The following is a 57123-nucleotide window of genomic DNA, read 5'->3' on the forward strand; positions in this document are numbered from 1 at the left end:
CCCCCCCCCCCCCCCGCCGCGCGATCGCCAGACCGCCCGGACGGGCTGGCGATTGGCGGAGGTGGGCGCGCCAGTGCGAGGTTTCGCGGATCTGGCAGCGATAAAGTTCCTTGAATATCTGTCAGATCGCCATCCCGCGGTCCGGCGATCGCGCGGCCAGCCTCACCCCAACCGCCGCTGCGTCGTCGCCACTTTGTCGACCACGCCCTCCTCGATGACCACGCCAAAGAGCCGCTCCGCCTCCTCGACGCTGTACCGCCCCAGCCGCACATCCGCGGCCACCAGCGCCGGCTCCCGCTGCATCGGGTCCCCGTACCCGCCACCGCCCGGCGTTTTCACCCGCACCCGGTCGCCGGGCTCAAGCGGAATGTCCTGCTCCTTCGAAAAATGCACCGGCGTATAGGGCACGTCGCCCCGCCACACCGTCACCTCGTTCGGCGCACCGTCGCCGCCGCCCATCGCGCCCTGAGGCCCGAACCGCCCGTGATCCATGACAAAGCTCGCCTTGGCCTGACCGCGCCGCAGTTCCACCTCGTAATCAAGGCCGAACCCGCCACGCATTCGGCCCGCCCCGCCTGACCCTTCGCGCAGCGCATAGCGGTGGTAGAGCACCGGAAAGGCCTGCTCCATGATCTCCACCGGCGGCGCCTTGGAAATCCCGATGGTCGAACAGCCATTGGTGATCCCGTCACCATCGTCCCAGCCGCCATAACCGCCGCCGGACAGCTGATACATCACGAAATCCCGCCCTTTCGCCGGGTCATGCCCGCCCAGCGCGAAGTTTCCGCTTGTTCCCGCCGGTGCCGCCGTCACCCGCTCGGGCAGCGCCTGAACCAATGCGGCGAACACCGCCTCCGCGATCCGCTGGCTCACTTCTGCGGCGCATCCCGACACCGGGCGAGGATATTGCGCATCCAGGAACGTACCCTCGATCCCCGTCACTTCCAGCGGCTCGAACGCCCCCGAGCTGATCGGCACGTCGGGAAAGATATGCCGCATCGCCAGGTAGACCGAGCTCAGGGTCGTTGCTCGGACCGAATTCATCGGCCCCAGGCACGGCGGCGCCGACCCGGTGAAATCGAACACCAGCCGCTCGGCCTCCCGCGTGACCTTCAGGCGGATCGCCAGCGGCTCATCCACAACGCCATCGCTGTCGATCCACGCAACGGCCTCGTACGCCCCCGCCGGAATCTCCCCGATGAACCGTCGCATCTGCTGCGCCGCGCGGTCCCGCAACGCTTCAATCGCCGCCTCGACCACCTCATCGCCATAGCGGTCCATCAGCGCGCCCAGCCGCTCGGCCCCCAGATCCAAAGCCGCGGCCTGCGCCCGCACATCGCCGATCCGCTGGTCCGCCACCCGGATGTTGGAACAGATGATGCTGTAGATCTCCGCATCCATCTGCCCCCGCTTGAACAGCTTCACCGGCGGCAGGCGCAGCCCTTCCTGCTCCACCGCCGTGGCACTGGCCGAAAACCCGCCGGGCACCGCACCGCCGGTGTCAGGCCAATGCCCCGTATTCGACAGCCAGCAGAACAGGCGATCCCCGCGATAGAAAGGCCGCGCAAAGCGCACGTCCATCAAATGCGTGCCCCCCAGATAGGGATCGTTGACGATATAGATATCCCCCGGCGCCGGCGCGCCCACGCGCCCATCCCCGATCATCTCGATCAGCGTGGCCGTGGAATATTGCATCGTGCCGACGAACACCGGCAGGCCACCCGCCCCCTGCGCGATCAACGCCCCATCGGCAGCGGCGTATATCCCGTCCGAACGGTCATTCGCCTCGGCGATCACTGGCGAAAACGCGGCCCGTGAAAACGCCAGGTCCATCTCGTCGCAGACCTGCTGCAACCCGGCCTGGATAACCGACAGCGTGATCGGATCCATCGTCATGGCGCCTCTCCCACGGAGATCAGGATATTGCCATGCGCGTCTCCCGCCGCCACGCAGCCCGGCTCTATCAGCACGGTCGTGTCCATCTGCGCCACGATGCCCGGCCCTTCCAGACAGAACTCCAGCGGCAGGTGGTCGCGCCAATAGATCGGCGTCTCGTGCCAGTCGTCCTCGAACCGCACGCGCCGCGATCCCTGCCGGGCTTCTTCCAGCGTCGCCTTCCGCCCCGCCGGATCGACAAGCACCGACAAATCCAGCGGCGCCCGCTCTCCGATGACAGAGCAATTCGCGTTCACCACATGCGCCCGGATCTCGGGCAGCCGCACCTTGAAGCGCGCAAAATAGACATCCTCGAACAACGACTGAAGCTCCTCCGGCATCACGTCCGGCCGCTCCAGCGGCACGCGCAACAGGTGCGTCTGCCCGGCAAACTGCATGTCCACGCTATAGACATGCCGCACCCCGGTCATCGCCACGCGCTCGCGGTCCAGCATCGCCTTGCCCGCCGCCGCCTGCCCGGCGAAGACCGCCGCCAGTTCGCCCGCCTCCAGCGCATGCACGGGCCGGTTCACCGTCTGCACGAAGTCGTGCCGCAGGTCGGCCACCACGCAGCCCAGCGCGTTGGTGATCCCCGGCCGGGCCGGCACCAGCACACGCGGCACGCCCAACTCCCGCGCCAGCGCGCAAGCATGAAGCGGCCCCGCTCCACCAAAGGCAAACAGGGCAAAATCCCGCGGATCGGCCCCCAGCGACAGCGACACCATGCGAATGGCCCCCGCCATCTTGGTATTCGCCATCCGGATCACCGCCAGCGCCGCCTCCGTCACGTCCAGACCCAGCGGCTCGGCCAGTTCCCGGGCAAAAGCCTGCGCCACGTCGCCTGCCGCGACCGCGCCGGTCTTGGCCAGCCTGGCCGCATCCAGCCGCCCCAGGATCAGGTTCGCGTCCGAGATCGTGGGCCGTGTCCCGCCCCGCCCGTAGCAGATTGGCCCCGGGTCGGCCCCGGCACTCTCTGGCCCCACATCCAGCAATCCAGCGGCGTTCACCTTCGCGATGGACCCGCCCCCGGCCCCTACCGTGCGCACATCCACCATCGGCACGTGGATCGGCATCGCGTACTCGATCTCGATTTCGTTCGACACCGGCGGCTCCGCCCCCCGGATCAGCGCAACGTCGGTCGAGGTGCCGCCCATGTCATAGGTGATAAGGTTCACCAACCCGGCCTGCCGACCCGTATAGGCCGCCGCCATCACGCCCGAGGCCGGCCCCGACATCACCGTCTTCGCCGCCTCCCGCGCCACCAGCCGCGCCGACACCATGCCGCCATTCCCGTTCATCACCAGAACGTCGCGGTCGTATCCGCCCTCCGACAGGCTGTCGGTCAAACGCTTCAGGTAGCGGTCGAGGATCGGCTGCACGCTGGCATTCACCGCCGCCGTCACGCCGCGTTCGTATTCCCGGCTTTCCTGCAAGATCGCATGGCCCAGGGTGATGTGCCCGTTGGGCCAAACCTCGGCGATGATCTCCCCGGCGCGAAGCTCATGCGCCGGGTTGGCATAGGCATGCAGGAAATGCACCACCACCGCCTCGCACCCCTCGGCCAGCAAACGCGCCGCCGCCGTCCGCACCGCATCCTCGTCCAGCGGCACGACGACGTCTCCAGCGGCATCCACCCGCTCCGGCACCTCGATCCGCAGGTCGCGCGGGATGATCGGGGTGAACTGCCCCGTCATGCCATAGGCTTGCGGCCGTGTCCGCCGCCCCAGTTCCAGCACGTCACGAAAGCCTTGCGTGGTGATCAGCCCGGTCCGGCTCAGCTTGCGTTCCAGCACCGCGTTCGTCGTCGTGGTGGTGCCATGCACGATCAGGTCGATCGCCGCCAGCTCGGCCTCGGCCGCCGCCAGCGCATCCATCACGCCGAAGGCCTGGTTCTCCACCGTGGTCGGCACCTTGGCCAACCGCACCTTGCCGCTGGCAGGATCAAGCTGCACGAGGTCGGTGAACGTCCCGCCCACGTCGATCCCCACGATCGTGCCATTCTGCCGGTTTGTCATCGTCGTCCCTTGCCTGCACCCAAAGCGACCGTCCGCGAGGGGTCGGTAAAAGTCAATCTCGGGGAGAGACCCCGCATCTTTCCCCAAACAAATCGTCACACTCTGTAAATAACCTGTGCTAATGAAAATTCCGGCAGAGGCGGCAACAGCCTCGTTATGAAAAGAGGACACTGATATGCTAAGCGAATTCAAAGACTTCATCGCCCGCGGCAATGTCATGGATATGGCCGTCGGCATCATCATCGGCGCGGCCTTCACCGCCATCGTCTCGTCCATGGTCGCCGACCTCATCAATCCGATCATCGGGCTCGTGACCGGCGGGCTGGACTTCACCAACAACTACACCGTCCTTTCGGGCGACGTGGCCGAAGGCGCCTCGCTGGAAGCCGCGCGCGAGGCCGGTGCCGCCGTCTTCGCCTGGGGCGCGTTCGTCATGGCCGTGATCAACTTCCTGATCATCGCCTTCGTCGTGTTCATGCTGGTGCGCTACGTGAACAAGGTGAAGGACGCCGCCTTCAAGAAAAAGGAAGAAGCCCCGGAAGAGGCCCCCGGCCCCAACGAGATCGACCTGCTCGTGGAAATCCGCGACGCGCTGAAGGCCCGCTAAGGCCACACCACCGCAACACCCCGTCTGGCGGGCTCTTGTAAAAGGGCTCGCCTGCCGCAGCTCGGCACCCTGCCGCTCGCTGCGCGAATCCCTCTGGTCATCGCACCGAACAGGCCTATGCTCCGCCGCAGAGTATCTCGTTCCAGGTTGCGGAAATGTACGACATCATCGGGGCCAACGCCCCTGTCATCGCGCTTGTCATCCTCGCGCTTCTCTTCGTCGCCTTCACGCTTGAAAAATACCCGCCCGAAGTGACCGCCGCCGGCGCCGCCGCGCTCTTCATCATCCTCGGCCTCGTGCCCACGGACGAGGTGATGGACGTCTTTTCCAGCTCCGCGCCCATCACCATTGCCGCGATGTTCGTGGTCTCCGGCGCTCTGGTGCGCACCGGCGTGCTGGATGCCATCGCCGGTCTGGTGATCGGCCGGGCCAAGGACCGTCCACTTCTGGCCATCGGCATCTTCATCTTCGCCACCATCGCCGCCTCGGCCTTCATCAACAACACGCCGGTCGTGCTGGTGCTGATCCCCGTGGTCATGCGCCTGGCAGGCAGCCTCAACATCGCCGCAACACGCCTGCTGATCCCGCTCTCCTATGCCGCGGTGTTGGGCGGCACCTGCACGCTCATCGGCACCTCGACCAACCTTCTGGTCGACGGCGTCGCGCGAGAGGCCGGGCTGGAGCCGTTCTCGATCTTCGAAATCGCCCCGGTCGGCATTGTCGTCGCCATCGTCGGCGGTGCGGCGATGGTGCTGCTGGGCCGCTTCCTGCTCCCCGACCGCCGATCAAAGGACGAGGCAGAGACCTCCGAGACCGCCTTTCTGTCCGAGATCACGGTGCTGGCCGACTCCCCCATGATCGGGATGCCCCTGTCCGAGATCGCCGATTTCCAGCGCAACAGCATCCGCGTCACCGGCCTGCGCCGGGGCAGCCAGATCGTGCGCAGGGACCTGTCCGATCAGGTCATCGCCCGTGGCGATGCCGTCATCCTGCTCGCCCCCACCTCCGAGATCCTGACCTTCTCCGAAACGCCCGGCCTGCGCGTCGGCCTGCGCCGCTCGGTCGAACTTGACCCCGAGGCCGAAATCCGCGTGGCCGAGGCCATCGTCACCCCCTCGCGCCGCAGCACCGGGGTCCGCATCGCCGACCTCGCGCTAGGACGCCGGGCCGGAATGCGCGTGCTGGGCGCGTTCCGTGCCGGGCACATCGCCGGCGCCGATCTGTCAGGCGTGCGCCTGCGTCCCGCCGACAAGCTGCTGCTCGAAGGCACCGCCGACGGCTTCGAGGAGCTGCGCAAGTCCGGCGATGTCGTCTCGGTCAGCGAACCGGGCGGGCGCGCCTTCCGCCGCAAGCAGGCCCCGGTTGCGATCCTGGCGCTCCTGGGCATCGTCGGCCTCGCCGCGTTCGAGGTCATGCCCATCGGCATCCTCGCCCTCGTGGGCGTCGCCGCCATCCTCGTGCTGCGCTGCATCGACAGTGACGAGGCGTGGTCCTCCATCGACGGCTCGATCCTCGTGCTGATCTTCGCCATGCTGATCGTCGGCGCCGGGCTGGACCATACCGGCGCGGTGGAACTGCTCGTTGCCGCGCTCACGCCCTGGCTCGAGGGCATGCCACCCTTCCTGACCCTGCTGGCGATCTACGCGGTCGGCTCGATCCTGACCGAGGTGGTGACCAACAACGCCGTCGCCGTGATCTTCACACCCATCGTCGTGGCACTGGCCAGCCAGCTGGGAGTCGATCCCCGGGCCTTTGTCGTCGCCGTCATGTTCTCAGCCAGCGCCAGCTTCGCCACGCCCATCGGGTACCAGACCAACACGCTGGTCTACGGCGCGGGCAATTATCGATTCACCGATTTTCTCAAGGTTGGCGTGCCGATGAACATCATCGTCGGCCTGACGGCCAGTTTCGCGATCAGCATCTTCTTCCCACTCTGAAGCAGGCTACTCCGCCGCGACCTTGATCACCGGCTCCATCTCGGCCAGCTTCACCTCGGCCAGATGACATTTCAGCTGGTGACCGTCATCCAGCGTTCGCATCGGCGGCACCTCGACCTCGCACAGACCCGCCGGCACCTGGGATTTCCACCGGCACCGCGTCTGGAACGGACAGCCCGAGGGCGGATTCATCGCCGACGGCACGTCGCCTTCCAGCACGATATGCGTCTTCTCGACGCTGGTATCGGCAATCGGCACAGCCGACAGCAACGCCTCGGTGTAGGGATGATAGGGCGGCGCAAAGACCTGCTCCGTCGTGCCCAGTTCCACCACGTGGCCCAGGTACATCACCATCACCCGGTCGCTCAGGTAGCGCACGATGCTCAGGTCGTGACTGATGAACAGAAGCGTCGTCTTCTTCTCGCGCTGTATCTCCATCAGCAGGTCCGTCACCGCCGCCTGCACGCTGACATCCAGCGCCGACACCGGCTCGTCCGCCACCACGATCCGCGCGCCCCCGGCAAAGGCCCGCGCAATCCCCACGCGCTGCTTCTGCCCGCCGGACAGCTGCCGGGGCATCCGGTCTGCAAATTCACGCGGCAGTTTCACAAGGTCCAGCAGTCGCATCAATTCCGCCCGCCGCTCGGCATCGTTTTTGCCCACGCCAAATACTTCGAGCGCGCGGATGATCTGCCGCCCCACGGTCATCGACGGGTTCAGCGTATCGAACGGGTTCTGAAACACCATCTGGATATCGGCCACCGTCTTGGTGTCCCGCCTCTCGATCCGCGTGCGCTCGATATTGCGATTGTCCAGCAGGATCTGTCCGTCCGTCGCCGTCTCCAGCCCCATAAGTACCTTGGCAAAGGTCGACTTCCCACAGCCCGACTCGCCCACGATGGCCAGCGTCTCGCTCTCCCGTGCCTCGAAACTCAGGGTCTCGTTCGCCTTCACGACCTTGGTGTCGCCGCCTGTTCCGAACAGCGCGTTCGCCGCCACCTCGTAGTATTTCTTGAGCTTGTCCATTTTCAGCACGACCTCGCCCTTCTCGGTCGCCTCGGTCGTCACGCTGGCCTTCACCGGCGCGGTCCAGTCGATCTCCTCGAACCGCAGACAGCGCGACGCATGGCGCTCGTCCCCCGGCACGGGCGACATCGGAAGGCCCTCCGCCCGGTTGCAGCGCCCCTCCTTGAAATAATCGCAACGCGGGCCGAAGTTGCATCCCAGCGGCCGCTCGTGCGGCAGGGGAAAGTTCCCCGGAATGGCCACCAGCGGACGCGCGTTCTTGTTCGCCCCGGGCAGCGGGATCGACCGGAACAGCGCCTGCGTATAGGGATGCCGCATCTTGTCGAAGACGTCCCGGATGCTGCCCGTCTCCACCGCTTCGCCGGAATACATCACGCAGATCCGGTCGCAGGTTTCCAGCACCAGCCCTAGGTTGTGGCTGATGAACAGCATCGACGTGCCGTATTTCTTGCCGAGGTCCTTCACCAGCTCGACCACGGCGGCCTCCACGGTAACATCCAGCGCCGTCGTCGGCTCGTCGAGGATCAGCAGCGACGGCTTGGACATCAGCGCCATCGCGATCACGATCCGCTGCTGCTGCCCGCCCGACAACTGGTGCGGAAAGGATTTCAGGATGCGCTCTGGATCGGGCAGTTTCACGTCCCGCACCACGTCCAGCGCGCGCTGCCACGCTTCCGTCTCGCCGATACCCTCGTGGATCATCGGCACCTCGATCAGCTGCTTGCCGATTTTCATCGCCGGATTCAGGCTGGCCATCGGCTCCTGGTAGATCATCGCGATCTCGTTGCCGCGAATATCGCGCAACTCCTTGGCGCTCATCTGGCTCAGGTCGCGCCCCTTGAACTTGATCGTGCCGCCCACGATCCGTCCGTTCACACCCAGATCCTGCATCACGCCCAGCGCGACCGTGGACTTTCCGCAACCGCTCTCGCCCACCAGCCCCACAGCCTCGCCCGGCTGCACAGAGACCGAGAAATCCATCACCGCAGGAATTTCCCGCAGCCGCGTGAAGAAGGAAATCGACAGGCTGTCGATCTCCAAAATGGGTCTGTCATGCGCTTGCAGTTTCGACATCTCTCATGTCCCTCTCGAAATCCCGTCCCGGGCCTGCCCCGGGACCTCGCCGCCAGAGGCCCCGGATCGGGGTCCGGGGCGGGTTGGTCCCTAATCCCTCAAGCTCTCTTCCCGCAGCCCGTCCGCCAGGAAGTTCAGCCCCAGAACGAGGCTGAGTAGCGCCAGCGCAGGCGGAATGGCGATATGCAGGATATTGGCCGACAGCAGGCGCCGCCCGTCGATGATCATCTTGCCCCAGTCGGCGCTTTCACTTTCCAGCCCCAGACCGAAGAAACCCAGCGTCCCCAGAAGGATCGTGGTGTACCCGATCCGCAGGCAGAAATCGACCAAGAGCGGCCCGCGCGCATTGGGCAGGATCTCCCACAGCATGATGTACCACGGCCCCTCGCCCCGCGTCTGCGCGGCGGCCACGTAATCGCGCGTCTTGATGTCCAGCGCCAGCCCGCGCACGATCCGGAACACCGTGGGCGAGTTCACGAATACTACCGACACGAACACCACCAGCAGGTTGGGCGGAAAGATGATGATCCCCGTCGGGTCCGCATCCCAAGCGATGCCCAGGTACACCCACGTCCCCATGACCAAGGTGATGCCAACGTAAAGGTTACGCTTAGACGCCTGCGTTCGGAACCGCGAATTCCACAGCACCGTCAGGAAAACGATTGGAAAGATGAACAATGTGCCCGCCATGATTCGCGGGATCAGCGTCTCTTTGATCTCCGGCGTCACCAGCAGGTAGAACAGCAGGATCACCGGAAAGGCCAGCACCAGGTTCGCCAGGAAACTCAGCACCGTGTCGAACCGCCCGCCGTAATACCCCGCCGGCAGGCCCAGCGTGATCCCGACCATGAAGGCGAAGATCGTCGCGAACGGCGCGATCAGCATCACCTTGATGCTGCCATCCACCACCCGGCTGAACACGTCGCGGCCCAGGTTGTCCCCGCCCAGCAGGTAATGCTCCCCCGCGTTCGGGTCCGGCTCGCCGATCAGCTTGGTATAGGGCTCGCCGGGCAGTGCCTTTTTCATCATCGCCGACTGGTCCAGCGGGTCATGCGTGCCCACCATGTCCAGCGGCCCGGCGAAGAACGCCGTGAACACCCAGAACAGCACCAGCGCCAGCCCGATCATCCCGATCACGCTGTCAAAAAGCTTGCCGTAAAGGCCCAGCCTGCGCTTGAACACGAAGGAAACCACAAAGGTCACCGCCACCGCGATCAGCGGCGCCGCGAATTGCTGCACCATCTGCAAGAGGATCCCGCTCCAGCTCAAGGGGTCCATGTCCGCTCTCCTCCCCTCAGCTGACCGAAATACGCGGGTTCAGGTAGACATACCCGATGTCCGAGATCAGCTGCGTCACCAGCACCACGACGACCGAAACCACCGAGATTCCCAGCAAAAGTTCGATGTCATTGTTCCCCGCCGCCAACACCAGCGCCCAGCCGAAGCCCTTGTAGTTGAACAGCGTCTCGACGATCACCACGCCGTTAAGCAGCCAGGGAAACTGCAACATGATCACCGTGAAAGGGGCGATCAGCGCGTTGCGCAACGCGTGTTTCATCACGATATTGGGAAAGCTCACACCCTTAAGCCGCGCCGTTCGGATATATTGCGAGGTCATGACCTCGGCCATGCTGGCCCGCGTCATCCGCGCGATATACCCCATGCCGTAAACCGCGATGGTCAGCACCGGCAGAAAGAAATTCTCGAAGGTGATATTGTCCATCGCACTGGTCGCCGTGCCCTTGAACCACTTCAACCCCACGGCGGAACTGGCGAAGACGGCGATGAACAGAACACCCGACACGTATTCCGGGGTCGCCGTCGTGCCGATCGAAAAGGTCGACAACGTCCGATCCAGTTTTGAGCCTTCCCGCATCCCCGCCAACACCCCGAGGATCAGCGCCGAGGGCACCATCAGCAGCATCACCCAGAACATCAGGATGCCGGTCAGCGCCAGCTTCTCGCCGATCACCACGTCCACGTCTTTCTTCAGACGGTTGGAATAGCCCCAGTTCCCCTGCAACACGCCGCAAAACGCCGGCGCCTGCTCTACGGGCGTCTCGGGCGTGGCGCATTTCGCCCGCACCTTCCCGTCCGTCCCTTCGATGACATACCCGGGCAGCACGCCCAGCCACTGGCCGTATTTCACCAGCGTCGGCTGCAAATACCCGTTGTTCTGAAGATAGCTTTCGACCTCGGCATCCGACATCCGCATGTTGCCCTCGGTCTTCGCCATCTTTTCCAGGTTCGGGTAAAGATTGGTCAGGAAGAAGACGATGAACGTCAGGCAAAGCGCCGTCAGAAACATCACCCCGACACGGCGCAGGATAAATCGGCCCATATGGCGATGCCCCCGGCTGGCTCTACGGTTATTCTTGTTTGTATGACCATAGAGCCGCTGGGGCCAAGCCGCGCGGTCCAAAAGCGACCTCAGAAAGGTCGCAAAACGACATTACGCCGTGTGCAGCAACCGGGCCTCGCCACCGTACAGAAAGCAGCCCCGGTCGAACAGCGACAGGTCCACCGGGTTCGGCATCCTGAGATCGTCAAAGCCCGGCACGTCCCCGGTCTCGGCATCGAACCTCCGGTCTACCTGGGAAATCGCGGCGATAATGGCCCCGGTTGCTTGCGCATGGCGCTTCAGGTCCTCCAACTGTTCCTGCAACGGCGGATGCACCCGCTTCTGGTCCAGGAGCTGCAGGAAGTCGATCACGATCACGTCGCCCCGCCCCGCATCCCCCGTAGAGGCCAGGATATGCGCCGCGCATATCTCGTCCGATGTATCCACGGTACATTCCGTGGCCTCGCCTTCATCCAGAAGCGTGGCAACGTCCCGGCGCGTGTAATCCAGCGTAAAGAACCACCCCCGCTGCCCGGCCCGCACCGCCTCCTGCGCCAGTTCAAGGCCCAGCCGCGTCTTGCCCTGCCCGGGCCGTGCCGCCAGCACAACCAGCGATCCGGGCGCGATCCCGGCACGCACCTGCGCCGCCAGCGTCGCCACGGGCCGCGCCTCCATCATGTGGCTCCAACTTCGGAACCCTTCGCGCACCGCAACCTCGTCCAGCGCCACGTGCAACGGCATGGAGCGGTCCCGCGCCAGTTTCTTTGCGTCTCTCTTAAGTCTGAAAACAGGGGCACTCAGCCGCATGTCGTCTCTCCTCGCGGATGCGCCCCGTGCAGCCCCTCCTCATGCGCAAACGCATCCCGAAAAGTGTCGAAACTCAGCGGCCCTGCACCAAACATGCTGCCCCGATCGGAGGGAGGAGGCCCGGACCCGGCCCTTTTCCCACCGTATCCAGCCATGCGCCACCGATCAACTCAGGCTTCGTGCCGATTGGTGAAAAGCTCCCACTCGAACCGAGCCCGCACGCCAGGTCCCGCAACCAGCACCCCGCCGAATGTCCCCTTGGTCACGCCCACCGCGTTCTGGCACACCGCCGACCACACGTTTGGCGCATGCGCGGTGCGGTCGGGCAGAATCGCGCTCCACCCGTTGGTCGTGTCGTCCTGCGGCAAACGCTTGATTTTGATGGCCTTCGGTAGCAGCCTCTCCCTCAAGATTGACGACAACCATACAACCCTGTATTCAACCATACAGCCCTGTACAGAGACCCCGATGCAAGTCACGCAGAAAGAAGACCGACAAACCCGTCTGACCCGCGATGACTGGATCGACGCAGCCCTGCGCCTGCTGATCGACAGTGGCGTCGACGCAATCCAGATCACCGTCCTGTCCCGCAGCCTCGGTGTCACGCGTGGCAGCTTCTACTGGCATTTCGACTCCCGCGAATCGCTCCTCGACACGCTTGTTCACCAATGGCGCTCCCGCAACACCGGCGTTATCGTCGACGCGGTTTCCAAAGCCGAGACACTCGACGACGGCATCCTCGCTCTTTTCGCCGTCTGGACCGATCACCGCCGCTTCGACCCGGCGCTCGATCAGGCGATCCGCAACTGGGCCCGCTACGACGACGCCCTCCGCGCGCGCCTCAAGGCCGAGGATGACGCCCGGATCGACGCCGTGGCCGCCATGTTCCAACGCTTCGATTATCCCCAGCCCGAAGCGTTCATCCGCGCCCGCGTGATCTGCTTCACCCAGATCACCTATTACGCGCTCGACATCGCAGCGGGCGAAACCGACGCCCAGCGAATGAGCTATCTCGAGGCCTATTTCCGCTGCTTCACCGGGCGCGACATCAACCCGGGCACGGCCAACGCCTATCGCGACATCCTGATGCGCGGGGCACAAAAATCATGAACACCCAACGCTCCGGCGGCCGCCGTGGCCGCGCCGCCAAGCGCGCCAATGCCGCCGAACACGCGTTCGACGCCGCCTGGCGCCAGTGGAAGCGTCCCTATCCGCCCATCGAGCAATTCAGCGCCGACGAGATCGAGGCGATCCACCAAACCTCCCTCAGGGTCCTGCGCGACATCGGCATCAAGGTTCTGAATGACGAGGCCCGCGCCCTCTATCGTTCCGCCGGGATGACCGAAGTCGATGACAAAATCATCCGCTTCGACCCCGGCGCGCTGATGGCGCTCATGGCCCACGCGCCGCCAGACGTCACCCTGCACAGCCGCAACCCCACCCGCACGCAGACCCTCGGCGGGCCCAACGTCGGCATCACGACCTCCGCCGGCTCGCCCAACTGTTCCGACCTGCAGGGCGGCCGCCGCCCCGGCACGCAGGCGGACTACGACAATTTCTGCAAGATCGCGCAGGCGTTCGACGTGATCCATTTCATCGGTCCGGTGGTCGAGCCGCAGGACATTGCCCTCGGCCTGCGCCACCTGCACATGACCCGCTCCATTGCGGCCCTGACCGAAAAGATCCCCTTCGTCTATTTCCGCGGGCGCGAGGCCATCGCCGACAGCTACGAGATCCTGCGCCTCGCCCACGGCCTCGGCAAGGACGACTTCCCCAATACCTGCGTCAGCTATTCCGTTGCCAACTCCAACTCGCCCCTGCAACTGGACGCCCTGATGTGCCGCGGCATCATCGACGCAGCCCGCGCGGGCCAGATGATGATCCTCACGCCCTTCACGCTGGCCGGCGCCATGGCCCCGGTCACCATCCCCGGCGCGCTGGTCATGCAGAACGCCGAGACGCTGGCAGGTCTGTGCCTGTCCCAGATCGTCCGTCCCGGCGCGCCCGTCTGCTACGGTAGCTTCACCTCCAACGTCGACATGCGCAGCGGCGCGCCCGCCTTCGGCACGCCGGAATACGTCAAGGCCGCCTTCGCCTCGGGCCAGCTTGCGCGCCGCTACAACGTCCCCCTACGCTCCTCAGCGCCGACAGCCTCGAACGCGCCGGATGCGCAAGCCGCCTACGAATCGCAGATGTCGCTCTGGGGCGCCCTGATGGGCGGCGCCAACCTGATCCTGCACGGCGCAGGCTGGCTCGAAGGCGGGCTGACCATCTCGGTCGAGAAGTTCATCATCGACGTCGAAGTGCTGCAAATGTTCGCTGAACTCTTCAAGCCGGTCGAGGTCACCGAGGCCACGCTCGCCTATGACGCCATCGCCGACGTGCGCCACGGCGGCCATTTCTTCGGCACGCAGCACACGCTGGACCGGTTCGAGACGGCCTTCTATTCGCCGCTCCTGTCCGACTGGTCAAACTACGAGAACTACCGCGACCGGGGTGCGGTGGACACGACCGAACGTGCCAACCGCATCTTTTTCGAAACGCTCGCCGCGCACGAGGACCCGGCCCTGGCGCAAGACCGGCTGGAGGCCATCGACGCCTTCATCGCCAAACGCACCGAAGAGGGCGGCGCGGATATCGAGCAGTAGGTCTAGTGCCGAGTGCGGCAATCAAGCGTAGGGTGGGTGACAACCCACGCAGACCCTACCCTTTCACAACCATCTGCGGCGAGATCACGTCGATCCCCAGCGCCTTGCCCACGGCAAAATACGTCAACTGCCCGGCATGCACGTTCAGACCGTTCAGCAGGTGCGGATCATCGGCACAGGCCTGTTTCCACCCCTTATCCGCCAGCGCCAGCATGAACGGCATCGTCGCGTTGCCCAGCGCGATGGTCGAGGTCCGCGCGACGGCGCCCGGCATGTTGGCCACGCAGTAATGCATGATCCCGTCGACATCATAGATCGGGTCGGCATGGGTGGTGGCCTTCGAGGTCTCGAAACACCCGCCCTGGTCGATCGCCACGTCCACCAGCACCGCGCCCGGCTTCATGTCGGCGAACTGTGCCCGCTTCACCAGCTTGGGCGCTTCGGCCCCGGGGATCAGAACCGCGCCGATCACCATGTCGGCCTGCTCCAGATGCTCGGCCAGAAGGCCTTGCGACGAATACCCGGTGTTGAAAGTACCCGAGAACACGTCGTCGAGATACCGCAGACGCGGCAGCGAGCGGTCCAGCACGGTCACGTCCGCGCCCATGCCCGCCGCGATCCGCGCCGCGTGCGTGCCCACGACACCGCCACCGATCACCAGCACCTTGGCCGGGCCCACACCGGGCACGCCGCCCATCAGCACGCCGCGCCCGCCATTGGCTTTCTGCAGCGTGTAGGCGCCCACCTGCGGCGCCAGGCGGCCCGCAACCTCCGACATAGGCGCCAGCAGGGGCAGGCCGCCGCGCTCGTCCGTCACGGTCTCATAGGCAATCGCCGTGCATCCGCTTTCCAGCAGATCCTTCGTCTGTGCCGGATCGGGCGCCAGGTGCAGGTAGGTGAACAGCAGCTGCCCTTCGCGCAGCATCTTGCGCTCACCGGCCTGCGGTTCCTTGACCTTCACGATCATGTCGGCGGTGGCAAACACCTCTTCCGCCGTGTCGATGATCGTGGCCCCGGCGGCGACATAATCCGCATCCTCGAACCCCGCGCCCTTGCCGGCGCCGGACTGGATGATGACCTCGTGACCATGGGACACGGCCTCTCCGGCGGCGTTGGGGGTCATCCCCACGCGAAACTCCTGCGGTTTGATCTCAGTCGGGCATCCGATTTTCATGTCGCACTCCTCTTTGCGCTATAGACTAGAATACAGCGGCCTCATTGAAAGGGGTTTGATATTTTGCCCGTGCTTGCTGTAGAAACCGGAATATTCTTCGAAGCACTGGCGTTTCACCAAAAGGTTTTGCCCCGAATGACCCTCGACACGATGGATCGTCGCCTTCTTGCCGTTCTGCAGAAACGCGGCCGCATCTCCAACGCCGACCTGGCCGAGGCGGTCAACCTCTCGCCCTCGGCCTGTCATCGCCGGGTGCAGCGGCTGGAAACCGAAGCCTACATCAAGGGCTATGTCGCCCTTCTGGACCCGCGCCGCATGGGGGTGCCCACCACCGTCTTCGTCGAGATCACCCTCACGACCCAGGCAGACGATGTGCTCGACGCGTTCGAGACCGCCGTGGCCCGCATCCCCAATGTGCTGGAATGCCACCTGACGGCGGGCACCGCAGACTATCTGCTCAAACTCGCGGTCGAGGACACCGAGGATTTCGCCCGCATCCACCGCCAGTATCTCACCCGCCTGCCCGGTGTGGCCACCATGCAATCCAGCTTTGCGCTGCGCACGGTGCTGCAAACCACGGCCCTGCCGGTTTAAGTCAAATCCGCCGTATTTTCCTTTCGGTAATCAACATCGCCTTAGGCTCTTGACGTGATGCTCGCCTCTCGGAGTGGCGGGCATGACCAAGACGTTTTACGGCATAGACAACGAATTCGCGGTTGCGACCGGGGCAAACGTCAACGACGCGCCCGGGCAATCGTCCTTCGACTATCCGCCCAACAGCTCGCAGGACCTGATCGTCACCTCGAACGCGAGCGACAGCGGCCCCAACCTGTTCGAACTGGGCGAGACCTACGATGTTCAGTATTCCGGCCCCGGCGGCACGCATCTGCTCGACGACGCGGTCGTGATCCGCAGCGACCCGGCCCCGGCTGATGGCGGCATCATCGTGTTCGAAGGGACGGATGGCAACGGCGACCCGGCCCAGGTCATCTGGTCGCCGGGCTTCGATCTGGAAACCTGGTACTTCGACAATTTCACCAACGGCCAGCCGCCCAAGTTTTTCACCTCCGACCAGAACGCCAGCTATACCCATACGGTCAATTGTTTCGCCGGCGGTACCTTGCTCGAAACCCCGTCCGGCGCCCGGCCCGTCGAGCATCTTCGTCCCGGTGACCGGGTGCTGACCCGCGATGCCGCGCCCCGGCGCATCCTCTGGGCAGGCGCGCGGCGCATGGCGGGCGACGGGCCCGCCTGTCCGGTCCGTTTCGCCCCCGGCGTTCTCGGCAACACGCGCCCACTGCGTCTGTCCCAACAGCATCGCGTCGCGATCCGCGCGTGGAAGGCCGAGCTGCTCTTCGGCACGCAAGAGGTACTGGTGCCCGCCAAGGCGCTGGTGGGCCAGCCCGGCATCACCTTCGCGCCCTGCCGCTCCGTGACCTACGTCCATCTTCTGCTCAAGGATCATCAGCTTGTCCTGGCCGAGGGCGGCGCACCCTGCGAAACCATCCTGCCCGGCGTGATGACAGAGGACTGGCTGATCGAAGAAGCCGCCGCGATCCGTCGCGCCGCCGGTACCGCACCCTATCGCGCGGCACTGCCGATCCTGACCTACCGCGAGGCCCGCTGCATCGCTGGCAGGCGCGGCCCTCTCCGCGCACCTGCCTTTATGCGGCTTTAGAAACAAGGAAAATCCAAAGGGCCCCGGTTCGTTGACCGGGACCCCCTCCGACGCGCATGATCCGTGAGTGACAGCGCAGCCGGATACCCTTCCGGTACCCGTATTCTAACCGCGGAGCGGCTGAGCGGTGTATCGGAAAAAACACGGGCTTTGACCCGTAGGGAAAACCTTACCTTTGGCTGTGACGTCGCGTCACTTTCCCGCAAAAAAGCCCCGGCGTTTCCACCGGGGCTTTCCGTTTCTCAAAGACCGCGGATTTTACTCGTCCGCAGGCTCTTCTTTCTTGGCTTCCTCGCCGGTCTCCTGATCGACAACCTTCATCGACAGGCGCACCTTGCCGCGATCGTCAAAGCCCAGCAACTTGACCCACACGTCCTGGCCTTCCTTCAGAACGTCCGAAGGATGGTTCAGGCGGCGGTTCTCGATCTGGCTGACATGCACCAGCCCGTCGCGCTTGCCGAAGAAGTTCACGAAGGCGCCGAAGTCCACGATCTTCACGACCGTACCCTTGTAGATCTTGCCTTCTTCCGGCTCTGCCACGATCGAATGGATCATGTCGTATGCCTTCTGGATGGCCTCGCCGTTGGGCGACGCGATCTTGATGACACCCTCGTCGTTGATGTCGACCTTGGCGCCCGACACTTCGACGATCTCGCGGATCACCTTGCCACCGGACCCGATCACTTCGCGGATCTTGTCGGTCGGGATCTGCATCGTCTCGATGCGCGGTGCGTGAACCGAGAACTCGCTCGCTTCGGTCAGCGCCTTGGCCATCTCGCCCAGGATGTGCAACCGGCCGGCCTTCGCCTGCTCAAGCGCCTTCTGCATGATCTCCGGCGTGATGCCTGCGACCTTGATGTCCATCTGCAGCGACGTGATACCGGCTTCGGTCCCCGCCACCTTGAAGTCCATGTCGCCCAGGTGATCCTCGTCCCCAAGGATGTCGGTCAGGATGCCGTAGGAACCGTCGTCTTCCAGCACCAGGCCCATGGCCACGCCGGCCACCGGCGCCTTCAGCGGCACACCGGCGTCCATCATGGACAATGACCCACCACAGACCGACGCCATCGAGGACGAGCCGTTCGACTCGGTGATCTCGCTGACGACCCGGATCGTGTAGGGGAAATCCGTCGCCGCCGGCAGCACCGCCTGCAACGCGCGCCATGCCAGCTTGCCGTGACCGATTTCACGCCGTCCCGGAGGGCCCACGCGACCCGCTTCGCCGACCGAGTAGGGCGGGAAGTTGTAGTGCAGCAGGAAGTTCGAACGGAAGTTGCCGTGCAGCGCGTCGATGATCTGCTCGTCGTCGCCGGTGCCCAGCGTGGTCACGACCAGACCTTGCGTTTCCCCACGGGTGAACAGGGCCGAGCCATGCGTCCGCGGCAGCAGGCCGGTTTCCGAAACGATCGGGCGGACCTCGTCGAGGCTCCGGCCGTCGATCCGCTTACCGGACTTCACGATGTCACCGCGCAGGATCGACGCTTCCAGCTTCTTGAGAGCGGAGCCCAGGTTCGGATCTTCAAGCTGCTCTTCGGACAGCGATGCCTTGATCTCTTCCTTGGCGGCCGAAACGGCACTCGTGCGTTCCTGCTTGTCCTGGATCTTGTAGGCCGCGGCCAGCTTGTCTTCGCCCGCCGCCTTCACGGCCTCGTAAAGGTCGCTGTAATCCGGCGGCTGGAAGTCGAACGGCTCTTTCGCAGCGTCCTCGGCCAGGTCGATGATCATGTCGATCACCGGCTGGATCTGCTCATGCGCGAAGTTCACCGCGCCCAGCATTTCCTCTTCCGACAGCTCGTAGGCTTCGGATTCCACCATCATCACGGCACCCTTCGTGCCCGCAACCACCAGGTCGAGCCGCTGCTCGGGGTTGTTGCGCAGGTCGTGCATGTCGTCGACCTCGGGGTTCAGCACGTACTCGCCATCGGTGAAACCGACACGGCAGCCCGCGATCGGCCCCATGAAGGGCGCGCCCGAAATGGTCAGCGCGGCGCTGGCCGCGATCATCGCCACCATATCCGGGTCGTTGACCAGGTCATGGCTCAGCACGGTGCACATCACCAGCACTTCGTTCTTGAAACCCGGCACGAACAGCGGGCGGATCGGACGGTCGATCAGGCGCGCGGTCAGGGTTTCCTTTTCCGTGGGCCGTGCCTCACGCTTGAAAAAGCCGCCGGGCACCTTGCCCGCGGAATAGTATTTCTCCTGGTAGTGAACGGTCAGCGGAAAGAAATCCTGACCTTCACGCGGGGCTTTTGCAAAGGTCACGTTCGCCATGACCGAGGTTTCCCCGTAGGTGGCGATGACCGAGCCATCCGCCTGACGGGCAACCTTGCCCGTTTCCAGTGTCAGCGTATCCTCGCCCCACTGGATCGATTTTTTCACTTCTTTGAACATCTATCGTTTCCTAGCTGGAGGCCCTCCCGGGCGTATCCCGGGTCCTCCGTTACATTGGTGGCCCCATTGCCACCGACCCCTCCATCATCTCATGCGCCGGGGTCTAAGGCGTCACGTTTCAGATAGGTGCGCCCATACAGCAGATCGGTGTGAAATGAAAGCGGCGATGTCGCGCCGGCCACAGCCCGAAACACGCACCCGGCGGCATATTGCACAGGACGGCCATCGAACATCGTCATGATTGGAATTTCAGGGCTCGCCCCCGGGACAAGCCGCGCGGCCTCACTGGGTCGGCTTGTCCGGCAGCGATCCGAAAACCTCTTCGGCCAGAACCTCGCCGGACAGGCTCAGCTTTTTCTGCCCCTGCGGATCTTCCTCGACCTCAAGCCAGACTTTCTCGCCGTCCAACTCGACATAGAACCGCCACTCGTCGTGTTCGATGCTGGCAATCGCGTCTTCGGGCCTGAGTTGCCACGGCGCCTTGCCAAAGAATTTCTTCACATACCCCCCGAGCTGCCGGATATCCGTCCCCGGTTTCGTCGAAGTGTTTGCCCAAGTCACCTGTGCCGGTACTGCCATCGCATAAACTCCCTCCAGAGTTTAAAGGATAGCACGGTTAACAATTTTGTCACGATTCGCTGCAAAAGCCGGGCGGGTCAGCCCCCCACGTTCAGTGCGGCGCGTCGAAACATGCCAATTTCCAAGGGCAAATGGGGCAGAGGGTTCGCATCACACGAGACCCCGCGCCGCGCGGCGAAAGACCGTCAATCCTCGATCCTCCGCATCGACCAGTTGACGCTGAAACCGTGCAGGATCGTGGACAGCAGGATGACCAACCCGACAAGCGACCAAAGCTCACTCTCGTTCACGAAATCTATATGGCTCATCGCGTAGCACAGGTAGTAGATCGAGCCGATCCCGCGCACCCCGTAGACGGCAACCACCGCCCGGTCCCGGTGCGGCATATGCGACCCCATCAGGCTCAGCCAGCCTGATACGGGCCGGATGACCAAGATCAGGATCAGCGCAATGACCACATGGCGCCAGGTCAGATCGGCCAGCACCAGCGGCAGGACCGTCCCCAGCGCGACCAGCAACAGGGCGGTCAGCGCATGTTCGATCGATTCCGTGAAATCATGCAGGCGCCGGTGAAATCGGTGGTCCTTTTCCTCTCGCCGCAGGGTCAGCCCCATCACGGCAACGGCGATGAACCCATAGCCCTCCACCAGTTCCGTCGAGCCATAGCACAACAGCACCCCGGCCAGTGCCACCACCCCCGATCCGGTGTCGGCCAGCGGCGCGTTCCGCGGGACCGAGAACAGCACGAAAGCAAGCACGCGGCCACCGGCCCATCCGGCGACGATCCCGACGGCGATGCGATAGAACACATCCCAAACCAGCCAGTCCAGCGCCCAGGCACCCGGGTTCAGGCCTTCCGCGGCCACGATCAGTCCCAGATACACGAACGGAAACGCCAGCCCGTCGTTCAGCCCCGCCTCCGTCGTCAGGGTAAAGCGCACGGGATGCTCCCGGCCTTCCTGCGGCGGACCGACCTGCACATCGGCCGCCAGCACCGGATCGGTGGGCGCGATGACTGCCCCCAAGAGGATCGCCCCGGCCACGGTCAGGCCCTCCAGGCTGACGCCAAGCAGAGCCACGGCGGCGATGGTCAATGGCATGGCGATGCCAAGCATACGCGCCGTCGGACTCCACTTGCGCCAGGGCCTGATCGTGTCGATCCGCATCCCCGTCCCGAACAACGCCACGATCACGGCCAGCTCGCTCATCTTTTCCCACAGCAGCGGCGCTTCGCGCGGGTCAGGCATGAAAGCCGCGGCTGGGATCAGCATGGCGGCCCCGGCCCCGAACAGGATCATCAGCGGCGCAAACACCGGCTCCGCGCGGGACACCAGCCGCGGCAGCCACCGCGCGCTGATGACGATCACCCCGGTCACCGCCAGCGCAATGTGATAGGGATCAAGACCAAAAAAGGAATCCGAGTTCATGGATGCTTCTGTTTCGTTGAAATCGTGGTACCAGGAACGGGATTAGCACAGCTTTGCAAGCGACCGCCACAAGGCCTCAGGGCGCGGACGCTGCCGTTTACCAGCACACCCTGTCCGGGCCTCACCCGGTCAGGATCCCGCTGACTTTCAGCGCCCGCTGCGCATTCCCCTCGACCTTCAGCTTGCCCGACATGTAGGCCATCACCGGGTTCTGCTCGCCCGACAGGATGTCGCGAAAGACCGCATCGCTGGCCATCAGCACCACGTCGGCGTCCTCGTCGCCCGCCCTTGCGCCAGTCTCGTCCAGCATCACGCTGCCCGCACCCTCGATCACCAGCTTCGCGGTGCCGCGAATGGCCCCCTTCGCCTTGGGGTTCAGCGTTTCGACATAACTCTCGATGATCTCGTTCATGGAATGACGCACCTTTCGCTGTCCCGACGGGCAAATCTCTCCATGCACGGCCCGCTGCGGTCAACGCGAACCTTGCGTCACCAGCGGCTCAGCGCATCCTCGTCGGCGTCCTTGGCATCCACCCAATCGGCGCCGTCCCGCGTCACTTCCTTTTTCCAGAAGGGCGCGCGGGATTTCAGGTAATCCATCAGGAACTCCGCCGCCTGAAACGCATCCGCCCGGTGGGGCGAGGACGTGGCGACCATCATGATCATCTCGTCGGGGGCCAGCGCACCATGGCGATGAATGACCAGCACATCGCCCAAGCTCCAGCGCGCGCTTGCCTCCTCCGCGATCCCGGCCAGCGCCTTCTCGGTCATCCCCGGGTAATGCTCGATCTGCATCGCCTCCAGGCCCGCCGCGATATCCCGCACGATCCCGGTGAAACTCACCACCGCGCCCATGCCACTCTGCCGGCTGGTGAAATCGTTGACCTCTGCGCCAAGGTCGAACGCCTCTTCCTGCACACGGATGTCCAAGGCCTCAGCCCCCCGTCATCGGCGGAAAGAATGCCACCTCGCGCACCCCCGCAAGCGGCGCATCGAAATCCGCCAGCTCCTGGTCCACGGCCACCCGCAGCGCATCCAGATCGGCGAACGCCATCTCGTAGCGCGCCTCCCGCGCCCGCAACTCCTCGACCAGGTCCCGCACCGTCGCGGCCCCGGTTTCGATGTTGTCCTTGGGGCGCCCGATCCGCTCCCGCACCCATGCGAAGTATAGAACGTCCATGTGCTCAGTCCTTCAGGTAAGGCATCGCCTTGCGAAAATAGTCGAAGCCGGTGATCAGCGTCAGCCCGGCGGCCAGCCACAACAGCCACAGCCCAACATGGCCGGTGACGACCATCCCGTCGAATTTCCACCGCAGCCCATGCAGATCCTCTTCGCGACCCGCCAACACATCGGCCACGATCTGTTCATCCATGCCCATGCTGGACATGCCGAAATAGTGCAGGAAAACACCTTGCGCAAAAAGCACCGCAATCGCCACCATCTGCAACGTGGTCTTCCACTTGGCCAGCCTGGTCACCTTCAGCGTTCCCGCCGTATCGCCCAGGTATTCCCGCAGGCCCGACACGAACACTTCCCGGAACAGGATCATCGTCGCCGGCAGCACCAGCCACGGCGACATCGACGAGTACCCCAGGATCACCGCGAGTGCGATCACAACCATCGCCTTGTCCGCGATCGGATCCAGCATCGTGCCCAGCTTGGTCGTCTGCTTCCACGCCCGGGCCAGGTAGCCGTCGAACCAGTCCGTGATCGCCGCGCCGACGAACAGCACCAGCGCAAACCAATCCGCCCACGGGCGGTTGAAGTAAAGAAACATCACCGCCAGCGCCGGGGCCGCCAACAACCGCAACACGGTCAGAATATTCGGAAGATTCCACGTCATACGCTCTAAGTAGTGCGAACCGCCCCCGTCCGAAAGCCCTGATCAGGTTTCCACGGCTTCATCGTTCCCGAAATACTCAGGGGGTCTGGGGGCAGCGCCCCCAGCCGGTCGGGGCGGGCGCAGCCCGCGTCGAAATCCGCTCAGCCTTTCTCGTGGAAATGGTCATAGACCTTCTGCGCCAGCGCGGCCGAGACGCCGTCCACAGCCTTGAGATCTGCCAAGTTCGCCCGGCTCACCGCCTTGGCCGACCCGAAATGCGCCAGCAATGCGCGTTTACGCGACGCGCCCACCCCCGCGATCTCGTCCAGCGGTGAGGCACTGACCGCCTTGGTCCGCTTTGCCCGGTGCGTGCCGATGGCAAACCTGTGCGCCTCGTCCCGCAGCCGCTGGATGAAATACAGCACCGGATCGTTGTGGCGCAGCGCCATGGGCCGCTTGCCCATCCGGTGAAACTCTTCCTTGCCGGCGTCGCGGTCCAGCCCCTTGGCCACGCCCACCATCGGCAGGTCGCGCACGCCCATCTCCTGCATGATCGAATGCACGGCGCTCACCTGCCCCTGACCGCCATCGATCAACAGCAGATCGGGCCACAGCCCCTTGTCGCGGTCCGGATCCTCCTTGATCAGCCGCTTCAGCCGCCGGGTCAGGACCTCTTTCATCATCCCGAAATCATCCCCGGGGGTCAGGTCGTCGCCGCGGATGTTGAACTTACGATACTGGTTCTTCATCAGCCCTTCGGGCCCGGCCACGATCATCGCCCCCACGGCATGCGCCCCCTGGATATGGCTGTTGTCATAGACCTCGATCCGCTCCGGGGCCGCGGGCAGGTCGAACGCCTCCGCCACGCCCTTCAGCAGCTTGGCCTGCGTCGCGCTCTCGCTCATCTTCCGCGCAAGGCTTTCGCGGGCATTGCGCAGCGCCGCCTCGACCAGTTCCGCCTTCTCGCCCCGCTGCGGCACCAGCAGTTCCACCTTGCGCCCCAGTTTGCCACTCAGCGCCTCGGCCATCAGGTCCGGGCTCTCGATCTCGTGGCTCAGGATGATCTGCCGCGCCGGGTCCTTGGTGTCATAGAACTGGCCCAGGAACGCCTCCAGCACTTCCGCCTCGGCCACGTCCGCACCGACGCGCGGATAGAAATCCTTGTTCCCCCAGTTCTGCCCTGCGCGGATGAAAAACACCTGCACGCAAGCCTGACCTTTCTCCAGGTGCAGCGCCACCAGATCCGCCTCGCCCACCGTGCGCGGGTTGATCCCCTGCGCCGTCTGCACCTGCGTCAGTGCCTTGATCCGATCACGCAAGGCCGCGGCGCGCTCGAACTCCATCGCCGCGCTGGCTTCCTGCATGTCGGCGGCCAGCTTCTCCTGTATCTCCGTCGACCGCCCCGACAGGTAACGCTGCGCATCCTTCACCTGCGCGGCATACTCCTGTTTCGAGATATACCCCACACATGGCGCCGTGCAGCGCTTGATCTGGTATTGCAAACAAGGCCGCGTGCGGCTCTCGAACTGCGTGTCGCTGCAATTGCGCAGCTGGAACACCCGCTGCAACTGCCCCAGCGTCCGGTTCACCGCCCCCGCGCTGGCGAAGGGGCCATAATACTGCCCTTTCTCCTTCTTCGCGCCGCGATGCTTCTTGATCATCGGAAAGTCGTGCCCGGTCACAAGGATATTCGGAAACGACTTGTCGTCGCGCAAAAGCACGTTGTAGCGCGGCTTCAGCTGCTTGATCAGGTTCTGCTCCAGCAGCAGCGCCTCGGTCTCGGTCGCCGTGGTCAGGAACATCATCGACGCGGTTTCCGCGATCATCCTAGCGATCCGCGGCGTATGCCCCGTGGGCCGCGAATAGCTCGACACCCGCGCCTTCAGGTTCCGCGCCTTGCCGACATACAGCACCTGGCTCTGCGCCCCCAGCATCCGGTAGACCCCGGGCGAGCCATCCAGCGTCTTCAGGTAAGACTGGATCACCTTATGCCCGGTCTCGGGGACGGCAGCGCGCTCTGTTTCGTGTTTCGATTCGCCGGTCATTCGTTCTGGTTTGATTCTGCCTGTTGGGCTGCAATGATTAGCACACACCCCGCAATAGGAAACATCTCCACCGATCGTGTGGATAACTCTGCGGACAAGTTTTGGGCAGCCGGATTTTTTCGTTGTATTAGACCTGCTTCGTTAAGTTGCACAGAAATTAAGCACAAACATAAGGCATTGTTTTCAATACACAAAAAATCCGTGGTATCCCAAATATATGAAAACATTAAAACTTTTGTAACGCTTCGGTAACCACCCGGCGGCACGTGAACAAGTTGACGTGGCGTCTATACATCGACGCCCAGAACATCCGGCGTTTGCCATGCCAGATGCTGCCCGCCATCGACGCAGATCAGCTGCCCGGTGACCGCCTTTGCCTCCAGGAAATAGCCCAGCGCGGCGGTGATATCCTCGGGGTTCACGCCCCGCTTCAGAATCGTTCGCGCCCGCTGGTCAAAGAACTGTTCTTCGCTCTGCTCGGTGCTCTTCAGCGTCGGTCCGGGCCCGATCCCGTTGACCCGCACGCGCGGGGCCAGCGCCTGCGCGGCGGTGCGCGTCATCGTCCACAGGCCCGATTTCGCAATCGTGTAACTGGCGAAATAGGGCGTCAGCTTGCGCACCCGCTGGTCGATCATGTTCACCACCAGCCCCTGCGCCACCGGCTCGCCGTTCTCGTCCTTGACCGGCTCCGGCACCTGCGCCGCCAGCGCCTGCGTCAGCGCAAAGGGCGCGCGCAGGTTCGATTCCATGTGCCGGTCCCAGCTTTGCCGCGTCGCCGTCTCGTATGTCTCGTCCTCGAAAATCGACGCGTTGTTCACCAGCACATGCACCGGCCCGCCCAGCCGCGCCGCCGCCTCGGGCATCAGCGCCTGTACCGCATCCTCGTCCAGAAGGTCCGCCTGCACGGCCACGGCCCTTTGCCCCTTCGCCTCGATTTCGCCGGCAGTTTCCTCGGCCGCATCGGCCGAGCCGCCGTAATGCACTGCCACGTCATATCCCCGCGCCGCCAGGTACAGCGCCATCGCACGCCCAAGGCGCTTGCCGCCTCCGGTCACAAGGGCGCGGCGGATCTGGGGTTGGTCGGTCATGCGGGGGCTCCGTTCAGCTCAACACGACCAAGACATAGATCACGTAAAGAACGGTCAAGGCGATGCCCCACAGCCGGTGAATGTCCCGGCCCAGGAACACGAACGGGATCAGCAGCAGCGACGCGCCCAGCATCACCCAAAGGTCGAATTTCAGGAACTCGGGGTCGACCGGGATCGTGCCGACAAAGGACGTGATCCCGATGATGGCCAGCAGGTTGAACATGTTTGACCCGATGACGTTGCCCAGCGCCACGTCGGCCTGCTTGCGCAAGGCCGCCATCACCGTCGTCGCCAGCTCAGGCAGCGAGGTGCCCAGCGCGACCAGCGTCAGGCCGATCACCGCGTCGCTGACGCCGAATTCCCGCGCGATGATCGACGCATTGTCCACCAGCAGGTCCGCGCCCAGCGGCAGCCCCACAAGGCCCAGCGCCAGAAAGACGAAGATCTGCCACCACGGCATGTCGGGGTCCGCGCCCTCGACCTCTTCTTCGTCCTCGGCCTCGGCAGCTGCCGCGGCCCCGGCCTTGCGGTGGTTGCGCGCATCCCGAAACGCATCGCCCAGCACCAGCCCAAGGCAGGCCAGCAGAACCGTCCCCGCCAGCATGTCGAACGGACCCCGGAATGCCATGCCGATGAAGATCAGCGTCGCCCCGATCATGAACAGATACGTCTTGCGCGTGTTGCACCCCGAGGTGTGCAGCGGCGCCAACAGCGCCGGCACCCCAAGCACCAGCAGGATATTGGCCGTGTTCGACCCGATCACGTTGCCCAGCGCCAGCCCCGGCTTGTTGTCCAGCACCGCGTTGACCGAGATCAGCAGTTCAGGCGCCGAGGTGCCGAAAGCCACGATGGTCAGGCTGACGATCAGCGCGGGAATGCCCACACGCAGGCTCAGGTTCACCGCGCCCTTCACAAGCGCATCGCCTGCCAGCAGCAGGATCAGCAACCCCAAGCCCGACATCAGCCATGGCCACATCAGGATTTGCCCTCCCGGCACTGGCACGGCCCCTTGCCGATGCGAAACCGCTTGCAATGCGGGCAACGGGCCGACTCCAGCTTTTTCTGTCCGGGAAAGCGCAGGCGTCCGAACATCGCCAGCACTGCGATGAAGGCCAGGAATATGAGGGCGATCTTGCTCAGCACGTCACAGGCCGAACCGGGCAAAAGCCGCGCGTTCCTCGACCGAGGCGAACGCATCCTCGACCACCGAAGACCCGAACCGCTGGAAAAAGCCCTTTTTCTTGCCGTAGGTGGCGAACCGCACCTTGTCGCCGTAAAGCTCCTTCAGCTTCGGCACCAGATGCGCCACCCCGTCGGCCAGCCCCAGCTCGACACCCCGGCCACCCAGCCAGAACTCGCCGGTAAACAGGTCGTCGTCCTCGCTCAGCCGGTCGCCCCGCCGCGCCTTGATCTGCGCGATGAAGTTTCCGTGCATCTCTTCCAGAATGCCTTTCAGACGCGCCACGTCTTCCTTCTTCTCGGGCTGGAACGGATCAAGCGTGCTCTTCGACTTGCCAGCCGTGTAGACCCGCCGTTCCACACCCTGCCGCGCCAGGAACACATGCGCGCCGAAGCCCGCCGAGATCACGCCGATGCTGCCCACGATCGAATTGTCGTCGACCCAGATATCATCCGCCGCCGAGGCCAGCCAATAGCCGCCCGACGCCGCGACGTCCTCGACGAAAGCATGAACCGGCACTTTCTTTTCCTCGGCCAGCCGCCGGATGCGTCCCGCGATCAGCGCAGATTGCACCGGCGATCCGCCAGGGCTGTTGATCAACAGCGCGACGGCCTTGGGCTTGCCGCGGCTGAACGCCTTTTCAATGGCGGGCGCCATCGCCTCGTCGCTCAGGGGCATCCGGGACCCTGCGCCAATCGTACCCGACAGGCGGATAACCGACACCAGCGGGTCGCTTTTCAAAAACGGGATAAATCGCTTCATGGAGGGGCATGTAGAATGCCCGCGCGCGACAAACAAGGTGGCGGCGCGTATCAATAGGGCCGACGGGCAAGAAAGCCACGAATACGACGCAGGGTCAGACCGCCGCCGCCCTCTCCCAGGACGGCGCCCATCCTGCGTAGGGTGGGTGAAAACCCACGCGCCTCCCGACGCCAACCCAGGCGCGCTCTCCTCAACTCTTGATCCGGTACCCCGTCTTGAAGATCCGCCAGATCAGGAACAGGCACAGCGCCGTGAACCCCGCAATCGCCAGCAGGCTCAGCCCGATGGACACGTCCGCCTGCCCGAAGAACGCCCAGCGGAACCCCGAGATCAGGTAGACCACCGGATTGAACAGCGTCACCGTCTGCCAGAACGGCGGCAGCATCGAGATCGAGTAGAACGAGCCCCCCAGGAACACCAGCGGCGTCACGATCAGCAGCGGCACCAACTGCAACTGCTCGAAATTCTGCGCCCAGATCCCGATGATGAACCCGAACAGCGCGAAACTGATGCAGGTCAACAGCAGAAACACCACCATCGCGCCCGGATGCTGTATTTCCACGTCCACGAACAACGCCGAGGTCGCCAATATCACCACCCCGATGAACAGCGCCTTGGTGGCGGCGGCCCCCACATACCCGATCACGATCTCCAGGAAGTTCACCGGCGCCGACAGCAATTCATAGATCGTGCCGATGAACTTGGGGAAATAGATCCCGAAGGAGGCGTTTGAAATCGCCTGCGTGATCACCGACAGCATGATCAGCCCCGGCACGATGAACGCGCCGTAACTCACGCCCTCCACCTGGTCGATCCGGCTGCCGATGGCCGCGCCGAACACCACGAAGTAAAGCGAGGTCGAGATCACCGGCGACACGAAACTTTGCAGCAGGGTGCGAAAGAACCGCTGCATCTCGAACTTGTAGATCGCTGCAATGGCCAGAAAATTCATGCCGCATCCTCCTTCACCAGCCCCACGAAGATCTCTTCCAAACTCGACTGGCTGGTCTGAATATCGCGGATCACCAAGCCCGCCTCCGTCAGTTCGCGCACCAGCCGCGCAATCCCCGTCCGCTCGGCATTGGTGTCATAAGTATAGGTCAGGCTCTGGCCGTCCGGGCTCTTCCACAAGTCGTAATCCGACAGGCTCTCGGGCACCGCCTCCACCGGCTCGACCAGATCGATCCGCAAGCTCTTGCGCCCCATCCGCTGCATCAGCGCGGCCTTGTCCTCGACCAGCAGGATCTCGCCCTTGTTGATCACCGCCACCCGGTCGGCAATCGCCTCGGCCTCCTCGATGTAATGGGTGGTCAGGATGATTGTCACCCCGTCCTGCCGCAGCCCTTCGACCACCTCCCACATATCGCGGCGCAGCTCCACATCGACGCCGGCGGTCGGCTCGTCCAGGAACAGAACACGCGGCTCGTGCACCAGCGCCTTGGCGATCAGCACCCGGCGCTTCATGCCGCCCGACAGTTCCTTGACCTGGTTGGTGCGCTTGTCCCACAGGCTCAGCTGCCGCAGGATCTTCTCCACCAGCGCCTCGTCACGCCCCTTGCCAAAGAGGCCGCGCGAAAACCGCACCGTGTTGATCACCTTCTCGAACGGCTCCAGCGCGATCTCCTGCGGCACCAGTCCCACCAGCGACCGCGCCGCGCGATACTCCTCGGCGATATCATGCCCGCCGACGCGCGCCGTCCCGCCCGTGGGCGTCGTGATCCCGCACAGCGCCGAAATCAGCGTCGTCTTTCCCGCGCCGTTGGGCCCCAACAGCGCCAGGATCTCGCCCTCGCGGATCTCCAGGTCCACGCCCTTCAAGGCCTGGAACCCGTCGTCAAAGGTCTTCTCCAGGCCGCTCACCTCGATAAACGCTGCCATGTCCCGCGCTCCTTCTTTCGTCATTCGCGGCAAAGTAATCCGGCCGCGACCCGGCGCAAGCCGGTACGGAAACACAACCCCTTGTGCATTCCTGCGCGCCGAAACCCATGCCGCCCCAAATAAAACGTATCGTTTCCACATTTTGCATTGCACGACTCGTCTCAAGCGGGAATTCTGTCCGCGGTTGGGGGCGCATGATGCATGCGCATCAAGAAAATCGCAGGACAGACATGAAACGCCTCTCTCATTTTGTCTGGCCGCTCATCATATTTGCGCTCGGTGCCTGCACCGAGTCGGTGACGCGTGCCGACAACTCCCGTATCCTTCTCATGGGCGACTCCATGATGGCCTTTCACGGCACGGCCGGGAAATCCGTCTCTCACGCCATGGAACGCCGCCTGGGCGAGCCGGTCATCGACCGCTCCGTGTCCGGCGCCCGCTTCCTCTATTCCCTGCCCATCTCGGGCGCGGCCGGCATGAACATCACGAAACAATTCCGCGCCGGCAACTGGGACTGGATCGTGATGAACGGCGGCGGCAACGACATTCTCTTCGGCTGCGGCTGCGGGCTTTGCGACCGCCGCATCGACCGGCTGATCTCCGACGACGGTACCACCGGCGTCATCCCCGGTTTCGTGTCGAAAATGCGCAAGACTGGCGCCAACGTGGTGATGGTGGGCTACCTGCACACCCCCGGCGTGCGCTCCCCCATCGAAGGCTGCGTCGACGAGGGCCGCGAGATGGACGCCCGCATGGCCCGCCTCGCCGCGCTCGACCGCGGCGTGCACTTCATCCCGATGAGCGATGTCGTCCCGCCCGGCGACCGCACCTACCACGCGGTCGACCTCATCCACCCGTCACCCAAGGGGTCCGACGCCATCGGCAGCCGCATCGCCGAACTCATCCGCCAGAACGGACCGCGCCGGAAATAAAGTGTCCCGCCTTTGGCCTGACACTTCAAATAAAGGCGGCGCGCGCGCAACGATCACGCGCCCCCTTTTCCTCTGGCCAAAAATATCCCCGCCGGAGGCTCCGACGGGGACGCAATCAACCCGACATGAAACGAACTCTCACCCCTTCGAGATCATCCGCTTCAGCCAACCTTTCTTCTCGGCCTGCTCTTCCGGCTCGTCCTCCTTCGGCCCCTCGATGACATCCTCGAGGTTGGAAAAGAACTGGTCGGCCATCTTCTTGGCAAACCCGTCCACGATCCGGCTGCCAAGCTGCGCCAGCTTGCCACCCACCTTCGCCTCCACGTCATAGCTCAGCTTCGTGCCGCCCTCGACCTCTTCCAGCCGAACATCCGCCGCGCCCTTGGCAAAGCCCGCGGCCCCGCCCTTGCCCTCGCCTTCCAGGCGCAGGCTCTCGGGCTGGGTCATCTCGCTGAACGTCACCATGCCCTTGAACGTGGCCTTCACCGGCCCGACCTTCTGTGTCACCGTCGCCTCGTACCCGTCCTGCGGGTTGCCCGTGACCTCCTGCGCGCCCGGCACGCATTCCTTCAGAACTTCGGGTTCCATCAGTGCGGCCCAGACCGTCTCCCGGTCCGCCGCGATCTCGCGCTCGCCACTCATCTGCATGACACGTCTCCTCCTTGGGTTGGCCCGATCCTACCGCACGGCCCCGAACCCTCCAAGACCGATGCGCAGTATAAATTGACAGACGCGAGGCGTCTCGCGCATCAAGACCTTAGTCGCATGGGGGACCGCACTTGCCCGGCACGCTTTGCCTCACCTTCGACGATCTGTTCGTCGCAAACTGGGTCGCCGCCCGACCCGTGTTCGACGCCCATGACGCCCGCGTCACCTTCTGCGTGTCGCACCTGCACACGGCCATGCCGGACCAGATCGAAGGCCTGCACCTCCTGCAATCCGACGGTCACGAGATCGCCTGCCACACCCGCACGCACCCGAAACTGAAATCGTACCTCGCAACCCACGGCCTCGACCACTGGCTCGAACACGAAGTAGACCTTGCCATAGCGGAACATCGCGCGGCAGGCTTCCCGGCACGCACCTTCGCCTGCCCCTTCCACGCTTCCACGCCCGAGACCCGCGCGGCCCTCGCCTCCCGCTTCGAGGTCATCCGCGCCGCCGGCCCCCGCAGCCTCGACCACACCAACCCCGCCAGCCGCATCTATTCGGAAATCCCGCCCTCCCGCTGTCTCGACAACCTCGGCTTCGCCGACATGCAGCACAAGGCCTTCCCCGGCTGGCGCCGGCAGCACCACTTGCTCGACCTCATCGCCAAGACGGACGGCCTCGCGGTCTTCACCGGCCACGACATCAGGGACCGCAAAACCGGCCCGGGATTCTACAGCAGCCAAGCCCAGATCGGCCGCCTGCTGGGCGCCGCCACCACGCGGGGCGTTGCGATCAAACCCGCGTAGGGTGGGCGAAAACCCACGCGTCCTGCACACGGCGCATCAAACGCCGTCCACCTTCCCCCTCAACGCCTTCACTTCCGCCCGCTTCTTCTTCGCCTCCACCCGCTTGCGCTTCTGGTTCTTCGACACTTTCGTCGGGATGCGCCGCTTCGGCTTTTCACACGCCTTGACGATCAGGTCCGCCAGCCGCTCCCGCGCGATCTCGCGGTTGCGGGCCTGGCTGCGTTCCTCCGACACCTGTAGCACCACCGCGCCGTCCTTGGTCCAGCGCCGCCCGGCCAGCCGCCGCAGCCGCCGTTTCACCGGGTCGGGCAGGTTCGGCGAGCGATCCGCCTCGAACCGCAACTCCACCGCCGAGGACACCTTGTTCACGTTCTGCCCGCCCGGCCCGGACGCGCGGGTGAACTGCTCGGTCAGCTCCCAATCCTCGATGGTGATCTTGTCGTTGATCTTCATGATGCCCTGTCAAATAGCACTGACGCGATGCCACTCAAAGCGTTTCGCCTTTGACCTGAGGAATCAGCTAAAGGCGAAACGCGTGCAACGCTTGAATGTTGCGCGGCGTTTCTCGATAAGCAGCGTTTCAGGTTTATCGCGAAACGCTTTAAATACCGACGCGATACCGACGCGCCATTTTCACACTAAAAGGGCCGCCCCAACCTCGTGGAGCGGCCCTTCTAAAAGTTTCGGAGGCGAGGTCGGTTAGGCCCTGCCAATCCGGGTGTTCACGCGCCCAAGGGCTGCCTCAGACACGAACCTCCCTGACTGTTCCGACACCTCTCTCCAATCCCTTTATAGACACTGGATCACCTCCTTTCAGCTGTTGAACTCAAAGGTAGCCTGCCACAGATTTCGCGTTTGTCAAAACAAAATCATGTGGTCCTGCCACTAAGTGACCCCACGATGATGCGAAACGGCACAAGTGCCAAAATTGCCAGCACCAGCTTCACCAGCCAGTCCGCCACCGCCAGCGACACCCAGAGCGGCACCACCGGGCCTGCACCCAACAGCGGCAGCGCCTCGCCGGCCCAGCTAACGTCATTGCCCGGCTCCAGGAATGTCAGGCTGGCCGAAAACGCGATGGTAAAGAACAGGCCCGTGTCCACGCTGCCCCCGATCAGCGACGACACCACCGGCGCCCGCCACCAGGCACCAGCCCTGAACCGGTCGAACACCGCGATATCCAAAAGCTGCGCGGTCAGAAACGCCACGGCCGAGCCAAGCGCGATCCGCACCGTCACCAAGGGGCCGAACTCGCCCGAAATCTGCGTGCCGATGAACGAACAGATCAGCCCCACGACAAAGCCCGCCAGCACCACGCGCCGTGCCGCCGCGCGGCCATAAACACGGTTCATCACGTCCGTCACCAGGAAGGCCAGCGGATAGGTGAACGCCCCCCATGTCAGCCACTGGCCGAACAGGAACTGCACCAGGATGTTCGACGCGACGACGATCGCCGCCATCGCCAGAACGCCGGGAAGGATCTTGGGTGTCATGCGCACAGGCCCCCGATACGCGTCTATATCAGGGGCCTGCGCCTAGTCACTTTGCGGCAGAACCGCAAGGCCTTACTCCGATTGCAGCACGCCCAGGCACTGCGCCGGCAGGTCCGCCATGGTCAGCTCACGGCGCGGCTTGGGCGGCGGCGCGTCGGGGTCGGGCGGCGGCGGGTTCAAAATATTCCTCTGCCACTGCCGCGCATCGGCGCAGCCATCCCCGGCGGGGGGCGCGGCCTGATCGACACAGCCCTTCGCCCCGCGCGGACATTTCAGCCGCACGTGGAAATGATAGTGGTGCCCGTACCACGGCCGGATCTTGCGCAGCCAGCTGCGGTCGCCGGTCTCTTCCTCGCACATCCGCACCTTGGCGCCGGGAAAGACGAAAATCCGCGCCACACGCGGGTCCTTCGCCGCGGCCTTCATGATCTCGTGATGCGTCCGGTTGTAATTGTCATTGGTATAGGCCCCGTTCGCCCGCCGCAGCGAAATCGACGACAGGCTTTCGCGCTGCGCCCGGCTGAGGTTCAGGTTGTTCGCCGGCCGCAGCCAGATATCCACGTCCAGCCCCATCTGGTGGCTGCGATGCCCGGTCAGCATCGGCCCGCCGCGCGGCTGGCTGATGTCGCCCACGTAAAGTCCGTTCCACCCCGGCTGCGTCGCGGCAAAGCGCGACAGTTTCTGCACGAAGTCGATGACCTCGGGATGGCCCCAGTTGCGGTTCCGGCTCAGGCGCATCGCCTGCCATGTCGGCCCGGTCTCGGGCAGTTGCACACCGCCCGCCACGCATCCCTTGGCATAGCCGCCAAAGGGCCGCGCGGCCTGCTGCGAGCCGCCCCGCTTGGCGCCGAACAGCTGTTTCGCCTGCACCCCGCGCATGTCTGCCGGGATGTTCTGCGTCGACAGCACCGCGGGCTGGACGCTCTCCTGTTCTGCGGTGGACCCGCCACAGCCTGCCAGCACCAGCGCCAGCAGGACCGGCTTTACGATACGGACCATGTTTCACTATCCCCTTTTGCCTGAACCCAGCGTAGCAAGATCAACCCCACGAGGAAAAGAAGAATAAGGGGCGTGACCCCAATTCGCGCGCTTTCGCTGATATAGGTCACCAGACCGATCAATGCGGGGGCCACGAACGCCGTTGCCCGCCCCGACAGCCCGTAAAGACCAAAGCTTTCGGTCGGCACCGCCGGGTCCGTGTGGCGCACCATCAGCGACCGGCTGGCCGATTGCAGCGTGCCACCCAGGCCACCGATCAGGATACCGCAGCCGAAGAACACCATGTCCGGCAGGGCCGAGCCCTCCTCCAGCGGGATGCCGAAGAACATCGTGCGGTCCATGCTGACGATGGTGATGCACACCCCGATCAGGATCCACACCGCCACCACGATCACCGGCTTCGGCCCGTATCGCTTGTCCAGCCTGCCGCCGACCCAGCTGAAGGCCGCCGCGGCAACGGCGCTGACGATCCCGAAGATCCCCACCCTCACGATCGACCAGTCCAGCACCAGCGTCGCATAAGTGCCCCCGAAACTGTAAAGCCCGTTCAGCGCGTCGCGATAGAACATCGACGATCCCAGGTAGGCCAGCAGGCTTTTGCGGTTGGGCAGGTTCGCCACCGATTTCTTCAGCAAAGCCATCGCACCGACGAACCCCGTACCCTTGGGCGCGGTGTCCGCATCGCGCACCCACAGGAAATAGGGGATCATGAACACCACGTACCAGGCCGCCGCCAGTGGCCCGACGATGCGCTTGTCCTCGTCCTGCGCGGCATCCAGTCCCAGCGCCGGTTCCAGCCCGACGATTGTGCGTCCCCCGTCCATGGTCTGAAAGAACACCAGCATGATCGCCAGCGAAGCCAGCCCGCCGAGATAGCCAAAGGCGAACCCGCTGCCCGATGTCGACCCCACGTCTTCCGCCGTCGCCACCGAGGGCAGTTGCGAATTTACGAAGATCAGCGCGTACTCCGCCCCGATAAAGCCGATCCCAAACATCACCAGCATCGCGATCATGTTCGACCCGTCCGGCGCCGTCCACCACAGGCCCGCCGCGCCGACGACATAGAGCACCGAAAAGAAAACCATCCACGGAATACGCCGCCCGGCGGAATCCGCCATCGCGCCCATGATCGGCGCACCAAAGGCGATGACCAGCCCCGACAGCGCCAGGCACCATGACCACAAGGTCTGGGCCCGCGCATCCGCCGCCTCTTCTTCCAGCCCGGTACCAAGGAAATAGTTCGAGGCGACAGCCGCAAAGAACGGCCCGAACACGAAGGTCACCAACAGGGTGTGATAGGGCTGGCTGGCCCAGTCGAAAAAGAACCAGCCCCAGATCCGCTTGCGTGCTGAAACGTCTGCCATCTTGCCCCCTCGCCTCGCCGCGATCAAACGCGGTTCGGGGTCCGGTGGCAAGCCTTTCCTTGGGCTTTCCGCGTCAGTCCTGCATCGGCGGCCAGGGCCGCTTGGCATCCGCCTCGATCCACGCGGTCACCCACTCGGGCGCCTCGGGCCGCTCCACCGTCTTGCCCAGCGCCGCCATCACCGTCTCGGGCGGCACAATCCCGTCCTTGCCCGTCACGGCCGAGCGATAGACGATGTGATTGGCGCACTCGCCATCCGCTTTCCACATCGACTGTTCCAGATAGACGAACCGCGCGTCCCACCACACCGCGCGGGACCGCATCTCGACCGTCTCGAACATCCTGATCCGGCGGCGATACCGCACGCTCGCCCCCGCCATGGTCAGACCCCAGCGGTTCTTCCTCAGCACGCCGACCAGCCCCGCCCGCCGCGCCAGCGGGATGCGCCCCAGATCATACAGCGTCAGCGTGCGCCCATTGTTCAACTCCATCCACAGGTCGATATCCCACGGCAAGCAGACATGCCGCGACACGTGCGTGTCGGTCGGCGCCAGCGGCGGCGAATTGCGGTGCTTATAAAGCTGCCAGAACATGCGGACGACAGGATACATCGGGCGCTCCTTTTCCCGTTGGTCTTGACGCGGGCGCGGCATACGTCAACCACAACCTCGCGTAAAGCTTGCGGAATACCGGCATGACGCTTACCTGAAGCGTGCGGCCAAAAACCTGGATCGCAGTTATTGGTCGTGCGCAGCGCGACGATTGAGTGTTGCGCGCACCCTGCCTTTATCTGATACCTCAGGTTAACGGCAGGACGCTTTATTCCGCGCAGCAAGCAAGAGGTTCTTTAGATGCAGGCAATCGCAGGTCCCATCGGGCTCATTCTGGACGTGGTGTTCTTCATCATGATCATCCACATCATCATGAGCTGGCTGATCAATTTCCAGGTCCTGAACCTCAGCCAACAGTTCGTGGCCCAGATCTGGTACGGCCTGAACCGCCTGCTGGAGCCGATCTACGAACCCATCCGCCGCATCCTGCCCGACACCCGCCCCCTCGACCTCGCGCCTCTGGTGGCCTTCGTCGCGCTGATTTCGCTGCGCGACTTCATCCTGCCGGAACTCCTGTGCAACGGGCGCCCCTTGGGCTACTGCGGATAGACGCGCCATCGCCAGACCGCGGGCTGGCGACCTGACAGGTCTTCAGGGCACTTTATCCCTGTCGCATCCGCGGCCTTATGTATCAACCGCACCAGCCGGAGGGCTGAGCGGTGATTAAGCTAACCTATGCGCTGGCCTTTCTCTATTCTTTCAATGTGGAAGCCGCCTTTTCTTGCGGACCAAGTATGAAAAACCTCAAGGTTGTAAAAGACGTCTTCCCCGCCCCAATGCGATCTGTATGTTACGCCGAAGATAAAATAGGTCGGGTCGATCATTCCGGGGTCAATCTCCATCTGCCACCCCGCGTCTATTGGAAAAGCCTTTCCGGGGTAGATAACTTCGCCATCGTTCAAAATTCTGGAGCGAGCAATTGCGACCAGGGCTGCGGCCGTTTCTTCATGCGGAGCGATTGCGCCCTTCTGGATGCAAAAGAAGTGCCTTTGAACGTCAATCGCCGGAAAGTTCGTAAAGTTGTCTATCGTCCAGATAGCCGGAACGGTAAACAGGTGGTGCGTCCTGTTAAGGTCGCCACTTGGCTCCAAGGTAAAGCGAAGCCAAGGCCGCTGTTCTTGGCGCATGATTTTGTTAGCTTCAAGGGCAGCAGTAGCAGCTTTGACAGCAGCCTCATTGGCGCCCCTGGTCAGGTTCAGGGTTCGCCAAAGCATCCAAACGGCAGCGATGGTCAATATGGCCATAATCCATTGAGCGAGCGTGTCTTCGAGATAGACGGCGGGCGGGATTATCCAGCAGCGGTCCTCTGGCTGTATGCTTTGGCCCTGATAGGAATTGGCGTTTTGGGGGGAGAAATAGCAGCCCGCTCCATACTCCGAAACCAACAGGGCGAGAATAAGGACGACAGCACCGCCAATCACTAGTCCAAGTGCAAAGTACCCGTCTGTAAAACGCTTAAACATTGCAGCAGGAACGCCGCCGAAAACTTCCCTCTGGATAGCTTGTTGGCGACGTTCACCTCTTTTTCTTCGATTCCAATAGCTGCCAGCCTTTCAACAAGCCCCGCGTATGTCACGCCTTTTCTTTTCAACTCAGCCTTGAGCAATCCTGCCGCCTTGGCTTCCCATTCTGTTTGCTGTGGCATACCGACTCCGTTAATAACCTATCTTTTTAGTATATAGGGTATTGAATACAGTATGTCATCTTACTATATCCGTTATTAACATAACGGAAACAGTATCATGGCACAGCACTTTCTTCTCTCAGCAGCGTCCCGCACCCTCAGCCTTCGCCAGATCTACAAGGGCGGCGAGGATGCGGCTTACAAAGCGTTCTGTGAAATGCGCTGGCCCGAAACCAAGGGCGAGGCGGTTTGCCCGCGTTGCAGCCACGGTGAAACCTACAACATCACCACGCGCCGCAAGTTCAAGTGCAAGAACTGCCACCACCAATTTAGCGTCACGTCTGGCACTATCTTCGCCAGCCGCAAGATGGACTTTGTGGACCTTCTGGCCGCAATCTGCATCCTTGTGAACGCCTCGAAGGGTGTTTCGATGGTGCAGCTTTCCCGCGATCTGGACTGCCAATACAAGACCGCGTTTGTGCTAGCCCACAAGCTGCGCGAGGCAATGGCGCAAGAGGTCCAGACCGGCGAAGTGCTGGAAGGCCACGTTGAAATTGATGGTGCATACTTTGGCGGTCACGTTCGCCCTGCGAACCGCAAGGAAAACCGCAAGGACCGCCGCTTGAAAATCCACCAGACCGGAAAGCGCCGTGTCGTTATCGCCCTGCGCGAACGTACAGGCCGCACCCTGCCATTTGTCAGCATGGACGAAGGCGAAGGCGTTGCGCTGGCAAACGAGAACGTGTGCCGCATGGCCACCATGTCAGCCGACGAAGCAAGCCATTGGGACCTGCTGCACGCGGGCTGGAACGTGGACCGCGTGAACCACAGCGAATGCTACAGCGACCACGGCAAGCACACCAATATGGCGGAAAGCTATTTCTCGCGCCTGCGCCGCATGATCGACGGACAGCACCACGGTGTCAGCCCGCAATACCTGATCCAGTATGCGAACCACGCCGCGTGGCTGGAAGACAATCGCCGCAGCGATAACGGCGAACTGGCGCACCGTCTGGTCAGTAATGCTATGGACGCGCCGGTTAGCCGGAATTGGAAGGGGTATTGGCAGCGGGCGGCATAAATTGGCCGCGGTCGATTTAGGTAAAATTAACTTACCTATTGCCAAATCACCACAAAGAGCCATATCTTGACCATATTCCCGGTGCACAAGGGGAGCGTTCGAGGGGCAAAGAGCGGCACTAGTGGGAGAGCAACTGTGAAAAATCGCACGTTCTACATTAAGGCAATCTGGGATGAAGACGCTGGCGTGTTCGTTTCGGAAAGTGACATCGTGGGGCTTCACATTGAAGCCGAGACTCTGGAAGAGTTTGAGCGCATTATGCGAGATAATGCGACCGATTTTATTGTGGAAAATCACATCAAGCCCAAGGAAATTGCGCAGAAGCGGATCAAGGACTTGATCCCGACAATCATCTGGCAGGGCGGGAACAAAAACGCAGCCGTTGCTTGATAATTGGTAGACGGTTTTCAAAAGCAGGTGATCAAGGAACTCAAGCGGCTTGGATACTACAAGAGCGGCGGATCAAAGCACCCCAAATGGCGCCATGACGGTGGCAGGCCTGCCGTTATGGTCCCGCATAAGATTTTAAGCAGGCACACCGCACAAGGCATATTAGATGATGCTGGCTCTTGCCTAAAGCTGTAGTACCCACACCCGCCCCTCGCGCCGCACCATCCCCCTACGCTCAAGCCGCAGCAACGCCTGATAAACCCGGTGATACATGAGCGTGTAGGGCACGTCAGGCGCTTCTAGGGTCAGTGTGATGCCGCGTGGTGTGTTGTGCCCCTCTTTGATAGCCGCAAGCACCATACGCCTCATGCGGCCCTTGTACTGCCCATTGGTGGGCAGGCGCTTTGGGTAGCAGGGCAGATCAACGCCACGCAGGGTTAGCAGCGCCTCGACATGGGGCAAGCCGTCTAGGCCGTTGCGCGTCATGTCCTTGTGCAGTTCTAATAGCACGTTGTTTATGGTTCTGTCCTGCATGGGGAATCAATACAGGAATACAGTGTGTTATGCTTGGTGCGGTTGATACATAAGGCCGCGCATCCGCAGAACTTCAAATCGACGCGCACACGTTACCCAATCGCCAGCCCGTCCGGGCGGTCTGGCGATGACGCGGCGGCCTTCGGCCTTGATTCCGCGCAACCAACGCTCATCCGGGACTTGTTTACGATTCCTTAGTGTGGGACTGTCACCCGTAAGAGCAGAAAACTAAAATCTTACAGGTTTCCCATGCAAAGCGCTGCCACGCTGCTGCAAGACGTCTTCGGATTCTCCGCTTTCCGTCCCGGCCAGGAAGAGATCGTCCAGACCGTCGCGGAAGGGTCCAACACCCTTGCCATCATGCCGACCGGCGGCGGCAAATCCCTGTGCTATCAACTCCCTGCCCTCCTGCGCGACGGCGTCACCGTCGTCATCTCCCCCCTGATCGCGCTCATGCGCGACCAGGTCCGCGCGCTCAGGGCTGCGGGGGTCGAGGCCGGCGCGCTCACCTCCGGCAATACCGAGGAAGAGACCCAGGCCGTCTGGGAGGCCCTCGACCAAGGCCGCCTCAAACTCCTCTATATCGCCCCCGAACGCCTCGCCGCCGGGTCCGCCATCGGGATGCTGCGCCGCATCGGTGTCAGCCTGATCGCGGTGGACGAGGCGCATTGCGTCAGCCAGTGGGGCCACGACTTCCGCCCCGATTACCTGCGCATCGGCGAGTTGCGCCGTGCCCTCGACGTGCCGCTGGCCGCCTTCACCGCCACCGCCGACGCCGAAACCCGCGCCGAAATCGTCGAGAAACTGTTCGAAGGCCAGCAGCCCGAAACCTTCCTGCGCGGCTTCGACCGGCCCAACATCACGCTCGCCTTCTCGGCCAAGGACAGCCCCCGCCAGCAGATCCTCAGCTTCGCCGCCGCTCGCAAAGGCCAGTCCGGCATCGTCTATTGCGGCACCCGCGCCAAGACCGAAACGCTGGCCAAGGCCCTGCGCGAGGACGGCCACAGCGCCTGTCACTATCACGGCGGCATGGACCCCGACGACCGCCGCCATGTCGAACACCGCTTCAGCACCGAGGACGGGCTGGTGGTGGTCGCCACCATCGCCTTCGGCATGGGGGTGGACAAGCCCGACATCCGCTGGGTCGCCCATGCCGACCTGCCCAAATCGATCGAGGCCTATTACCAGGAAATCGGCCGCGCCGGCCGCGACGGCGCGGCCGCTGACACGCTCACGCTCTTCGGCCCCGACGACATCCGCCTGCGCCGGTCCCAGATCGACGAGGGGCTCGCCCCGCCCGAGCGCCGCGCCGCCGATCACGCCCGCCTGAACGCCCTCCTGGGCCTTGCCGAAACCCACGCCTGCCGCCGCCAGGCGCTCTTGCGCTATTTCGGCGAGGACCCGGCCCCGTGCGACAATTGCGACACCTGCACCACACCGCCCGAAACCTTCGACGGCACGCAGGACGTGCGCAAGGCGCTCTCGGCCATCCTGCGCACGGATGAATTCTTCGGCGCGGGCCACCTGATCGACATCCTGACCGGCAACGAAACCGACAAGATCCGCGCCCGCGGCCATGACGGCCTGCCCACCTTCGGCGTCGGCCGCGACACCGACCGCCGCACGTGGCAGGGGATCTTTCGCCAGATGATGGGTCACGACCTGATCCGCCCCGATCCCGAACGCCACGGCGCCCTGCGCATGACCGAACGGGCCATCCCGATCCTGAAGGGCGAACAGGACATCACCCTGCGCCGCGACACCCTCGCGCCCAAATCCCGCCGCCCCGCCGCCAAGACGCTGGTCGCCGAAGAGGACGCGCCGCTCCTGTCGGCGCTCAAGGCCAAGCGCCGCGCGCTGGCCGAGGCCGCGAGGATGCCCGCCTACATCGTCTTCAACGACCGCACCCTGATCGAGATGGCCGAAACCCGGCCCCGCACGCTCGACGACATGGCGCGCATCTCGGGCGTCGGCTCCAAGAAGCTGGAACAATACGGCGCCGCCTTCCTGGAGGTCATCAACGGCGAGGCCGAAACGATGCACCCCACCCGCCGCAAGCTGGCAGGCCGCGAAACCGGCACGGTCTATGACCGCCTGCTCGAGGTGCAGTCCAACCTCCAACGCGGCGAGGACGGCATTGAAAAGCCGCTCTCGTGTTCCGCCAGCCTTCTGGCCCGCGTCGCCGCCTCGAAACCCCGCGACCTCGGCGACCTCGAACGCCTCTTGGGCGACAAAAGGACCGAGCGTTTCGGCCCCGCCTTTCTGGACGTTCTGCACGCGGCGGACTGAGGTGTTTCGAGGACAACATGACCAGAGTATCGCCAATGTCCCGAGAACGCCGAAGGCGTGACAGGGTATTGGCGATTCCATTTTTCCTCGAAACGCCCTAGATCCCCAGAAAGCTTAATTTCTCAAGGGTCACATATGCTCGTCGTCGTCTCGCCTGCCAAGAAAATGGACATGTCCCCGGCCGAGGGGATCCATCCCACCGGCCCCGCCTTCGCCAAGGACGCGCACGCCCTGGCCGACGTGGCCCGCGACCTTAGCCAGGCCGATCTGAAAAAGCTCATGGGCATCTCCGACGATCTCGCGAAACTCAATGCCGAGCGGTTCAGCAATTTCGGCAGCCAGGACAAGAAGCCCGCCGCGCTCGCCTTCGCCGGCGACACCTACCAGGGGCTCGAGGCCGGGTCGCTCGATGCTGACGAACTCGACTGGGCGCAGGATCACCTACGCATTCTCTCGGGTCTCTACGGCCTCTTGCGCCCGCTGGACAATATCGAACCCTACCGTCTGGAAATGGGCAGCCGCCTCAAAACCGAGCGCGGCAAATCGCTCTATGATTATTGGGGCGACCGCCTGTCGAAGGCGCTCAACCGCTACGCCGAAGAGGTGGACACCGACATCCTGGTCAACTGCGCCAGCCAGGAGTATTTCGGCGCCGTCGACCGCGACGCGCTCAAGCTGCGGGTCATCACGCCCACCTTCCTCGACACCAAGAAGGGCGAGGCCAAGGTTATCAGCTTCTTTGCCAAGAAGGCCCGCGGCGCCATGGCCCGCTTCATCGTCCAGAACCGGCTGACCGACGCCGAGGCGATCAAGGATTTCGATTCCGGCGGCTACCGCTACGACGCCGCGCGCTCGACCGAGGATGAACCGGCGTTCATCCGTGGCGAGCAGTAGGGCGTTCTGCGCGAACGAGGATCACGGACTTTAGTGCGCCCGTTTAGGTTAGGGCAGAATATCTGGGTTGCGGACGAAGTGGACGTTATTTTCTGACGGTGAGGAGACGCGCATCGACGAGCCGTGGTGCGGCGAACCGACGATGGTGATGGGCAATTTATGCCTGCCAAGCACATCCAATCTGAGAGCTTGGCACTTCACCTGCCAAATCGCCGTGCCGGGGGACGGCCCGGCGATGCGCGGCGGGCTTCGCCCTTGTTCCGCGCGGGCGCTTTGCGACTGTGGCGACTAAGGGCTCGAACCTGCCATCTCTGGCAGCGCAGCATCCCGCAGGTATCATCCTTCATCTTACCGCATAGCGCAAAAGACCCGCCGTCGCCTGTGCCTCCCCATCCGCCCTATGCCGCACTCTGCCCTTCCTCGGGCGGGCGCACGCTCACGGGGCAGGCCGCGATCACATGGTCGATCAGCGCCTGTTTCGACAGCGGCTTCGACAGGTAGTGATCGATCCCCGCTGACAGGATATCGTCCTCGTCGCCATCCATCGCGTGTGCCGTCATCGCCACGATGGGCACATGTACCCCGCCATCCGCTTCGATCTCGCGAATGGCGCGGGCGGCCTCCTTGCCGTCCATCTCGGGCATCGAGATGTCCATGAACACGATATCGGGCGCGAAAGACCGGAAGAACGCCACCGCCTCTTCGCCGCTCACGGCGAATTTCAGGTCGATGTCCAGCGCCTTGACCATCTTGGAAAAGACCAGCCGGTTGGTCTTGTTGTCCTCCGCCGCCAGCACGCGCATCACGCGGCTGGGCTCTTGGGGCCTCTCGGGTGCGTCCTCGCCGCCCGGCAGCGCGCCCGAAACCTGCTTCAGTGCGGCGAAAAGCTCGTTGCGGGGGACCGGTTTCTGCAACAGCGCGTCAACATAAATCCGGCCCGGGTCCTGATCCACGCTGCCGGTGTTCCCGCTCAACAGCAGGACCGGCGCCGCGTGTCCGGCGCCTTTCAGCGCCTCGGCCAGTTCGATCCCGTCCATCTGCGGCATCACGTGGTCGGTGATCACCAGGCTGACATCGTCGCCCATCACCTCCAGCGCGCGCACCCCGCTGTCGCAGCAAACGACCTCGACTCCCAGCGCCGCGAACAGCCGCTCCAGGATCGCGCGGTTCAGCGCGTTCGTCTCGACGATCAGCACCTTGCGCAACCCGTCGGGCACGCTGAAATCCTGTTCCGCGTCCGGCTCGGCCAGCGGCAGTTCCACGGCAAATCCAAAGGTCGAGCCCTGCCCCTCGACCGAGTCGACCCAGATCTCGCCGCCCATCAACTTCACCAGCTTTTCCGAGATCGCGAGGCCCAGCCCGGTGCCTTCGAACTTGCGGTTGCTCTCGTCGTCCACCTGGTTGAACTCGCCAAAGATGTGCCGGACCTTGTCGTCGTGAATCCCGATCCCGCTGTCCTCTATCGTCACGTGCAGGCGCGCCGCGCCCTCGGTGCCGGCCTCCACGCCCACGACGCGCACCATGACATGCCCCTGCTCGGTAAACTTCACCGCGTTGCCCAGCAGGTTCGTCATGATCTGCCGCAGCCGCCCCGGATCACCCACGAACCGCGTCGGCAGGAACAGGTCGTAATCCACCAGAAGGTCGATCCCCTTGTCCCGCGCATTGGCCTGCATCAGCATGATCAACTCGTGAATGCAGCGTTCCAGGTCGAACGGCTCGTCATGCAGCACCAACTTTTCCGCCTCGATCTTGGAATAATCCAACACATCGTTGATGATCACCAAGAGCGCCTCGCCCGAATTCTTGATCGTGTTGGCGTAAAGCAGCTGTTCCTCGTCCAGCTCGGTGTCCTTCAACAACTCCGCCATCCCCACCACGCCATTCATCGGCGTGCGGATCTCGTGGCTCATGTTGGCCAGGAAGGACGATTTCGCCCGGCTCGCCATCTCGGCCCTGCGCCGCGCCTCCTTAAGCCGTTCCTCATAGCGGATCGTGTCGGTGATGTTCAGCGCCAGGCTCACAACGTCGCCGGTCTGTCCGCGCTGGTCGATCAGCTTGATATAGGCCCCGTTCCACAGCCGGATGATCTCGGGCTCCGGCGCGACGGTCTGCCAGCGGTCCAGCATCTTTTCGCGCCACGCGGCGGGGTCCGCGTCTCCGATGTCGATAACACCCTCCTCGGTGACGCATTGCAGGATCTCGACATAGCTGATGCCCGGCTTGACGTCCTCCAGCCCTTCGAAAACACCCAGCCAGGCGTGGTTCGCGGCGATCATCCGGCTGTCGGCGTCGAAAAAGGCGAACCCGTCCTGGATCGTCTGGATCGAATGCCACAAGCGCCTCTCGGCGATGGCGACCTTTTCATTGGCGACGTTCAGGTCGGATTTCACCCGCGCGTTCTCGTCCCGCACGGTCTGCACCTCGGCGCGGGTCTCGACGATCTCCTCGCTCAGCGCACGGGCGTGGCGGCCCAGCTTGCGGTTCGCGGCCTGAAGCTCCGCCTGTTTCTGTTCCAGCAGACGTTCAGCGGCCAACCGGGCGCGCCGTTCCTCCGCCAGTTTGTTGGCAAGGCTCATGCCCCAACCTCCGCCGCTGCAGGTCACTCTTGGGGGCCAATCTCCCTTATTATGGTGAACAAGTACTTAAATACTGACCCGGCCCAGGCGCGGGAATCGTTGTCTTGGCGCGGGGGGCGTGGCAGCATGTCGCCATACATTTAGGGAGGGCATCATGCTCCATCGCTTTCTCACCGCCATTTTCATCACCCTCACCGCCAGTCTCGCCGCCGGGCACGCCGCGGCCCAGGATGCCGTCCCCGACCGGCGCGAGGTCGTGACCAAGGATGTCGACTTCTTCGGCTCCGATCTCGACCCGCTCTTCGACACCACGCTCGAGGCCTGCCGCAACCTTTGCTTTTCGAACAACGCCTGCCGCGCCTACACCTTCAACACCCGCTCCAATTCCTGTTTCCCCAAAAGCGCCCTGTCCGAGACCAAACCCTACGAGGGTGCGATTTCCGCCGAGGTCTTCAACACGGACGCTCGCGTCCTGAACGACGCGCCCGCCCGCACCGCCGATCTGGATTTCCTCAGCCCCGGCGATCTGAACCAGGCGCGCGACCAAGCCACCGGCATCGGCGCGCGCCATCCCGGCGGGCAATGGGACGTCCCCGCCATGGTCAACGCCGCGCAGGACCGCATCGCGCAGCAGGATTACCTGAATGCCATGCGCTGGATGGGTGCCGCCGTGGCCCGTTCGGACGCCGCCGACCAATGGGCGGAATATGCCCGCCTGTCGCTGCTGATCCCGACGCAGAACAATTCCGAGAAACGCAATTACGCCGCCCGCGCCTTTCAGGCCGCGACCAACGCCTACCTCCGCGCGCCCAGCGATCCGGTGCGCATCAACGCCCTTCTGATCATGAGCGAGTCCTTGGAAGCACTGGGACGCGAACGCGATATCGTGCCCACCCTGCGCCTGGCCGAATCGATCCAGCCGCGCGACGACGTCATGACCGCGCTCGATGCCGCCATCGCCAAGTACGGCTTTCGCATCACCGATCACCGCGCCGACAGCGACAGCGCCCAGCCGCGCCTCTGCGCCGAGTTCTCCGAACCGCTGGTCGAGGCGGGCACCGATTACACGCCCTTCGTCCGCCTGCCCGATCCCGGCCTCGTGGTGCAGCCCGACGGGAACCAGATCTGCATCGCCGGCGTCCAGCATGGCGAGCGCTACCGCGTCACCTTCCGCGAAGGCCTGCCCGCCGCCAGCGGCGAGACACTTCAGCGCGACACCGAGATCACGCTTTACGTGCGCGACCGCTCCCCGCGCGTCAGCTTTCCGGGCCGGGCGTACATCCTGCCCAAGGCCGCCGACACCGCCCTGCCGATCGAGACCGTCAACCTCGACGAGGTCGAATTGCTCCTGCGCCGCGTCTCCGACCGAAACCTTTTGCGCACCATGCAGGAAGAGTATTTCGGCCGCCCTCTCAGTCAGTACCAGGAACGCCAGTTCAACGCCGAGATCGCCGAGGAGGTCTGGACCGGCACCGGCGAGGTGCAGAACACGCTCAACCGCAACATGACCACCCGCCTGCCGCTGGGCGAGGTGCTGGCCGACCAGCCTCCGGGCATCTACGCCCTGACCGCCAGCATCGAAGGCGCCGACAGCTACGACAACCCCGGCGCCACGCAATGGTTCGTTCTGACAGACCTTGGCCTGACCACGTTCAAGGGTAATGACGGCCTGCATGTTTTCGTGCGCGGGCTGGCCGATGCCCAGGCGGAATCCGGCGTCGAACTGTCCCTGCTGTCGCGCTCCAACCGCGTTCTGGGTACGGCCACGACCGACGCCCAGGGCCACGCGCTCTTTGCCCCCGGGCTGACCCGTGGCACCTCCGGCGCCGCCCCGGCTCTGGTGCTGGCCAAGGCGGGCGACGACGACATGGCCTTCCTGTCGCTCACCGACCCCGCCTTTGACCTCTCGGACCGCGGCGTCGAGGGCCGCCGCCCCGCGCCGCCCATCGACGTTTTCCTCGCCACCGATCGCGGTGCTTACCGCCCGGGCGAGGTGATCCACGCCACCGCGCTGGCGCGCGACAACGTGGCCGAGGCGATCCCCGGCCTGCCCCTGACGGCCATCCTGCGCCGCCCCGACGGCGTGGAATATTCCCGCCAGCTATCCGGCGACGACGACGCGGGTGGCCATGTCTTCACCCTGCCCGTCGGCACCACCGTCCCCACCGGCAGCTGGACACTCGACATCTTCTCGGACCCCGAGGACGAACCGCTGGTCAGCCGTACCCTGCTGGTCGAGGACTTCCTGCCCGAGCGCATCGACTTCGACCTGTCACTGCCCGAGGGCCCCATCCGCCCCGGCGACACGCCGCCGCTGACCATCGACGCACGCTACCTCTTCGGCGCGCCCGGTGCCGGGCTGGTGGCGGACGGGAACGTGCGCCTCACGGCCCGCACCACGCTCGACGCCTTCCCCGGCTACAATTTCGGCCGTCACGACGAACGGGTCGGCGCGCGCATCACCTACCTGCCCGGAGGCAAGACCGGCGCGGATGGCCAGCTTCAGATGGCCGCCGAAATGCCCGAATTCGATGTCACCGATCGCCCGTTCGAGGCCGACATCACCGTCACCCTGCAAGAAGGCTCCGGCCGCCCGGTCGAACGCAGGCTCAACCGCATGCTCGCCCCCGCCGGCCCCATGATCGGCATCAAGCCCATGGCCGACGGCGTCGTCGCCGAGGGCACCGAGGCAAGTTTTCAGATCATCGGCATCTCACCAGACCTCACGCCCGTCCCGATGGACGTGAAATGGACGGTCAACCGCATCACCACGCGTTACCAATGGTACCAGGATTTCGGCTCGTGGAACTGGGAGCCGATCACGACGCGCGAACAGGTCGCCACCGGCGACGCCACGCTGGGGTCCGATCCCCTGACCGTCTCCGCCCCCGTCGAATGGGGCCATTATGAACTGGTCGTCGAACGCACCGGCGGCGATTACGTGTCGTCCTCCACCGATTTCTACGCCGGCTGGTACGCCCCCGCCGACGCCAGCGACACGCCCGACACGCTGGAGCTGTCACTGGACCAACCCGAATACACCCCCGGCGACACCGCGCAACTGCGCGTCGTGCCCCGCTACGCCGGTACCGCGCTGATCACCGTCATGTCCAACCACGTCATCGAACGCCAGGCGGTCGAGGTCACCGAGGGCGAGAACACCATCCCGCTTTCCATCACCGAAGACTGGGGCGCGGGCGCTTATGTCACCGCGCAAGTGATCCGCCCGATGAACGTCAGCGCCGGCCAGAACCCGGCCCGCTCGCTCGGCCTCAGCTACGCCAAGATCGCGCCGGGCGACAAACAGCTCGCCGTCTCCATAGACGCCCCCGACACGGCCGCCCCGCGCGGGCCGCTGGACGTCACCGTCAACGTCGACGGGCTGGCGGAGGGTCAGAGCGGCTTCGTCACCCTCGCCGCCGTGGACGTGGGCGTGCTCAACATCACAGGCTTCCAGTCGCCCGACCCGTCCGGGCACTACTTCGGCCAGCGCCGCCTCGGCGTGGAAATCCGCGACCTCTATGGCCGCCTCATCGACGGCATGAACGGCGCGCAGGGTCAGGTTCGCTCCGGCGGTGACGCGGGCAATCCGATGTCCGGCACCCAGCCGCCGCCCACCGAGGACCTCGTCGCCTATTTCACCGGCCCGCTGGAAATCGGCCCCGATGGCACCGCGCAGGCCAGCTTCGACATGCCCGATTTCAACGGCACCGTCCGCTTCATGGCCGTCGCATGGTCCCCCACCGCCGTGGGCCAGGCCGAGGACGAGACCATCGTACGCGACCCCGTCGTCGTCACCGCCTCGCTGCCGCGCTTCCTCGCCCCCGGCGACGAAAGCCGCCTTCTGCTTGAGATTCAACACACCGAAGGGCCGACCGGCCGCATGGGCCTCGATGTATCCAGCACCGGCCTCACTTTGGGCGGCACCATCCCTTCCGGCCTCGAACTGGGCGAACAGGAAAAAACCACGCTCTCCCTGCCCATTACGGCGGGCGACGTGGGCGACGCCACCGTGCGCATCGCGCTCACCACGCCCGACGGCAAGCAACTGACCAAGGAGATGCCGCTGGGCATCCGCTCCAACGATCCGGTCATCGCCACCACCCGCCGCTTCTCGCTCGGCGCGGGCGACAGCTTCACGCTGGGCGACGACGTCTTCGCCGACCTGCGCCCCGACACGGCCAGCGCCATCCTCGCCGCCGGGCCCTTGGCGAAACTCGACGCGCCCCGCCTTCTGGCCGCGCTCGACCGTTACCCCTATGGCTGCACCGAGCAGGTGGTCAGCCGCGCCATGCCGCTGCTCTACTTCAACCAGGTAGCCGCCGCGATGGGCCTCGCCTCCGAGGCGCAGGCACAGGAACGCATCGACCAATCCATCGCCCGCATCCTCACCCGCCAATCCTCCGGCGGCAGCTTCGGCCTCTGGCGGGCCAGCTCGGGTGATTTCTGGCTCGACGCCTATGTCGCCGACTTCCTGTCGCGCGCCAAGGCCGAAGGCTTCGACGTCCCCGACACCGCCTACACCATGGCGATGGACAACCTGCGCAACCGCATCAACTACGCCCCCGACTTCGATCAGGGGGGCGAAGACATAGCCTACGCCCTCATGGTCCTCGCCCGCGAAGGCGCGGCCCGCATGGGCGACCTGCGCTATTACTCGGACGTCAAGGCCCAGGCCTTCGCCACGCCTCTGGCCCAGGCCCAGCTTGGCGCCGCCCTTGCCTTCTACGGCGACCAGACCCGCGCCGACCGCATGTTCGCCGCCGCGCAACAAAGCATCAACCAGACCTCCGGCGACGAAGGCCAGGTCTGGCGGGCGGACTATGGTACCCGCCTGCGCGACCGCGCCGGCGTGCTGACCCTTGCGACCGAGGCGGGCAGCACTGCCGTCAACGCCGACGCCCTGGCCAGCGCCATCACCGCCGAGGGCCCGCACATGTCGACACAGGAACAGGCGTGGTCCCTTCTGGCCGCCCGCGCGCTTCTCAGCGACCCATCCGTCTCGGGCCTCTCGCTCGACGGCGAACCTGTCTCGGGCCCCTTCGTGCGCAACATCTCCGCCACGTCGCTCACGCCGCAGACCCTCACCAACACCGGCGCGAACGCCACAGACATCACCCTCACCACCCTGGGCGTGCCGCGGACGCCGCCCGAGGCCGGCGGCTATGGCTACGCCATCGAGCGCAGCTATTTCGACATGGACGGCACCCCGGTCGACCTGTCGACAGTGCCCACCGGCACCCGCCTCGTCACCGTGCTGACGGTCCGCCCGTTCGAGAAGGGCGAGGCGCGGCTGATCATCGACGATCCCCTGCCCGCCGGGCTGGAAATCGACAACCCGAACCTCCTGCGCTCGGGCCAGGTGACCGCGCTCGACTGGCTCGACCCGGCCACTACTGAGCATTCCGAGTTCCGCGCCGACCGCTTCATCGCCGCCGTCGACTGGCGCTCGGACAAGGCGTTCCGCCTTGCCTATATCGTCCGAGCTATCAGCCCGGGCAGCTATCACCACCCGGCGGCCTCGGTCGAGGACATGTACCGCCCGCAATACCGCGCGCGCTCGGCCACAGGGCGGATGACGGTCACCGCGGAATGACAGGCCAAGGAACATGACGGGCAAGACCGTCGCCACCATCACGTGGCGCGCCCTGCATTGCGAGGGGCAGGACACCTGCCGCCTCGCCCGTGCCGATCATGGCTGGTTACTGGTCGGCCACGCCCGTTTTCACGACGATGACGGTTTCGCCGCGCTGGATTACGTCGTGCGCTGCACCGAGGACTGGCAGACCCTCGACGCCGATATCGCCGGCACCCATGGCGAAAGCGAGGTCCGCCTGCATATCGACCACCGCAACGGGGAATGGCTGCTGAACGAGACACCGCAACCCGGGCTTGAGGACGCCACCGACATCGACCTCAGCTTCACGCCCGCCACCAACCTCATGCCCCTGCGCCGCCTTGCGAAACAGCAGGACGACACCCTGACCACCCGCGCCGCGTGGCTTTACTACCCCGCCGCGACCCTCGCGCCGCTGGATCAGACCTATCAACGTACGCATACGTATGGCATCATGGAGTACCGCGCCGAACAAACGGATTACAGCACCACGCTCGAGGTCAACGACGCGGGCTTCGTCACCGACTACCCCGACCTCTGGCACGCGGAAGACCAGCATGTTCCGCTTTGACCGCCTTCTCCTCCTGCTGGCCCTCGCGCTCTTCGCCGCGGGCCTCGGCCGTGACAAGCTCGACCAATGGATCACCACCACCGACCTGCCGCCCCTCCTGACACCGCTCTCCACCGAAGTCCGCGACCGCACCGGCACGCTCCTGCGCGTATACACCGTCGAGGAGGGCCGCTGGCGCCTCGGCGCCACGCCCGACGCCGTGGATGCGGGCTATCTCGACATGCTGATCGCGTACGAGGACAAGCGGTTCTACACCCACTCCGGCGTCGACTCCCGCGCCATCCTCCGCGCCACCGCGCAGGCCCTCTGGAACGGCGAAATCGTCTCGGGCGCCTCAACCCTCACCATGCAGGTCGCCCGCCTGCTCGAGGGCAGCGGCACCGGACAGCTCAGCGGCAAGCTCCGCCAGGCCCGCGTCGCGCTGGCGTTGGAGCGTCGTCTCACCAAGCGCCAGATCCTGCAACTCTACCTCGAACGCGCCCCTTTCGGCGGCAATATCGAAGGCGTCCGCGCTGCCAGCTACGCGTGGTTCGGCAAGGACCCGCGCCGCCTGACCCCCGCCGAATCCGCCCTCTTGGTGGCCCTGCCCCAATCTCCCGAATCCCGCCGCCCGGACCGCCACCATTTCCAGGCGGCCGAGGCCCGCGCCCGCGTCCTCGCCCGCGCCGAACGCGATGGCCTGCTCACCCCCGGCGCGGTCCAGGCCGCGCTGACCGAGCCAGTCCCCCACGCCCGCCGCGCCTTCCCCTCCCTCGCGCCGCACATGGCCGACCGCGCGGTCTCGGACGATCCCGCCCGCCTGCGCCACGACCTGACGCTCGACGCGCCCTTGCAAGAAGCGCTGGAACGCCTTGCCACACACAGCCTGCGCGACCTGCCAGCCGACGTCTCCATCGCCATGATGATCGCCGACCACCAGACGGGCGACATCCTCGCCTCCGTCGGCTCCGCCACCTATGGCATCGGCGACGCGCGCTCCGGCTTCGTCGACATGACCCGCGCCATGCGCTCCCCCGGCTCCACGCTCAAGCCGTTCATATATGCCATGGCCTTCGACCGCGGCCTCGCCCATCCACAGACGCTCATTCACGACCGCCCCGTCGCCTTCGGCACCTACGCGCCGCAGAATTTCGACGGCGCGTTCCGGGGCGAACTGACCGTGGCCGACGCCCTGCGCCAGTCGCTCAACATCCCCGTGGTCCTGCTGCTGGACGAGATCGGCCCCGCCCACCTGCTCGACACCCTGCGCCGCGCCGGCGTGCCCACCGACCTGCCCGGCGACCAGCCCGGCCTAGCCGTTGGCCTCGGCGGGCTCGGCGTGACGCTGGAAGGCCTGACCACCGCCTATGCCATGCTGGCAAATGGCGGCCAGACCCGCCCTCTGAACTGGCGCCAGGACGCGCCACAACATACGCCATCGAATGTTCTAAACCGCGCCGCCTCGTGGCACGTCACCGATATCCTCGCGGGTCTCGCACCGCCCCCCGGGGCGCCCAAGCGCCGCCTCGCCTACAAGACCGGCACCTCCTACGGCCACCGCGACGCCTGGGCCGTGGGGTTCGACGGCCGCCACGTCGCCGCCGTCTGGATCGGCCGCCCCGACGGCACGCCCGTCCCCGGGGCGTTTGGCGGGGACCTCGCCGCGCCCGTCCTTTTCGAGGCGTTCCAGCGCCTGAAACCCAAACCCGACGCCCTGCCGCCGCCCCCGCCCGAGGCGCTTCTCCTGCCCACCGCCCGCCTGCCGCAACCGCTGCGCCGTTTCGCCAGCCGCGACGCGGTGTTTCAACCGTCCGAGGATGCGCCCAAGTTGATCTTCCCCCCCGCCGGCGCCCGCCTGCCCATCCAGGATGGCCGCCTCACGGTCAAACTCCGCGATGGCAAGCCGCCCTTCACCTGGCTCGCCAACGGCACGCCGCAGAAAACCGGCACCCGCCGCCGCGAGGCCGAATTGACCGGCCTCGCCCAAGGCTATTCCAAGCTGTCTGTGATCGACGCGACGGGCCGCTCCAGTAGCGTCACCGTCTGGATCGACTGACGGCCCAATCCGCACCAAGAATTTTCGAAAATCCTTGCCCGATTTCTTGCAAGAAATCGTCCCGAAAAATTGCAATTTTTCGCCGCGGAATTTTGCAAAATTCCGCGGCCGATGTCACATCCGCTCGATGGCTACGGCAATCCCCTGCCCGCCACCAATACACATCGTGATCAGCGCTTTTGTCCCGCCGATCCGCTCCAGCTCGTAAAGCGCCTTTACCACAAGGATCGCTCCCGTCGCGCCCACCGGATGCCCCAGCGCAATCGCGCCGCCATTGGGGTTCACCTTGGCGGTATCCAGCCCCAGCCCCCGGTTCACCGCAATCGCTTGCGCCGCAAACGCCTCGTTCGATTCGATCACGTCGAAAACCCCGGCGCTCAGCCCGGTCTTTTCCAGCAGTCGTTCCACCGCCGGCACCGGTCCGATCCCCATCACCTCGGGGCGCACACCCGCATGAGCATACCCAAGCACGCGCGCCTTGGGCTTCAGCCCGGCCTTCTCGGCCGCCTCCGCCCGGGCAAAGACCAGCGCCGCGGCGCCGTCATTGATGCCGCTGGCGTTTCCGGCCGTCACCGTGCCGTCCTTCTGAAACGCCGCACGCAGCCCGGCCAGCCCCTCGGCGGTCGTCGGCTTGGGATGCTCGTCGGTCTCAAACGCCACCATGTCGCGCTTCACCCGAACCTCCACCGGCACGATCTGGCTGGCGAAGCGACCTTCCTCGATGGCCTTCGCCGCCCGGTTCTGACTTTCCAGCGCAAAGGCATCCTGATCTTCGCGGCTGACATCATGCTCGGACGCCACGTTCTCGGCGGTGACGCCCATATGCCCCGTGCCAAAGGGACAGTTCAAAGCCCCCAGCATCATGTCCAGCGTGCGCACGTCGCCCATCTTGGCGCCCCAGCGCTGGTCCGGCACGATGAAAGGCGAACGGCTCATGTTCTCGGCCCCGCCCGCGACGCCGAACTCCGCATCGCCCAGCATCAGCGATTGCACCACCGAGACGACCGCCTGCGCGCCCGACCCGCACAGGCGGTTCACGTTCATCGCCGGCGTGGTCTCGGGAATGTCCGCCTCCATCGCGGCGACCCGGCTCAGGTACATATCGCGCGGCTCGGTGTTGATGACGTGGCCGAACACCACGTGGCCGACCTGCCCCGGCTCCACGCCCGACCGCTCCAGCGCGGCCCTGGTGGCGATGGCCCCCAGCTGCGACGGCGGCGTGCCCGCCAGCGATCCGCCAAAGGTGCCGATGGCCGTGCGCGCACCATCCAGAAGTACGATATCCGTCATGAGAGCCTCCCTCGAAATGTTCGCCTCAGCATCGCGCCTGCGCCTGCACCCTGCAAGCGAAACGTCCCGTCAGCGCACGCTCTCAGGGCGCCATGAACTTGCGCCGCGCCTCCACGGCGATGGCGTAACGCTGCTCGAGGTCTTCTATCAAAGCCATTGCCACGTGCCGCGCCTCTTCCGACTCTGCGGCGCGCCATGTGGCCTTCGCCGCCTCCAGCAGCTTCTTCAGCTTGAATTCTTCCGGCAAGGCGCCGGCCTCGGCCATGATCCGAGCCGCGACCTGCGTGGCCATGTCCACATGTGCCATCCCGGACCGATCCGGCAGCGGCTTGCCCGCGCCCTCCGGCGAATCCAGTTGCCCCTCGGCGATCGCCTTGCGTATCTGCCGCTCGATCAACTGGTTGAATGCGCGGTCCATGCAGCTTCCCTAGTACGGCACCAGGGGCACCGGGCCATCTTCATCCAGGATCCACGCATCCCGCCCCTCGAACACGGCCAGTTGCAAGGGTCGCCCCCAGCCCGTGCCACAATCCAGCGCCACGCGGTTGCCGTGATGCTCGGGCGCATTGACCGGCGTGTGGCCGTGCACCACCAGCTTGCCGTGGTCGCGGGTGTCGTAAAGGAACGGCTCGCGGATCCACATCAGGTCCTCCGGCACCTGGCGCTCCAGCGGCGTGCCCGGCGAAACCCCGGCATGACACAGGAACAGGTCGTCCGTTTCATGGGTGTAGGGCAACGTGCTCAGGAATTGCCTATGCAGCCCCGGCACCTGCTCACGCCAGTCACCGCCATACGCCGGTGTATCCACCCCGTAAGAGGCCAGCGTTTCGCGTCCGCCAAGGTTGCCCTGCATCCACCACTGGAAGCGCCGAGGCTCCATCCGGCCTTCCAGCGCATCAAGAAACAGCTGGTCGTGATTGCCCCGCAGCGCGGTCCAGTTCCGTCC

At 64.5% G+C, this 57123-nt stretch carries 52 protein-coding genes (1 of these 52 only partly in view); 18 read left to right on the plus strand and 34 right to left on the minus strand.

Translation table 11 applies throughout. The annotated features are described in order from the left end of the window. Positions 1-162: 162 nt before the first annotated feature. The gene (locus RBB18_RS15570) at positions 163-1896 is read right to left on the minus strand and encodes a hydantoinase B/oxoprolinase family protein (protein ID WP_306111683.1); all 1734 of its coding nucleotides are present in this window, start codon (positions 1894-1896) and stop codon (positions 163-165) included. Then, positions 1893-3950: a hydantoinase/oxoprolinase family protein gene (locus tag RBB18_RS15575; RefSeq protein WP_306111684.1), complete on the minus strand. Its 2058-nt coding sequence runs from the start codon at positions 3948-3950 to the stop codon at positions 1893-1895. Before RBB18_RS15575 ends, RBB18_RS15570 begins: the two co-directional genes overlap by 4 nt. 175 nt (positions 3951-4125) lie before the next feature. Between RBB18_RS15575 and mscL the strand changes: the two genes are divergently transcribed. Both mscL and RBB18_RS15585 read left to right on the plus strand, forming a co-directional pair. After that, the gene (mscL, locus tag RBB18_RS15580; protein ID WP_103763514.1) at positions 4126-4557 is read left to right on the plus strand and encodes a large conductance mechanosensitive channel protein MscL; all 432 of its coding nucleotides are present in this window, start codon (positions 4126-4128) and stop codon (positions 4555-4557) included. Between the two features lie 155 nt (positions 4558-4712). Further along, positions 4713-6494, plus strand: a complete 1782-nt coding sequence (locus RBB18_RS15585; protein ID WP_306111685.1) for an SLC13 family permease — start codon at positions 4713-4715, stop codon at positions 6492-6494. Positions 6495-6500: 6 nt separating this feature from the next. On the opposite strand, the gene RBB18_RS15590 is transcribed toward RBB18_RS15585, so the two are convergent. The 5 genes from RBB18_RS15590 to RBB18_RS15610 all read right to left on the minus strand — a co-directional run bounded on the left by RBB18_RS15590 (position 6501) and on the right by RBB18_RS15610 (position 12110). Further along, positions 6501-8594, minus strand: a complete 2094-nt coding sequence (locus RBB18_RS15590; protein WP_306111686.1) for an ABC transporter ATP-binding protein — start codon at positions 8592-8594, stop codon at positions 6501-6503. Positions 8595-8684: 90 nt separating this feature from the next. Then, positions 8685-9872, minus strand: coding sequence for an ABC transporter permease (locus RBB18_RS15595; RefSeq protein ID WP_306111687.1), 1188 nt, complete (start codon positions 9870-9872; stop codon positions 8685-8687). Positions 9873-9888: 16 nt separating this feature from the next. Then, positions 9889-10935 (minus strand): ABC transporter permease, encoded by a 1047-nt coding sequence (locus RBB18_RS15600; RefSeq protein ID WP_306111688.1) that lies wholly within the window; start codon positions 10933-10935, stop codon positions 9889-9891. A 111-nt stretch (positions 10936-11046) separates the two neighbouring features. Further along, positions 11047-11742, minus strand: a complete 696-nt coding sequence (locus RBB18_RS15605) for a DNA helicase (protein ID WP_306111689.1) — start codon at positions 11740-11742, stop codon at positions 11047-11049. A gap of 170 nt (positions 11743-11912) precedes the next feature. Further along, positions 11913-12110: a hypothetical protein gene (locus RBB18_RS15610; protein ID WP_306121257.1), complete on the minus strand. Its 198-nt coding sequence runs from the start codon at positions 12108-12110 to the stop codon at positions 11913-11915. Between the two features lie 100 nt (positions 12111-12210). Here RBB18_RS15610 and RBB18_RS15615 point away from each other — a divergent pair, with 100 nt between their 5' ends. Next, the gene (locus RBB18_RS15615; protein WP_306111691.1) at positions 12211-12852 is read left to right on the plus strand and encodes a TetR/AcrR family transcriptional regulator; all 642 of its coding nucleotides are present in this window, start codon (positions 12211-12213) and stop codon (positions 12850-12852) included. Then, the gene (locus RBB18_RS15620; protein ID WP_103763522.1) at positions 12849-14390 is read left to right on the plus strand and encodes a trimethylamine methyltransferase family protein; all 1542 of its coding nucleotides are present in this window, start codon (positions 12849-12851) and stop codon (positions 14388-14390) included. Before RBB18_RS15615 ends, RBB18_RS15620 begins: the two co-directional genes overlap by 4 nt. Before the next feature lie 55 nt (positions 14391-14445). Here the strand turns inward: RBB18_RS15620 and ald are convergent, their stop codons facing one another. After that, a complete protein-coding gene (gene ald / locus RBB18_RS15625) occupies positions 14446-15564 on the minus strand; it encodes an alanine dehydrogenase (RefSeq protein ID WP_103763523.1) in 1119 nt (372 codons plus the stop codon). 135 nt (positions 15565-15699) lie between these two features. Here ald and RBB18_RS15630 point away from each other — a divergent pair, with 135 nt between their 5' ends. Beyond that, complete coding sequence (locus RBB18_RS15630) at positions 15700-16158, plus strand: Lrp/AsnC family transcriptional regulator (protein ID WP_306111692.1); 459 nt, start codon at positions 15700-15702, stop codon at positions 16156-16158. An 82-nt stretch (positions 16159-16240) separates the two neighbouring features. Continuing rightward, positions 16241-17242: a Hint domain-containing protein gene (locus tag RBB18_RS15635; RefSeq protein WP_306111693.1), complete on the plus strand. Its 1002-nt coding sequence runs from the start codon at positions 16241-16243 to the stop codon at positions 17240-17242. 258 nt (positions 17243-17500) lie between these two features. Here the strand turns inward: RBB18_RS15635 and pnp are convergent, their stop codons facing one another. The 14 genes from pnp to RBB18_RS15705 form a co-directional block, all read right to left on the minus strand. Next, complete coding sequence (gene pnp, locus RBB18_RS15640; protein ID WP_306111694.1) at positions 17501-19636, minus strand: polyribonucleotide nucleotidyltransferase; 2136 nt, start codon at positions 19634-19636, stop codon at positions 17501-17503. 282 nt (positions 19637-19918) lie between these two features. Further along, positions 19919-20215, minus strand: coding sequence for a hypothetical protein (locus RBB18_RS15645; RefSeq protein WP_103763527.1), 297 nt, complete (start codon positions 20213-20215; stop codon positions 19919-19921). A gap of 185 nt (positions 20216-20400) precedes the next feature. Continuing rightward, positions 20401-21642: a sodium:proton antiporter gene (locus RBB18_RS15650; protein WP_306111695.1), complete on the minus strand. Its 1242-nt coding sequence runs from the start codon at positions 21640-21642 to the stop codon at positions 20401-20403. Between the two features lie 121 nt (positions 21643-21763). Further along, a complete protein-coding gene (locus tag RBB18_RS15655) occupies positions 21764-22054 on the minus strand; it encodes an SCP2 sterol-binding domain-containing protein (RefSeq protein ID WP_306111696.1) in 291 nt (96 codons plus the stop codon). A gap of 77 nt (positions 22055-22131) precedes the next feature. Then, positions 22132-22572: a molybdenum cofactor biosynthesis protein MoaE gene (locus RBB18_RS15660; RefSeq protein ID WP_103763530.1), complete on the minus strand. Its 441-nt coding sequence runs from the start codon at positions 22570-22572 to the stop codon at positions 22132-22134. Between the two features lie 4 nt (positions 22573-22576). After that, positions 22577-22822 carry a molybdopterin converting factor subunit 1 gene (gene moaD / locus RBB18_RS15665; protein WP_103763531.1) on the minus strand — a complete coding sequence of 82 codons (246 nt, stop codon included), beginning with the start codon at positions 22820-22822 and terminating at the stop codon, positions 22577-22579. Between the two features lie 4 nt (positions 22823-22826). Next, a complete protein-coding gene (gene pgsA, locus RBB18_RS15670) occupies positions 22827-23486 on the minus strand; it encodes a CDP-diacylglycerol--glycerol-3-phosphate 3-phosphatidyltransferase (RefSeq protein ID WP_103763532.1) in 660 nt (219 codons plus the stop codon). A 140-nt stretch (positions 23487-23626) separates the two neighbouring features. Beyond that, positions 23627-25510, minus strand: a complete 1884-nt coding sequence (gene uvrC / locus RBB18_RS15675; RefSeq protein ID WP_306112362.1) for an excinuclease ABC subunit UvrC — start codon at positions 25508-25510, stop codon at positions 23627-23629. Between the two features lie 287 nt (positions 25511-25797). Then, entirely contained in the window at positions 25798-26598 is an 801-nt protein-coding gene (locus tag RBB18_RS15680; protein ID WP_306112363.1) for an SDR family oxidoreductase, read from the minus strand. Between the two features lie 13 nt (positions 26599-26611). After that, positions 26612-27574, minus strand: coding sequence for a calcium/sodium antiporter (locus tag RBB18_RS15685; protein WP_306112364.1), 963 nt, complete (start codon positions 27572-27574; stop codon positions 26612-26614). Beyond that, a complete protein-coding gene (locus RBB18_RS15690; protein ID WP_172977391.1) occupies positions 27574-27741 on the minus strand; it encodes a hypothetical protein in 168 nt (55 codons plus the stop codon). Before RBB18_RS15690 ends, RBB18_RS15685 begins: the two co-directional genes overlap by 1 nt. A 1-nt stretch (position 27742) precedes the next feature. Beyond that, positions 27743-28540 (minus strand): S49 family peptidase, encoded by a 798-nt coding sequence (locus RBB18_RS15695; protein WP_306112365.1) that lies wholly within the window; start codon positions 28538-28540, stop codon positions 27743-27745. A 190-nt stretch (positions 28541-28730) separates the two neighbouring features. After that, positions 28731-29492, minus strand: a complete 762-nt coding sequence (locus RBB18_RS15700; RefSeq protein WP_103763537.1) for an ABC transporter permease — start codon at positions 29490-29492, stop codon at positions 28731-28733. Continuing rightward, positions 29489-30418, minus strand: coding sequence for an ABC transporter ATP-binding protein (locus RBB18_RS15705; RefSeq protein WP_103763682.1), 930 nt, complete (start codon positions 30416-30418; stop codon positions 29489-29491). The genes RBB18_RS15700 and RBB18_RS15705 overlap by 4 nt, the downstream gene beginning before the upstream one ends. 230 nt (positions 30419-30648) lie before the next feature. Between RBB18_RS15705 and RBB18_RS15710 the strand changes: the two genes are divergently transcribed. Beyond that, entirely contained in the window at positions 30649-31350 is a 702-nt protein-coding gene (locus RBB18_RS15710; protein WP_245890490.1) for an SGNH/GDSL hydrolase family protein, read from the plus strand. Between the two features lie 138 nt (positions 31351-31488). Here RBB18_RS15710 and RBB18_RS15715 read toward each other — a convergent pair whose 3' ends face one another. Further along, positions 31489-31998, minus strand: a complete 510-nt coding sequence (locus RBB18_RS15715) for a CoxG family protein (RefSeq protein ID WP_103763538.1) — start codon at positions 31996-31998, stop codon at positions 31489-31491. 131 nt (positions 31999-32129) lie between these two features. Here RBB18_RS15715 and RBB18_RS15720 point away from each other — a divergent pair, with 131 nt between their 5' ends. Continuing rightward, entirely contained in the window at positions 32130-32807 is a 678-nt protein-coding gene (locus RBB18_RS15720) for a polysaccharide deacetylase family protein (RefSeq protein WP_103763539.1), read from the plus strand. A 36-nt stretch (positions 32808-32843) separates the two neighbouring features. Here RBB18_RS15720 and arfB read toward each other — a convergent pair whose 3' ends face one another. The 5 genes from arfB to RBB18_RS15745 all read right to left on the minus strand — a co-directional run bounded on the left by arfB (position 32844) and on the right by RBB18_RS15745 (position 37273). Next, complete coding sequence (gene arfB / locus RBB18_RS15725; RefSeq protein WP_371931665.1) at positions 32844-33260, minus strand: alternative ribosome rescue aminoacyl-tRNA hydrolase ArfB; 417 nt, start codon at positions 33258-33260, stop codon at positions 32844-32846. Positions 33261-33676: 416 nt separating this feature from the next. Next, positions 33677-34300: a queuosine precursor transporter gene (locus tag RBB18_RS15730; RefSeq protein WP_306112366.1), complete on the minus strand. Its 624-nt coding sequence runs from the start codon at positions 34298-34300 to the stop codon at positions 33677-33679. Positions 34301-34372: 72 nt separating this feature from the next. After that, the gene (gene mepA / locus RBB18_RS15735) at positions 34373-35299 is read right to left on the minus strand and encodes a penicillin-insensitive murein endopeptidase (protein WP_306112367.1); all 927 of its coding nucleotides are present in this window, start codon (positions 35297-35299) and stop codon (positions 34373-34375) included. Then, complete coding sequence (locus RBB18_RS15740) at positions 35284-36663, minus strand: MFS transporter (protein WP_306112368.1); 1380 nt, start codon at positions 36661-36663, stop codon at positions 35284-35286. The genes mepA and RBB18_RS15740 overlap by 16 nt, the downstream gene beginning before the upstream one ends. A gap of 73 nt (positions 36664-36736) precedes the next feature. After that, positions 36737-37273, minus strand: coding sequence for an acyl-CoA thioesterase (locus RBB18_RS15745; protein WP_306112369.1), 537 nt, complete (start codon positions 37271-37273; stop codon positions 36737-36739). Between the two features lie 240 nt (positions 37274-37513). Here RBB18_RS15745 and RBB18_RS15750 point away from each other — a divergent pair, with 240 nt between their 5' ends. Then, entirely contained in the window at positions 37514-37822 is a 309-nt protein-coding gene (locus tag RBB18_RS15750; protein WP_152473387.1) for a YggT family protein, read from the plus strand. Between the two features lie 110 nt (positions 37823-37932). Then, entirely contained in the window at positions 37933-38697 is a 765-nt protein-coding gene (locus tag RBB18_RS15755; RefSeq protein ID WP_306112370.1) for a hypothetical protein, read from the plus strand. Here the strand turns inward: RBB18_RS15755 and RBB18_RS15760 are convergent. Further along, positions 38694-38918 carry a DUF6471 domain-containing protein gene (locus tag RBB18_RS15760; protein WP_306112371.1) on the minus strand — a complete coding sequence of 75 codons (225 nt, stop codon included), beginning with the start codon at positions 38916-38918 and terminating at the stop codon, positions 38694-38696. The genes RBB18_RS15755 and RBB18_RS15760 overlap by 4 nt on opposite strands. A gap of 97 nt (positions 38919-39015) precedes the next feature. Between RBB18_RS15760 and RBB18_RS15765 the strand changes: the two genes are divergently transcribed. From RBB18_RS15765 to RBB18_RS23200, 3 genes are all read left to right on the plus strand, one after another. Then, positions 39016-39978: an IS1595 family transposase gene (locus RBB18_RS15765; RefSeq protein WP_306112372.1), complete on the plus strand. Its 963-nt coding sequence runs from the start codon at positions 39016-39018 to the stop codon at positions 39976-39978. Positions 39979-40113: 135 nt separating this feature from the next. Continuing rightward, on the plus strand, positions 40114-40368 hold the full coding sequence (locus tag RBB18_RS15770; protein WP_306112373.1) for a DUF1902 domain-containing protein: 255 nt from the start codon (positions 40114-40116) through the stop codon (positions 40366-40368). A 27-nt stretch (positions 40369-40395) separates the two neighbouring features. Continuing rightward, positions 40396-40563 carry a type II toxin-antitoxin system HicA family toxin gene (locus tag RBB18_RS23200; protein ID WP_371931666.1) on the plus strand — a complete coding sequence of 56 codons (168 nt, stop codon included), beginning with the start codon at positions 40396-40398 and terminating at the stop codon, positions 40561-40563. Here RBB18_RS23200 and RBB18_RS15775 read toward each other — a convergent pair. Continuing rightward, positions 40552-40902, minus strand: coding sequence for a hypothetical protein (locus RBB18_RS15775; RefSeq protein WP_306112374.1), 351 nt, complete (start codon positions 40900-40902; stop codon positions 40552-40554). The genes RBB18_RS23200 and RBB18_RS15775 overlap by 12 nt on opposite strands. 249 nt (positions 40903-41151) lie before the next feature. Here RBB18_RS15775 and recQ point away from each other — a divergent pair, with 249 nt between their 5' ends. Both recQ and yaaA read left to right on the plus strand, forming a co-directional pair. Continuing rightward, a complete protein-coding gene (recQ, locus tag RBB18_RS15780; RefSeq protein WP_306112375.1) occupies positions 41152-43191 on the plus strand; it encodes a DNA helicase RecQ in 2040 nt (679 codons plus the stop codon). A gap of 135 nt (positions 43192-43326) precedes the next feature. After that, positions 43327-44085, plus strand: coding sequence for a peroxide stress protein YaaA (gene yaaA, locus RBB18_RS15785; RefSeq protein WP_306112376.1), 759 nt, complete (start codon positions 43327-43329; stop codon positions 44083-44085). Between the two features lie 398 nt (positions 44086-44483). On the opposite strand, the gene RBB18_RS15790 is transcribed toward yaaA, so the two are convergent. Next, positions 44484-46664, minus strand: a complete 2181-nt coding sequence (locus RBB18_RS15790; RefSeq protein ID WP_103763547.1) for a response regulator — start codon at positions 46662-46664, stop codon at positions 44484-44486. 154 nt (positions 46665-46818) lie between these two features. Between RBB18_RS15790 and RBB18_RS15795 the strand changes: the two genes are divergently transcribed. The 3 genes from RBB18_RS15795 to pbpC are packed head-to-tail and all read left to right on the plus strand — an operon-like array spanning position 46819 to position 54887. After that, the gene (locus RBB18_RS15795) at positions 46819-52260 is read left to right on the plus strand and encodes an alpha-2-macroglobulin family protein (protein WP_306112377.1); all 5442 of its coding nucleotides are present in this window, start codon (positions 46819-46821) and stop codon (positions 52258-52260) included. 13 nt (positions 52261-52273) lie between these two features. Continuing rightward, a complete protein-coding gene (locus tag RBB18_RS15800; RefSeq protein ID WP_306112378.1) occupies positions 52274-52852 on the plus strand; it encodes a putative glycolipid-binding domain-containing protein in 579 nt (192 codons plus the stop codon). After that, positions 52839-54887: a penicillin-binding protein 1C gene (pbpC, locus tag RBB18_RS15805; RefSeq protein ID WP_306121258.1), complete on the plus strand. Its 2049-nt coding sequence runs from the start codon at positions 52839-52841 to the stop codon at positions 54885-54887. Before RBB18_RS15800 ends, pbpC begins: the two co-directional genes overlap by 14 nt. Positions 54888-55001: 114 nt before the next feature. On the opposite strand, the gene RBB18_RS15810 is transcribed toward pbpC, so the two are convergent. From RBB18_RS15810 to RBB18_RS15820, 3 genes are all read right to left on the minus strand, one after another. Then, on the minus strand, positions 55002-56177 hold the full coding sequence (locus tag RBB18_RS15810; protein ID WP_274593688.1) for an acetyl-CoA C-acyltransferase family protein: 1176 nt from the start codon (positions 56175-56177) through the stop codon (positions 55002-55004). Between the two features lie 82 nt (positions 56178-56259). Continuing rightward, positions 56260-56595 carry a DUF1992 domain-containing protein gene (locus tag RBB18_RS15815; protein ID WP_103763552.1) on the minus strand — a complete coding sequence of 112 codons (336 nt, stop codon included), beginning with the start codon at positions 56593-56595 and terminating at the stop codon, positions 56260-56262. 9 nt (positions 56596-56604) lie between these two features. Continuing rightward, positions 56605-57123, minus strand: partial view of a metallophosphoesterase family protein gene (locus RBB18_RS15820; RefSeq protein ID WP_306110925.1) — the 3' portion only. 183 nt of this gene lie beyond the right edge of the window; the window shows 519 of its 702 coding nt (coding positions 184-702); its start codon lies off the right edge, out of view; the stop codon is at positions 56605-56607.

This window comes from Roseovarius sp. MMSF_3298, assembly GCF_030733705.1.
GTDB classification, from domain to species: domain Bacteria; phylum Pseudomonadota; class Alphaproteobacteria; order Rhodobacterales; family Rhodobacteraceae; genus Roseovarius; species Roseovarius confluentis.

What these genes read in the sequence shown, in the direction of transcription:
- mepA (WP_306112367.1), bottom strand. Translation starts at nt 35,299, where the DNA reads ATGGTCCGTATCGTAAAGCCGGTCCTGCTGGCGCTGGTGCTGGCAGGC.
- RBB18_RS15710 (WP_245890490.1), top strand. Translation starts at nt 30,649, where the DNA reads ATGAAACGCCTCTCTCATTTTGTCTGGCCGCTCATCATATTTGCGCTC.
- RBB18_RS15590 (WP_306111686.1), bottom strand. Translation starts at nt 8,594, where the DNA reads ATGTCGAAACTGCAAGCGCATGACAGACCCATTTTGGAGATCGACAGC.
- RBB18_RS15815 (WP_103763552.1), bottom strand. Translation starts at nt 56,595, where the DNA reads ATGGACCGCGCATTCAACCAGTTGATCGAGCGGCAGATACGCAAGGCG.
- RBB18_RS15750 (WP_152473387.1), top strand. Translation starts at nt 37,514, where the DNA reads ATGCAGGCAATCGCAGGTCCCATCGGGCTCATTCTGGACGTGGTGTTC.
- RBB18_RS15615 (WP_306111691.1), top strand. Translation starts at nt 12,211, where the DNA reads ATGCAAGTCACGCAGAAAGAAGACCGACAAACCCGTCTGACCCGCGAT.
- RBB18_RS15570 (WP_306111683.1), bottom strand. Translation starts at nt 1,896, where the DNA reads ATGACGATGGATCCGATCACGCTGTCGGTTATCCAGGCCGGGTTGCAG.
- RBB18_RS15795 (WP_306112377.1), top strand. Translation starts at nt 46,819, where the DNA reads ATGCTCCATCGCTTTCTCACCGCCATTTTCATCACCCTCACCGCCAGT.
- moaD (WP_103763531.1), bottom strand. Translation starts at nt 22,822, where the DNA reads ATGGACGTTCTATACTTCGCATGGGTGCGGGAGCGGATCGGGCGCCCC.
- pgsA (WP_103763532.1), bottom strand. Translation starts at nt 23,486, where the DNA reads ATGACGTGGAATCTTCCGAATATTCTGACCGTGTTGCGGTTGTTGGCG.
- RBB18_RS15810 (WP_274593688.1), bottom strand. Translation starts at nt 56,177, where the DNA reads ATGACGGATATCGTACTTCTGGATGGTGCGCGCACGGCCATCGGCACC.
- RBB18_RS15655 (WP_306111696.1), bottom strand. Translation starts at nt 22,054, where the DNA reads ATGAACGAGATCATCGAGAGTTATGTCGAAACGCTGAACCCCAAGGCG.
- RBB18_RS15740 (WP_306112368.1), bottom strand. Translation starts at nt 36,663, where the DNA reads ATGGCAGACGTTTCAGCACGCAAGCGGATCTGGGGCTGGTTCTTTTTC.
- pnp (WP_306111694.1), bottom strand. Translation starts at nt 19,636, where the DNA reads ATGTTCAAAGAAGTGAAAAAATCGATCCAGTGGGGCGAGGATACGCTG.
- RBB18_RS15575 (WP_306111684.1), bottom strand. Translation starts at nt 3,950, where the DNA reads ATGACAAACCGGCAGAATGGCACGATCGTGGGGATCGACGTGGGCGGG.
- RBB18_RS15645 (WP_103763527.1), bottom strand. Translation starts at nt 20,215, where the DNA reads ATGGCAGTACCGGCACAGGTGACTTGGGCAAACACTTCGACGAAACCG.
- uvrC (WP_306112362.1), bottom strand. Translation starts at nt 25,510, where the DNA reads ATGACCGGCGAATCGAAACACGAAACAGAGCGCGCTGCCGTCCCCGAG.
- RBB18_RS15730 (WP_306112366.1), bottom strand. Translation starts at nt 34,300, where the DNA reads ATGACACCCAAGATCCTTCCCGGCGTTCTGGCGATGGCGGCGATCGTC.
- arfB (WP_371931665.1), bottom strand. Translation starts at nt 33,260, where the DNA reads ATGAAGATCAACGACAAGATCACCATCGAGGATTGGGAGCTGACCGAG.
- RBB18_RS15695 (WP_306112365.1), bottom strand. Translation starts at nt 28,540, where the DNA reads ATGAAGCGATTTATCCCGTTTTTGAAAAGCGACCCGCTGGTGTCGGTT.
- RBB18_RS15745 (WP_306112369.1), bottom strand. Translation starts at nt 37,273, where the DNA reads ATGTATCCTGTCGTCCGCATGTTCTGGCAGCTTTATAAGCACCGCAAT.
- RBB18_RS15705 (WP_103763682.1), bottom strand. Translation starts at nt 30,418, where the DNA reads ATGGCAGCGTTTATCGAGGTGAGCGGCCTGGAGAAGACCTTTGACGAC.
- mscL (WP_103763514.1), top strand. Translation starts at nt 4,126, where the DNA reads ATGCTAAGCGAATTCAAAGACTTCATCGCCCGCGGCAATGTCATGGAT.
- RBB18_RS15605 (WP_306111689.1), bottom strand. Translation starts at nt 11,742, where the DNA reads ATGCGGCTGAGTGCCCCTGTTTTCAGACTTAAGAGAGACGCAAAGAAA.
- RBB18_RS15775 (WP_306112374.1), bottom strand. Translation starts at nt 40,902, where the DNA reads ATGCAGGACAGAACCATAAACAACGTGCTATTAGAACTGCACAAGGAC.
- recQ (WP_306112375.1), top strand. Translation starts at nt 41,152, where the DNA reads ATGCAAAGCGCTGCCACGCTGCTGCAAGACGTCTTCGGATTCTCCGCT.
- RBB18_RS15650 (WP_306111695.1), bottom strand. Translation starts at nt 21,642, where the DNA reads ATGAACTCGGATTCCTTTTTTGGTCTTGATCCCTATCACATTGCGCTG.
- RBB18_RS15715 (WP_103763538.1), bottom strand. Translation starts at nt 31,998, where the DNA reads ATGCAGATGAGTGGCGAGCGCGAGATCGCGGCGGACCGGGAGACGGTC.
- RBB18_RS15630 (WP_306111692.1), top strand. Translation starts at nt 15,700, where the DNA reads ATGACCCTCGACACGATGGATCGTCGCCTTCTTGCCGTTCTGCAGAAA.
- yaaA (WP_306112376.1), top strand. Translation starts at nt 43,327, where the DNA reads ATGCTCGTCGTCGTCTCGCCTGCCAAGAAAATGGACATGTCCCCGGCC.
- RBB18_RS15680 (WP_306112363.1), bottom strand. Translation starts at nt 26,598, where the DNA reads ATGACCGACCAACCCCAGATCCGCCGCGCCCTTGTGACCGGAGGCGGC.
- RBB18_RS15800 (WP_306112378.1), top strand. Translation starts at nt 52,274, where the DNA reads ATGACGGGCAAGACCGTCGCCACCATCACGTGGCGCGCCCTGCATTGC.
- RBB18_RS15765 (WP_306112372.1), top strand. Translation starts at nt 39,016, where the DNA reads ATGGCACAGCACTTTCTTCTCTCAGCAGCGTCCCGCACCCTCAGCCTT.
- RBB18_RS15620 (WP_103763522.1), top strand. Translation starts at nt 12,849, where the DNA reads ATGAACACCCAACGCTCCGGCGGCCGCCGTGGCCGCGCCGCCAAGCGC.
- RBB18_RS15700 (WP_103763537.1), bottom strand. Translation starts at nt 29,492, where the DNA reads ATGAATTTTCTGGCCATTGCAGCGATCTACAAGTTCGAGATGCAGCGG.
- RBB18_RS15790 (WP_103763547.1), bottom strand. Translation starts at nt 46,664, where the DNA reads ATGAGCCTTGCCAACAAACTGGCGGAGGAACGGCGCGCCCGGTTGGCC.
- RBB18_RS15600 (WP_306111688.1), bottom strand. Translation starts at nt 10,935, where the DNA reads ATGGGCCGATTTATCCTGCGCCGTGTCGGGGTGATGTTTCTGACGGCG.
- RBB18_RS15585 (WP_306111685.1), top strand. Translation starts at nt 4,713, where the DNA reads ATGTACGACATCATCGGGGCCAACGCCCCTGTCATCGCGCTTGTCATC.
- pbpC (WP_306121258.1), top strand. Translation starts at nt 52,839, where the DNA reads ATGTTCCGCTTTGACCGCCTTCTCCTCCTGCTGGCCCTCGCGCTCTTC.
- ald (WP_103763523.1), bottom strand. Translation starts at nt 15,564, where the DNA reads ATGAAAATCGGATGCCCGACTGAGATCAAACCGCAGGAGTTTCGCGTG.
- RBB18_RS15760 (WP_306112371.1), bottom strand. Translation starts at nt 38,918, where the DNA reads ATGCCACAGCAAACAGAATGGGAAGCCAAGGCGGCAGGATTGCTCAAG.
- RBB18_RS15685 (WP_306112364.1), bottom strand. Translation starts at nt 27,574, where the DNA reads ATGTGGCCATGGCTGATGTCGGGCTTGGGGTTGCTGATCCTGCTGCTG.
- RBB18_RS15635 (WP_306111693.1), top strand. Translation starts at nt 16,241, where the DNA reads ATGACCAAGACGTTTTACGGCATAGACAACGAATTCGCGGTTGCGACC.
- RBB18_RS15595 (WP_306111687.1), bottom strand. Translation starts at nt 9,872, where the DNA reads ATGGACCCCTTGAGCTGGAGCGGGATCCTCTTGCAGATGGTGCAGCAA.